This window comes from Bacillus sp. FSL R5-0523 (assembly GCF_037975295.1).
GTDB classification, from domain to species: Bacteria; Bacillota; Bacilli; order Bacillales; family Bacillaceae; genus Bacillus; species Bacillus subtilis.
Genome location: NZ_CP150251.1, coordinates 3,524,523 through 3,582,193 on the forward strand (window position 1 = coordinate 3,524,523; position 57,671 = coordinate 3,582,193).

Below are 57,671 nucleotides of genomic sequence, written 5' to 3' on the forward strand. Positions count from 1 at the left end.
TGTTTCAGCTTTGCTAGCATAGTGTTGGCCTGTTTTTCTCCGGAGATGGCACCTGACGAGATGGTGACATATGGCTGTTTGCTTCCAACAGGACTTGACGTTCCTGTAATCGATGTCTGTTTGGCGAGTCCGCTCAGTATTGTTTTCGCTTCTGATTCGCTATGAATGCCTGAGGCGGAAATTTGGTAGGTCGTTGTTGTGCCTGAAGCCTGATAGGATGCATCCCAGCCAGTATCTTTTTCCAGTTTGGCGACAGCTTGTGAGGCTTGGCTTTCTGTACTGAACGTATTCGACGGCGCTACTTTATATAGTGAGTAGTCGGTATACGCGGCTGCCTGGACAGAACCAGACATGGCAAAAAAGGCAAGGGACGCGGCGGATAGAAGCATAGGTGCGATTAGTCTCTTTTTCATTCCTTCTCCTCTTTCTTATTCTATGAGTATATAAAACTAGTTTATTTATCGGCACGCGCATGCTTCATTTATAGGTGAATCACTTCCATTTTCTAATAAAAAAAACTTAATCTCGAAGTGAGATTAAGTTTAAATATGTGACACGATAAGGGTACAAGTTCCTTTTATCGTAAAATCGGGCATTTGAGCCGGCAAAATAAAGTGATCGCCTTTTTTGAGCGGACATGTTTCGCTCTCATACATGAGCAAACCGCTTCCTTCTATCACGCTGCAAATCAGAAAGGATTCATCCTGAGCCATTTCAGCTTCGCCATTGATGTCCCATTTATACATCGAAAAATATTCCCCTTGGACAAATGTTTTAATGGTTATTCCTTTTCTTGATTCTGTCGATTCATCTATATACCCGTCCACATGGGGAACCGTGGCCGCATTGACCGCTTTGGCAAAATGAAGCTCTCTCGGACTTCCGTTGCTATCAAGACGGTCATAATCGTACACCCGGTATGTGGCATCTGAATTTTGCTGAGTCTCTAAAACAAGGGCCCCCTTGCACAATGCATGCAGCGTTCCGCTCGGCACATAATAGAAATCACCTGGTTTAATTTTGATTCTTCGCAGCAGGCTCTCCCAGTCACCGCTGTTGATCATTGTGACAAGTTCGGTTTTTGATCGGGCCGTATGCCCATAAATGATTTCCGCGTTTTCCTCACAGTCGATAATGTACCAGCATTCCGTCTTGCCGAGCTCACCCTCTTCGTATTCTCCGGCATAGTAATCATCAGGGTGAACTTTAATAGACGTATCTTCCCTCACATCCAGCAGCTTTGTCAGAAGCGGAAACCGATCCCCCTCTACGCCGCCGAATACTTCACGGTGCTCTTCCCAAAGCTCGATCAATGTCTTTCCTTTATACAGGCCATTTGAAACAGTGCTCGGTCCTTTTGGATGAGCGGAAATGGCCCAGCATTCCCCCGTTGATTCTGAAGGAATACTGTATCCAAATCTATCTCGTAAAGCGGTTCCGCCCCAGATTTTTTCTTTAAACACAGGCGTTAGAAAAATCGGTGATTGCGTCATGATCCGTACCCCTCCCCTGTAAATAACTGATCATCATTTTCCCGGTGCGCCCCTCTTACAAACGCCCGTATAAGCTGTCTTTTTCCGATGACAACATATGTACAAAGCATCATCTTTTCATTACCCCTTCAAAGAAAACGCTTCCTATCTATTATATCACGTCGAAAAGAAGCTTTGTTTCAGGCTTTTCCTTGATAAGAATAATTCTCCTTTTTTGATACAAATTAATAAAAACCGTCAATCTGTTTACAAAGGAGAGAAACTATGCAAATCGACTCTGATCTCCAGAACAATTTAGACACACTGAAAAAAACATTGGGACGAAACGACGACATGATGTTTTATACATTTGCTTTCGGAGACAGCAGACAAAAGGCGTGTTTACTGTATATTGACGGTCTGACAGAAAATAAAATGCTGGCGCAGTACGTCATTTCTCCTTTACAAAGAGAAGCGTTAGCCCATAAGGAAAACTCGATTGAAGACTTATCCGCCTTTTTTTTCGGTTTTCACCACAGCGTTGTCTCTACAATGAAAGAAATAGAACAGCTCATTTTTACCGGGCACGCCGTTTTACTCGCTGATGGCTATTGCGGAGGATTGGCTTTTGACACATTGTCAGTAAAAACGCGCAGTTTTGAAGAGCCGTCTTCCGAAATTGTTGAACGCGGTCCGAAAATAGGATTTATTGAAAAACTGCGGACAAATACGGCGCTTTTGCGTGAACGGACTGGTGATCCTAATCTCGTTATAAAGGAAATGACACTCGGAAAAAGGACGAAAAAGAAAATCGCTGTCGCTTATATTCAGGATATCGCCCCAGAGTATGTCGTCAAAGAAGTGTTTAAAAGGCTGAAATCAGTCAAAATAGATGATTTGCCGGAATCGGGGACACTTGAACAGCTGATTGAAGATGAACCATACTCGATTTTCCCCACGATATTAAGCACAGAACGGCCAGATCGGGTCGAAAGTGCTCTATTAGAAGGACGAGTATCCATATTAGTAGATGGCACGCCATTTGCTTTGATTGTGCCGGCTACGGTTGACGAATTTATTCATTCGCCCGATGATTACAGCCAGCGCTGGATTGCAATGTCACTTGTACGCCTGCTTCGTTATTCCAGCATCCTGATCACCATTTATTTGCCGGGTCTGTATATTTCTCTCGTTTCTTTTCACACCGGGCTCTTGCCGACGAGAATGGCGATTTCAATTGCAGGCAGCCGGCTTAATGTGCCATTCCCGCCTTTTGTGGAGGCCTTTATTATGATCTTTACGATCGAATTGATTAGAGAAGCAGGCTTAAGGCTGCCAAAGCCAATCGGCCAAACGATCGGCCTTATCGGAGGCGTTGTCATCGGACAGGCGGCTGTACAGGCGCAAATTGTCAGCGCGCTGATGGTCATTGTCGTTTCTGTCACAGCACTGGCATCCTTTACCGTTCCTTCATACGCCTATAACTTTCCGCTGCGGATTATTCGCATCGCAGCAATGATAAGTGCAGCAATGCTTGGCATGTACGGCGTCATAATGGTTTTCCTGTTTGTGATCGGCCACTTAATGCGCCTGAAAAGCTTCGGGCAGGATTACATCATTCCGATCATGGCACAGCCTGGACAGGATTTGAAGGACACCGTCATCCGTATTCCAACGTTGTTCTTAAAAAGAAGACCGACTCGAAATGATCCTGAAGATAATATGAGACAAAGGTGATTAGCTATGAAAAAATCAGAGCATAAACTGACATTTATGCAGACGATGATAATGGTAAGCAGCACGCTGATCGGCGCCGGTGTCTTAACCCTTCCCCGATCAGCTGCTGAAACCAACAGCCCGAGCGGTTGGCTTATGATCCTGCTGCAGGGCGTAATTTTTATAATCATTGCTCTGCTTTTTTTGCCTTTCCTTCAAAGAAACAGCGAAAAAACGCTTTTTAAGCTCAACAGCATTGCAGCTGGGAAATTCATCGGCCTTCTATTGAATTTGTTTATCTCTCTTTATTTCATTGGAATTGTTTGCTATCAAGCTCGAATATTGGGAGAGGTCGTCGGATTCTTTCAGTTGAAAAATACGCCAATGTCAGTTGTGGTGTTTCTATTTCTTGCTGTTGCCATTTATCATGTAGGCGGAGGCGTTTATCCAATTGCAAAGGTATACGCTTATATTTTTCCTATAACGCTTATTATTTTTATGGTACTTCTGATGTTCAGCTTTCGCTTATTCCAGCTTGATTTTATCCGGCCTGTTTTTGAAGGAGGCTATCAAAGTTTTTTATCTTCATTCCCAAAAACACTTTTATATTTCTCAGGATTTGAAATTATTTTTTATCTCGTCCCATTTATGAAAGATCCAAAGCAAGCGAAAAAGGCTGTCGCTTTGGGCATCGCAATCTCCACAGTGTTCTACAGCATTACTTTGTTCATTGTGATTGGCTGTATGACTGTAGCTGAGGCCAAAACAGTGACGTGGCCGACCATTTCCCTTATTCACGCATTAGAGGTTCCGGGTATTTTTATTGAACGATTTGATTTGTTCTTACAGCTGACCTGGACAGCCCAGCAATTTGCCTGTATGCTCGGATCCTTTAAAGGCGCCCATATCGGGTTAACGGAAATCTTTCATCTGAAAAATAAAAACAATGCATGGCTGCTGACTGCAATGCTGGCTGCGACGTTTTTCATAACGATGTATCCCAAGGACTTGAATGACGTGTTTTATTACGGGACGCTTCTTGGATATGCTTTCTTAATTGTGATTACAATTCCATTCTTCGTCTGGTTTTTAAGCTGGATACAGAAAAAATTAGGAAGGGGGCAGCTGCAATGAAAACAGCAACAAAATTCTCCGTCATGTTTTTTATGCTGCTGGCCCTCTGCGGATGCTGGGATGTCAGGAATGTTGAAAAACTATCCTTCGCCAGAGGGCTGGCGATTGATCAGACAGATGACCTTCGGTATAAATTAACGTATCAAAACCTTCTTCCACAAAGTGAAAACAGCCAAACATCCGGAAAACCCGAATTTGTCAATGTAACCTCCTATGGGAAAACGGTTCTTGAAGCAGTCAGTGATGTAGCCATTAAAGACCCGCCTGTTTATAGCGACCATTTAAAAGTGATCGTACTTGGAGAAAAGCTAATGAGGGATCAAAACATTGATCAAGTCTTCAACCATTTTATAAGGGATGACGAATTAAGGCGAAGCAGTTATTTAATGGCGGCAAGAGGAAAAGCCGGTGATCTGTTTACAGAGGGAAGTCCAAACCAGCAGCAGCCTATGCCTGCTGAAAAGCTGATTGATCTGACGAATCACAGCGGGTATAACGGAAAAATAATGGTTCCTCTTCGCATCGGAAGAGCTTCTCTTTATTGCCAGAATCACTACAGCTTTCTCATTCAAGCCGTAAAAAACCAAAAGGGAAAAGCAAAGTATGACGGTGCAGGCATTATCAAAAGAGTCAGCAACAAACTCGTCGGATTTTTGTCTGCCGACGAAACCCAGACGCTCTCTTGGGTGATGGGGACGATCAAAGGCGGCGTCATGCCGACGACAGATAAAGGGCAGCCGATTACGTTTGAGATTAAAAAGTCGAAAACGAAAATCAAGCCAGTAATAAAAAACGGAAAGCCAGAATTTCATATTTCTGTTAAAACGAAAGGCATTCTGACAGAAGACCAAAACCCGAAAGAAAACTCCTTTAGCAAGAGCTATTTAAGCAGGCTGGAGAATATTTTTGAGAAAAAGCTTGAACGCGATGTAAAGAAGGTCATGGATAAACTGCAGCACGAGTATAAAACCGATCCGGTCTTTTTATCAGACCACGTCCGGATTCAATACCCTGATTACTGGAATAAAGTACAAGGACATTGGGATGAATTATTTTCCGAGGCTGATTTTACATACGATATTTCCTTCAAAATCATTAACTTCGGCACAGTAGGAAAGTGAACATAAAAAAGGATGCGCATGATCGCGCACCTTTTTTTATGTTCCAACAGTCTGCTGTTTTCCGGCCGATCCTCCCTGTCCGTTTTTGTCCCGTAAATCCTGCTCAATTTCTTCAAGGCTTTTTCCCTTTGTCTCTGTCACTTTAAATCGGACAAATAAGAACGCCATGATACCGATCGCGGCATAAATCAGGAATAAATAACTGATTCCGATCGCTTCCATTAATATTGGATAGGTTAGTGAAACAATCAGTGTCCCAACGTGTAACATTAAGGTCGAAACACCGGTCCCGATTCCTCTGACATGAAGGGGGAACAATTCAGGAAGCATCACCCAGACAACCGGTCCCCAGCTGACCGCAAAGACAACGATAAACACGCCTAAACAAATGACGGTCGTCCATGAGGCAGCCGGAGTGTTATCGAAAAAGAGATTTACTAAAGCGAGAACGAGCAAGCTGATCACCATGCCCGCATTCCCGAATAGCAGTAACGGCTTTCTTCCAATCTTGTCGATGATTTTAATCGCTACTAATGTCATGACAACATTGACTGTGCCGATTCCGACCGTGCCTAAAATCGAAGCGGAGTTTCCGAATCCGACGTTTGTAAAGGTCTTTGGTGCATAGTAGATGATCGTATTCGTTCCGATAAATTGCTGCAAAAAAGCGAGTCCCAAACCTGCAATAAGCGCTGGGCGCACCCATGGATCGAACAGCTCTTTCAGGCCGCCTTCATCCTGCTTTTCCGCTTCTTTTATATCATGTATTTCCTGATCAATATCTTTTGTGCCACGCAATTTTTCAAGAATTTCCTTCGCTTTGCTTTCTTCGCCATTCGTGAACAGCCAGCGCGGGCTCTCCGGCATAAACAAAATGCCAATGAGCAAGAGCAATGACGGCACAGCAGCCAATCCAAGCATCCAGCGCCACGCTTCGGCATCGGCAAATATGTAATTGACAATGTAAGAAAGAAGGATGCCGACCGTGATCATCAGCTGATTCAGTGATGACAGCGCCCCGCGTTTATGTTTTGGCGCCAGTTCAGATAAATAAAGCGGCACGATAGTCGTCGATGTTCCGACTGCAAGTCCCAAAATGATGCGAAACAGCACCATGACTCCCGTATTTGGGGCCAATGCCACACCTAGACCGCCTATACAAAACAGCAGCGCGGCCGCCATAATTGCTTTTTTTCTTCCGAAACGGTCAGTCAGCTTGCCGGCCGCTCCTGAGCCCAATATCGCCCCAACCAGCAAGGAGCTGACAACAAGACCTTCTGTAAACGCGTTTAAGCCTAACTCCTTTTTCATAAATAAAATAGCTCCGGAAATCACTCCGGTATCATAGCCATATAACGCGCCTCCAAGAGCTCCGAAAAAATAAAGCCATATATTTGACTGCTTTTTCATAAAAATGACTCCCTTTCTCCATCAGCTGCAATGACATTGTCTGTGGGATTTTTTTAGAAATCTTTTAGCCTCTTTTTCCGGCTATTAAACCTTTTTATTTTGCTGATCATAGGTTTTCCAATCATTTACTTGTATTTTTTTCAATGTCACTGAAACATTTTACCTGCTGCGGCGTCCAATATAAGGTGATTCAGCACATCATCATTATCAACTTTCAAAAACAAGAACTTATAAATATAGGAATATTTATCGAAAAATGTCTTGCGAGGAGTTGCCCCATGGCAAATAGAATGGTACGCTTCAAATATTAAAGAAACGTGAGGTATTGATATATGGAAGAACGAACACAGCGCAGAAAGAAAAAGAGAAAACTGAGAAAATGGGTGAAAGTCGTTGCCGGTTTAATGGCTTTTCTAGTCATTGCGGCAGGCTCTGTCGGCGCCTACGCTTTTGTAAAGCTGAACAATGCTTCTAAGGAAGCTCATATTGATCTGAATGAGAATGGTCAATCCGTAAAACGTATTAAAGAATTTGATCCGAAAAAAGATTCTTTTACTGTACTGCTTCTCGGTATCGATGCAAGAGACTCAAGTGGTGAGACAGTTGATGATGCTAGAAGTGATGCCAATGTATTGGTTACTTTTAACCGGAAGAACAAAACAGCTACAATGTTAAGCATTCCTAGGGACTCTTATGTAAATATTCCAGGCCATGGCTATGATAAATTTACTCATGCTCATGCATATGGCGGCGTAAAACTCACGGCAAAAACAGTAGAAAATCTATTGGATATTCCAGTAGATTATGTAGTAGAAAGTAATTTTGATGCCTTTAAAGATGTTGTTAATGAGTTAAATGGTGTGAGTGTAAATGTAAAAAGTGAAAAAGTTGTTAATCAAATTAAAAAGGATACAAAAGGAAAAGTTGTATTAAAAACCGGCGTTCAAACACTCGACGGGGAAGAGGCACTTGCGTATGTAAGAACGCGTAAAGCTGATACAGACTTTCAACGCGGCCAAAGACAGATGGAAGTCTTAAATGCAATTATTAAAGAATCTAAGTCTTTGAGCTCTATTCCAGCCTACGATGATATTGTTGATAGTCTAGGGAAAAACTTAAAGATGAATTTATCGTTAAATGACGCAATCGGTTTATTTCCTTTTATAGCGTCTTTAAAATCGGTTGATTCTGAGCAGCTTACGGGATCAGACATGTATCTCTATAGCTCTCGTGAGGGCAAAAAACTGTATTACTTGCAGCTTGATAATGAAAAACTTGAAAAAGTAAAAACTGAACTAAAAGATGCCCTAAATAACTGATTTAAACGGAATGGCAAAAGCCATTTCGTTTTTTTTCGCTCAATTTGTTGAAAATTATCAAAGTAACGATTAGCCTTAATTTATATGGATTATGTTTCACAGGCAAGCTGAACATACTACACGAAGCAGCTTCATTTTTAAGGAGGTTCCCCCTACATATGAAATGTATTGCGATTGATCTAGACGGAACATTACTGAATAAAGAAAGCGTCATTTCTGCGGAAAACAGAGAGGCGATCAAGCGGGCCGTTGATGCCGGCATCCTCGTCACCATTTGCACGGGAAGAGCGACATTTGATGTAAAGGCGCTGCTGGATGACTTGGACATCCCTATCATTGCAGCTAATGGCGGCACGATCCATGACACGGGTTACCGTTTGATCAGCCGGACATTAATGGATCAGGAAGCCGGTAAAGCGATTGCTGATTACTTACTTTCAAAAAACATTTACTTTGAGGTATATACAGATGACCATCTGCTTTCTCCTTTTGACGGCGAAGCTAAGCTGCACGCGGAGCTTGACATTCTAAAGAGCGCAAACCCAAACGAGCAGACGGATGAATTGTGGCAAGGAGCCATGACTCAATTCAAACAGTTTGGCATTAAACCAATCCCTCATATCGAATCGGTTTTTGACGGCGGTGAAAACATTTATAAGCTTCTTTGCTTCTCCTTTGATATGGACAAGCTGAAACAAGCGAAGGAAGAACTGAAGCATCATAAAAAATTGGCGCAAACCTCTTCAGGAAAACATATTATCGAAATCCTGCCGGCCTCTTCAGGAAAAGGACGCGCGTTAACAAAGCTGGCTGACATATACGGAATTGAAACACAGGATATCTATGCGATCGGCGATAGTCCAAACGATTTGTCCATGTTTGAAGTCGCCGGACACCGTATCGCCATGGAAAATGCGATTGATGAATTAAAAGAAAAAAGCACCTTTGTCACAAAAAGCAATGACGAAAATGGTGTGGCCTACTTTATAGACCAGCTTCTTTCAGGGCAATATTCATAAAGAAAAGACTCCAGAGATGATATTATCCCCTCTAAGTAGACAGTGTAAAAAGCCCGCTTTTCAAAAGTGGCTGTTACACTATACGTGGAGGGGATTTTTTATGGCGAGAAAAGGGCAACACTTTCAAAACTATACGAAAGAATTTAAGATGAAAGCTGTCAAAATGTACGAGGAAGGAAACAAAAGCTATAACACGTTAGCTGAAGAATTAGGGCTTCGAAGTTCAACCCAGCTCAAAAATTGGGTGAAAACATATCGGGAAGGCAAGTCTTTTGATGATCAAAGGGGAAAAGATACAAAGTCAGACAATCCTTTTATTGGACGCCCTAAAACAACGTTTAAAAGTGTTGAGGAAGAACGAGATTATTTAAAGGCACAGGTCGAATACCTAAAAAAGCGCTATCCAAATCTGCATGGGGAGGACGGATTTTGAAGGCAGCACGATTTGAAGCTGTTCACGAATTGAAGGACCGTTATCCGATTACGTGGCTGGTATGTATCGCCAAAGTGTCACGGTCAGGGTACTATAAATGGCGCAAGGCTCAAAGGTTTCGAATGGCAAGGCAACAGAGAGATCAGATCATAAAAGAGCACATCATGGCGATTCATCATTCACGCCCTTTCTATGGCTATCCTCGGATTACTGTCGCTTTAAAGAAAGAAGGTTTCTGCGTCAACCATAAGCGTGTTTACAGATTGATGAGAGAGATGAACATCCACTCGATTATTCGAAAAAAGCGTCGTTATTTTGGAAGAAAGGCATCGGTTGTCCTGCCAAACCGGCTTAACCGAGAATTTCAAACCAATCAGCCTAATCAGTTATATGTAACCGATATTACCTATATTGCTTGCGGACAACGATTCTATTATCTTTCTGCAGTACAAGATCTTTACAACAATGAGGTTGTCGCATGGAAACTGTCAAAGCGAAATGATCTTGAACTGGTGATGAAAACAGTGGAAAGTTTAACAACTCAACGGGATGTCCAAGGGGCCATTCTCCACTCTGATCAAGGATTCCAATACACAACAAAAGCATATCAAAAGCGACTTGAAACCGTTGGTTTGAAGGGCAGCCATTCCCGTAAGGGAAACTGCCTGGATAACGCCTGTATCGAATCATTTTTCTCGCACCTCAAAACAGAGAATACATACTTTTCTTCATGCCAAACTGAAAAAGAGCTCCACAAAAGCATTAAAGATTACATCCAGTTCTATAATCACGAACGATTCCAGAAAAAATTAAACCAGTGTGCTCCGGTAGAATACCGTAACACACTGGTTGCTTAGGCTTTTTATGGCTGTCTACTTGACAGGGGTAAGACCAAGATTGGAGTCTTTTTCTTTTATTGCACCCGTATACTTCCTGCGTATTTATCCTTCCAATATGTGCTCGTGTTCATATTGGTGATGGTCACGCCGTTTGATAATGTGACGTGAACAACTTGTCCGTTTCCGATATAGATGGAGGGATTTAAGCTTGTTGATTGAAAGAACACAATGTCTCCCGGCTTCAGGTCCGCCTTCTCAATCTTAGTTCCGGCATTGTACTGGCTTGTTGCGTATCGAGGCAGGGAAATGCCAGCTGCTTTCTGGTATACATATTGGACAAATCCAGCTGTATCAAATCCTGTCTCAGGTGTTACTCCGCCCTGTTTGTAAGGTACTTCTCCGACATAAAGCGTCGCTTCGGAAACAATCGGATTTTCTTTCGGGATTGTCAGGTTGTCAAATCGGCGAATACCCGTCATCTTCGATTTCCAGTAATCCTCTGACAAATAGGAAATGGTTACTTTTTCTGACCGGCTTGCCTGAATGAACCTGCCTGCGCCCGCATAAATGCCTGCATGTGAAATTCCCGTTTTATACGTATTGCTGAAATAGACGACATCACCAGGCTTTATGTTCTGAGGGGCTACCTTCTCGCCCACTGCCCACTGCTGTTCGGCTGATCGCGGCAGATAAATGCCGAGTGCCTGTTGAAACACATATTGCACAAGCCCCGAACAATCAAAGCCCTCTGACGGCGTGCTTCCGCCAAACACATATGGGACACCGATATATTTTTCGGCCTCCTGAACGACAGGAACATCAGCCGTTGCCGGATCGGCAGCGATTCGTCTCGCCCCAATATAAGTTCCGCTCCAATAGCTGCTTTTTTTGTAATTGGTGATGATAACCCCTTTTGACTGTGTACTGTGAACCATTTGGCCGTCTCCGATATAAAGGGCGTCATGTGTCGGAACAGTGCCGGTGCTTCCCTCTTTCTTGAAAAACAAGATATCACCCGGCTTCAGGTTTTCCGGCTTTACAGCTGTTCCGATTTTATACTGGTCGTTTACAGATCTCGGCAGATGAATATCAGCCTTACTGAACACATATTGTATCAATCCTGATGGATCGAAACCCTCTTTCGGCGTTTCCCCGCCATATTTATACTGATATCCAAGCAGGTTTTTTGCTTCGCTGACAATCAATTCTGATGATGTATCAGCTTCTGCAATCTCCGCTTTTGTCATAATTGGAACCAAAAAACAAATGATAACCGCCACAAGCAAAAACTTCTTCCAGTTTGCCAGTGTGTTCACTTTTATTATCTCCTCCTCTTTTTGCAGTTTTAACATCGGTATTTTTTTGAATATGTTAAGAGACTTTTTAATATTTTTACAGAATGAATATGCTGGGCAAATAAAAAGAGAGTGTCTCATCAGACACTCTCTTTTTTGATTTATTTATTGGCGTTTACCGGTTCTTCCTGCTGTTGGATTTTATTCATTTCCATATCAATCTTCTGTTTTTCCTGATCTGTCAGCTGATCATTGAATTTAAAAGCTGACATAAACATGAACACGATGGCTACGGCAACAAACGGCCAGATGGCTTTGACAAATTTCATCTTTATCACTCCGTTTATTTAGATTTTAGTTTGTCACTATGATCAATATCAAACGTAAGTTTTCCGTCTTCTACTTTCCAAGCGAAATTAGAGTCTTTCGTCAGTTCGCGAATAATGGTTTTCTGTTTAAGGCTGTCTTTTTTCACAGGTGCAGGTGTCGCTTCATGGATGTCGATCGGTGTCACTTCAAAGCGGCCTGTTCCATTTTTCTTCAGGTGATACTGAACCAGTGCACTGTCTCTTGTTCTCGTCCAGCCTTGGTCAAAGACAAAGTTGCCGAGGCTGTAGAAAATGACGGTTCCGTTATATACTTCAATCGGTTCTAAGACGTGCGGGTGATGGCCGACGATGATGTCAGCTCCCGCATCAGACATGGCTCTTGCAAGCTGGCGCTGGCGGTCGTTTGGATCATTGTCATACTCTTGGCCCCAGTGTGACTGCACAACAACAATGTCCGCATGTTTTTTCGCTTCTGAAATCATAGGGATGAAGATTTCAGGATCTGCGGGCAGCACGCCCGGCGTATTCTTTTTAGCCGCAAAACCTTTCCCGGACACATCGGTAAAGCCAAGCGTCGCAATCATTACCCCGTTGACTTTCTGGTACGAAATTTTCTTTTTCGCATCACTTAAGCTGTATCCCGCTCCAACGATATCAAGGTTTTGCTTCGCAAATTCTCCAAGCGTATCTTTCATGCCCTGAACGCCGTAATCCATTGCGTGGTTGTTTGCGCTGTTGAGAACCGTGAAATTCATATCCTTCAAGACTTTCACTGATTCCTTATTCGTCTGCAGATGAATCTCTTTATCTGCTTGTTTATAATTCTTTTGATAGGTTACCGGGTTTTCAAAGTTTCCTGCTACATAATCCGAGGCTCTAAAGATCGGTTCAACATATTGAAAAATACTGTCTGCCCCTTTTTGCTCCGTTACTTTTTCAACATAGCGTCCCATCATAATATCGCCTACAAATGAGGCTGAGAGTACGTCGTCAGAATACGTTTTGACCTTCGGCGTTTCCGCTTTTCCCGCCCACATGAAAGCGAACATAAGGACAAAAACGATCGGAATGGCAATAAATACGTGCTTATTGGTTTTCTTTTTTTGCTGTTTTGTCAGCTTTAGCAGCTTTTCATGAAAGCTCAGTTCTTTTTTCATCGTTTGACACACCTTACATTAAATTAAGTAGTAAACAAACATGATAGCAAAGGTCGCTCCGCTCAATAGCAGCGTGCTTCCGAACGTAATGGTTAAACCTTGTTTCTGAATGGTATTGGCAATTAAACCTGGCACGATGATGCCGATTCCTCGAAATTCTGCGATTTCAAATGGTACAATCGGGTATAGAAAATCAAACGCGATTTTTAGGACGATCCCTGTTATCAGCATGGCAGCGAATTTTCTGCGTCCGTACAAAATCATAAATTTGGATAAACCGTATTTCACGATAACATAAGTGAGCAAGCTCACTAGCAAAACAAGTAAAATAAAGACCGGCTGATTAAACACAAGTCCTAAATATCCCGGTACAACAAGTCCTGCCGGCACGATCCCTGTTTTTTCCGCAAAAATTAAACTGAGTAGTACACCTAAAATTAGTGCGATGTATAAATCTGATCCGAACATGTCTGCATTTCCCCCTAGCTTACGAGCTGCTTAACCTTGTATTCGTGGATTTTTTCAATTAAAGGCTCTGCGGCACCATGAATATTGCCGACGCCATATATGACACGGTTGTGCATTCTTTTCTTTAACAATTCCATAATTTCATCTGTTGACTTATACTCTAGATCATGCAGTTTGTCTGCAGGAATTTTGCCTTCTTCGTAGGCTTTTACGATCGGTTCTGTTGTTTCACCGATTAAGATCAGTTCACTTGCTTCAATATAAGGCAATACGTCATTTGCGAATTGCTGTGTCCGATCGACACGGTCTGCGCGGCAGTTCATGATGATGATCGGATCATCGGTCGGGTAACCGATTTCTTTTACACGTTTCCATATATTCAAAGTAGAAGAAGCGTCGTTTGCGGCAAACCCATTAACAAAGTGCCCAGGCTCGCTCGGACTGATCAGCGGAAGAATTCTCATTGCTCCCGGATCTGGCGGCGCATTCAGCATTCCCTTAAATGCTGTTTCTTCGTCAATGCCGAGTGCTTGAGCCACACCCAGCGCCAGAGAAGCGTTATCGGGGAATACCATGTATTCAAATTTACGTAAATACTCATCTGTAATTTTTGAGTTATCAGCAATGATGACTTTTGTGTTTCGTTCTTTTGCTTTTTGTTTAAAGAACTCGGTATATTCACTATCTGTAATGACAAGATGGCCATTATAAGGAATTGTAGCGGTAAACGCTTCTGCAATTTCATCAAGCGTCGGCCCCATGACATCCATATGGTCTTCTAAAACATTCACAATGACGCCGATATTGGCCTGCAGAAGTTCTTCCTGAAAGATGATTTGATAATCTGGGTTAACAGCCATGCATTCACTGACAATCGCGTTAGCCCCTCTATCTACTGTTTCTCTCATGACTTCTTTTTGCTCTCCGATATTCGGCCCCTGAGGTTTCCGTTTAATCGGCTTTTCCTCCGGTGTGTCCCAGTAAATCATTCTTGCATCTGTTCCTGTTGTTTTTCCAACAGTCTTGTAACCGGCTTCTATTAATATTCCGGTTGTCAGCCTTGTCACAGTCGATTTTCCGCGGATGCCGTTAATATTCACCCGAACAGGGAGGGCATCAATGTTTTTCTGATGTCGTCGTTTTTCTAATATTCCGATGACCAGTATGACAGCACAGGCTATAATGAGTAACCACATTGCTTTTCGACATCTCCTTCTATATTGTTGTAAATTCATTCATCAGTATATAGAATCACTATGAATTCTCAATCGGCATTATGTAACATAATCTTCCCTAATCGACTAAGCCAAACTTCTCGTTTGAAAGAGATTTTATACCTACAAAATGTTTTCTATTTTTGGAAAACAGCAGGACTTATACCTTATCACTTTTTTTAAAAATTGATGAGAATGCGCTTTCATTTCTCTCCTGATATCCTTCTGGACGTATAGTCACATCCTGCTGTTTGTATTTAATATGCATTTCAAATCAATCTTTTTTTCAGCCTGTGTTATCAAGCATTTCCTGCTATCATGCGTGTTTCCGGTTCTTATGAACACAAAATAGTTTTATCCTGTTTCTTAAGGACAAGGTCATAATGTCATCCTTTCTGCATGGAATAAGCAATATTAGGCCCATTCCAAAATGACTAAGGAGGTTCGAGATGAAAACGCTAAACATACGAGTCCGAATTCTCTAACATAATTAAACATTTTCTGGGATGATAGTCTTTTCTGTTTCTCACCATTTACAGGTCTAAACGCATGACTTTGAAACAATTTTAATAAAACTTAATATTTGTTCATGAAATCTTCATCCATATTTGTGAAGACTTTGTCAAAAAAAGAGTGAAAACCTTAAATTTTTCAATTATATATACAATTTACAAGTGGATTTCTTTTGATATTTTTATTGCTAACTTCGGATTGTTCATGATAATCTATCTATGTAAACGGTTACATAAACAAGGAGGAGCTGTTTTGGCTACAATTAAAGATGTCGCCGGAGCGGCGGGCGTTTCAGTTGCGACGGTTTCCCGCGTCCTGAATGATAACGGCTATGTACACGAAGAAACGCGAACGCGTGTCATAGCGGCGATGGCGAAGCTGAACTATTACCCGAACGAAGTCGCCAGATCTCTATATAAAAGAGAATCCCGACTGATCGGACTTTTGCTCCCGGATATCACAAACCCTTTCTTCCCCCAGCTTGCCCGCGGTGCGGAGGATGAATTGAACCGGGAAGGCTATCGCCTTATTTTCGGCAACAGTGACGAGGAATTGAAAAAAGAACTTGAATACCTTCAAACCTTTAAGCAAAATCATGTCGCAGGCATTATTGCCGCAACAAATTACCCGGATCTCGAGGAATACAGCGGCATGAATTATCCAGTCGTTTTTCTGGACAGAACACTAGAAGGAGCCCCTTCTGTGTCCAGTGACGGTTATACAGGAGGAAAGTTAGCCGCCAAGGCTATCATTCACGGAAAAAGCCAGCGCATTACACTCTTGAGAGGACCCGCTCACCTGCCGACCGCTCAAGACCGCTTTAACGGCGCTTTGGAAATCTTAAAGCAGGCTGAAGTTGAGTTTCAGGTCATTGAGACAGCTTCATTTTCAATTAAAGATGCACAATCGATGGCGAAGGAGCTGTTTGCCGCTTATCCAGCGACAGATGGTGTGATCGCGAGTAATGATATTCAAGCCGCTGCCGTTTTACATGAAGCATTGCGGCGCGGAAAAAACGTGCCGGAGGACATTCAAATTATCGGCTATGATGACATTCCGCAAAGCGGACTTCTGTTCCCGCCACTTTCTACAATTAAACAGCCTGCATATGATATGGGGAAAGAAGCTGCCAAACTGCTTTTGGGTATCATCAAAAAACAGCCGCTGGCAGAAACGGCAATTCAAATGCCTGTCACCTATATAGGAAGAAAGACGACAAGAAAGGAAGATTAAGATGCGTAATATTTGTGTGATTGGTAGCTGTTCTATGGATTTAGTGGTCACCTCGGACAAACGCCCAAAAGCCGGTGAAACGGTTCTTGGCACGTCATTTCAGACTGTGCCGGGCGGCAAAGGAGCAAATCAGGCCGTTGCCGCAGCCAGACTTGGGGCGCAAGTGTTTATGGTCGGCAAGGTCGGAGACGATCATTATGGAACAGCTATTTTGAATAATCTCAAAGCTAACGGCGTTTGCACTGACTATATGGAACCGGTTACACATACGGAAAGCGGAACCGCTCATATTGTGCTTGCTGAAGGCGACAACAGCATTGTCGTTGTCAAAGGCGCGAACGATGACATCACCCCAGCGTATGCGTTAAATGCGCTCGAACAGATTGAAAAGGTCGATATGGTGCTGATTCAGCAGGAAATCCCAGAAGAAACGGTTGAGGAGGTGTGCAAATACTGCCATTCTCACGATATCCCGATCATGCTAAACCCGGCACCGGCCCGCCCGCTCAAGCAGGAAACAATTGATCACGCCACCTATCTGACGCCGAATGAACACGAGGCTTCGATTTTATTCCCTGAGCTTACCATTTCTGAAGCCCTGGCGCTTTATCCGGCAAAGCTCTTTATTACGGAAGGAAAACAAGGCGTCCGCTATTCGGCTGGCAGCAAAGAGGTGCTCATCCCGTCCTTCCCTGTTGAGCCCGTTGATACAACCGGAGCCGGTGATACGTTTAACGCAGCCTTTGCCGTGGCCCTGGCTGAGGGAAAAGATATTGAAGCCGCATTGCGGTTTGCCAATCGTGCCGCTTCCCTTTCTGTCTGTTCCTTCGGTGCCCAAGGCGGAATGCCGACAAGAAATGAAGTAGAGGAGCTGCTGTCATGAAAAAACACGGTATACTGAACAGCCATCTTGCCAAGATTTTAGCCGATCTTGGCCACACTGATAAAATTGTCATCGCGGATGCCGGACTGCCTGTTCCCGACGGCGTTTTGAAAATTGATCTTTCACTGAAGCCGGGCCTTCCGGCTTTCCAAGATACAGCGGCAGTACTGGCTGAGGAAATGGCGGTCGAAAAAGTCATTGCTGCAGCTGAAATAAAAGCATCCAATCAGGAGAATGCGAGATTTCTAGAAAATCTTTTCTCTGAACAAGAGATTGAATACCTTTCTCATGAGGAGTTTAAGCTGCTGACAAATGAAGCAAAGGCAGTCATAAGAACAGGAGAATTCACACCATATGCCAACTGCATCCTGCAGGCGGGTGTGCTTTTCTAGAAAGGAGGATGAAACATGCAGATTGAAATGAAAGACATTCATAAAGCATTCGGAAAAAACCAGGTGCTGTCAGGCGTTTCCTTTCAGCTCGTGCCTGGCGAGGTACATGCATTGATGGGAGAAAACGGCGCCGGCAAGTCCACGCTTATGAACATTTTGACAGGACTGCACAAAGCAGATAAAGGTCAAATCAGCATAAACGGAAACGAAACGTATTTTTCCAATCCAAAAGAAGCGGAACAGCATGGAATAGCCTTTATCCATCAGGAATTGAATATCTGGCCGGAAATGACCGTTCTTGAGAATCTATTTATCGGTAAAGAGATATCCTCCAAGCTGGGCGTCTTACAAACAAGAAAAATGAAAGCGTTAGCAAAAGAGCAATTTGACAAACTCTCCGTCTCTCTTTCTCTTGATCAAGAAGCCGGCGAATGTTCCGTCGGACAGCAGCAAATGATCGAAATCGCAAAAGCGCTTATGACAAATGCCGAGGTCATCATTATGGATGAACCGACCGCAGCGTTGACTGAACGTGAAATCAGCAAGCTCTTTGAGGTCATTACAGCGTTAAAAAAGAACGGCGTCTCCATTGTCTATATTTCGCATCGCATGGAAGAAATTTTTGCGATTTGCGACAGAATTACCATCATGCGTGACGGAAAAACGGTAGATACAACAAACATCTCAGAAACTGATTTTGATGAAGTCGTCAAAAAAATGGTCGGACGGGAGCTGACTGAACGATATCCAAAACGCACTCCTTCTCTCGGTGACAAAGTATTCGAGGTGAAAAATGCCTCCGTAAAAGGGAGTTTTGAGGATGTCAGCTTCTATGTGCGTTCCGGTGAGATCGTCGGTGTTTCAGGATTAATGGGAGCCGGCCGGACAGAAATGATGAGAGCGCTGTTCGGCGTTGACAGGCTGGACACGGGTGAGATATGGATCGCTGGGAAAAAAACAGCTATTAAGAACCCGCAGGAAGCCGTGAAAAAAGGTCTCGGCTTTATTACAGAGAATCGCAAGGATGAAGGGCTCCTGCTCGACACCTCGATCCGCGAAAATATTGCCCTGCCCAATCTGTCCAGCTTCTCACCAAAGGGTCTCATTGATCATAAGCGGGAGGCTGAATTTGTCGATCTGTTAATCAAACGCCTCACTATCAAAACAGCATCACCGGAAACGCACGCACGCCATTTATCAGGAGGAAACCAGCAAAAAGTGGTGATAGCCAAGTGGATCGGCATCGGACCGAAAGTGCTTATCTTGGATGAGCCAACAAGAGGTGTGGATGTTGGCGCCAAACGAGAGATTTATACGCTGATGAATGAGCTGACCGAACGCGGCGTCGCTATCATCATGGTGTCATCAGAGCTGCCTGAAATTCTGGGAATGAGCGATCGGATTATCGTTGTCCATGAAGGCAGAATCAGCGGAGAAATCCATGCGCGAGAAGCAACACAAGAACGAATTATGACACTTGCCACGGGAGGGCGGTAATATGAAAACGGAACAACTGCAAACAGAACAAAAACGGATTCACTTCGACGGAGTCATGCAAAAACTCGGCCCGTTTCTTGGTTTATTTATTCTCGTTATCATTGTATCTATTTTAAATCCCAGCTTTCTTGAACCGCTGAATATTTTAAACCTGCTTCGCCAGGTCGCCATTAACGGATTAATCGCGTTCGGGATGACCTTTGTCATTTTGACAGGCGGCATTGATCTTTCTGTCGGCGCTATTCTTGCCCTGTCCAGTGCTTTAGTTGCGGGGATGATTGTGTCCGGTGTCGATCCGGTTCTCGCGATCATCCTTGGCTGTATCATTGGTGCCGTACTAGGCATGATCAACGGATTATTGATTACTAAAGGAAAAATGGCACCCTTTATCGCCACGCTTGCGACCATGACTGTGTTTCGCGGACTGACACTAGTGTATACAGATGGAAATCCGATTACCGGACTTGGCACAAACTACGCTTTTCAGATGTTCGGACGCGGTTACTTTTTAGGCACTCCTGTACCGGCGATTACGATGGTTCTTGCCTTTGTCATCCTTTGGGTGCTTCTTCATAAAACACCATTCGGACGCCGAACGTACGCTATTGGCGGCAACGAAAAAGCCGCGCTCATTTCAGGCATCAAAGTGACGCGCGTGAAAGTGATGATCTATTCTTTAGCCGGGCTTTTATCCGCTCTTGCAGGTGCCATATTGACTTCCCGCCTGCATTCGGCCCAGCCGACTGCGGGGGAATCGTACGAACTTGATGCTATCGCGGCAGTCGTCTTAGGAGGGACAAGTCTTTCCGGCGGCCGAGGGCGCATTGTTGGCACGTTAATCGGGGTGCTGATCATCGGCACACTTAATAACGGACTTAATCTGCTTGGCGTCTCATCATTTTATCAGCTGGTTGTCAAAGGGATTGTTATCTTAATTGCGGTATTGTTAGACCGCAAGAAGTCAGCTTAGGAGGGTTTTCACATGAAAAAGGCTGTATCCGTCATTTTAACGTTATCATTATTTTTATTAACCGCCTGTTCGCTTGAGCCTCCCCAATGGGCAAAGCCGTCAAACTCGGGGAACAAAAAGGAATTCACCATTGGCTTGTCCGTCTCAACACTTAATAATCCTTTTTTTGTCTCATTAAAAAAGGGTATCGAAAAAGAAGCTAAAAAACGGGGAATGAAAGTCATCATTGTTGATGCACAAAATGATTCATCGAAACAGACGAGTGACGTGGAAGATTTAATTCAGCAAGGTGTTGATGCATTATTAATCAACCCGACTGATTCTTCGGCGATCTCAACGGCAGTAGAATCTGCAAACGCAGTCGGTGTGCCCGTCGTAACAATCGATCGATCTGCCGAACAAGGAAAAGTTGAAACCCTCGTTGCTTCCGATAATGTAAAAGGCGGTGAAATGGCCGCGGCGTTTATTGCCGACAAACTTGGAAAAGGAGCAAAGGTGGCAGAGCTTGAAGGCGTCCCCGGCGCATCTGCCACACGGGAACGCGGCTCAGGATTCCATAACATCGCAGACCAAAAGCTCCAAGTTGTCACAAAACAATCAGCTGACTTTGACCGCACGAAAGGCCTGACTGTCATGGAAAACCTGTTGCAGGGACATCCTGATATCCAAGCTGTTTTTGCTCACAACGATGAAATGGCGCTCGGTGCTCTCGAGGCAATTAACAGCTCGGGGAAAGACATATTGGTGATCGGTTTTGACGGCAATAAAGATGCGCTCGCTTCCATTAAAGACGGAAAGCTGTCAGCCACCGTCGCTCAGCAGCCTGAATTAATCGGTAAATTGGCTACAGAAGCAGCAGATGATATTTTGCACGGAAAAAAAGTGCAAAAAACAATATCCGCGCCTCTCAAACTAGAAACACAAAAATAATTGTCTGATGTTTAGGAACCTGCGATAACGTGAATAGAGATATAGAATGAATTATTTCTCTTACGTGAGGAGAGGAACGGCATGAACAAACCAACAAAACTATTTTCAACATTAGCACTTGCGGCTGGAATGACTGCGGCTGCTGCTGGCGGCGCTGGAACGATCCATGCCCAACAGCCAGAAACAACGGTAAGCATTGATGATTTATACAGTTATCCGATTGATTCTTATTTGGTATCAGCAGAGGCTCTAAATGTCAGAACGAAGCCTTCCGCATCAAGCCAGAAAGCCGATACGCTGCACTTAGGAGATAGCCTAAAGCTGATTTCCTTCTCAAATGCTGACTGGGCAAAGGTTCAGTATAAAAACGGAAAAATAGGATTTGTATCCACTCATTACATTGTAAAAGCAGCGACAACGGTAAAAACCAAAACAAAAACAAAAGTATATACATCCGCTGATGGAAAGAGCATTAAGACTCTTCCAGCAGACACAAGCGTTTCTTTTTTAGGCTGGAGTAAAACGAATAAAGGCGGTTTTGATTTTGATTGGGTATTCGTTGATTACGGCGGTGCGACAGGTTATATGAAAACAAAGGATTTACACATGACAAAATAACTGAAAGGGATTTCGCATTTATGCGGAATCCCTTTTATTATAAATTGATTTGTCACATTCCCAAGATATTTCTCAGGAAATATTGTCGTATGCTGTGTCGAAACCTTACATGATCATCGACATTTTTGTTCACTCTAAAAAGCGGAGGTGTAAATATGGATCAATTTGAAGCAGCATATGAATCGTATAAAGCCCGGCAAACAACTGTCGACCAGGAAAGTGTTCCATCTGGAAAAGAAGAAATTATTGCGGTTAGAAGAAATGAGGAAGACAATATTATCGCAGTGAAAACCAATACAGGAAGAGAGCTCGACTACCCTACTGCGCTGTCAGAAGCAAAATCAGGAAAACTCGCTCATGTTGATGTCTTCCATAAATACGGGCGTGACATTTTGCGAAGTGAACCGGACGGCATCAAGGAAAATAACCTGTCTGAGCTGCCGGATTTTTAAACTAATACAGCCCTGCCGTATGTTGGACAGGGCTTTCTTTTAAACAAAAGGCTGCTGGATGTATTCGGCTAACCGTTTTGCACTGTGAGAAATATCCTCTGCAGCTGCATAATTCACGCCATAGAACACATATGGAGGCAGATACTTCATGCCGATCAGATTACTCGTGGCCTGAAACGGTTTCAATAGCTCACTGATCGAGTAATGATTTGCTCCGCCCGCTTGATATTTTTCCGCTTCGCTCCCTGTTGATACAGCCAGCATCAGCTCCTTGCCATGCAAGGCATTTCCTTCTGAACCAAAAGCCCAGCCGTAAGTCAGCACAAGATCCTGCCATTTTTTCAAGAGCGGCGGAGAGCTGTACCAATATAGCGGGAATTGAAAGACAATCCGATCGTATTCCTCGCACAGCTGCTGTTCCTTCGCAACATCTATCGCTTCATCCGGGTATTCCTTATAAAGATCCCGTACTGTGATATTGTCATGTTTACTCAATTCCTCAGCCCACGCCTTATTAACAACTGAGGTCTCCATATGAGGATGCACTGCCAAAACCAATATTTTCATCAGACCACACCTTTACTGTTTTGATGTTATTTTATCTAAAATCAGGAAAAGAGCCAAATAAAAAGAAAGCCCTGCTAAAAGGGGCTTTCTTTTTTTCTTTTATTCAGGGCTTCCTTCAGTTGTTTCGATATCTTTCGCAAAATCAGGGTTATCCAGATTCGCATTAAAGAAATCCGCTGTGTTCGGAAGTCTGAGATTCATGTTCATTTTTTGAGAAATCGTAACCGTGCAATCCTCAAGCACATAGTCAAAAACGTGTCCGCCTGAATTGCGTCCTTCGTCAATGAAGTGCAGGTGATAGCCAGAAACGGCGATTCCGTTTGCATAAGCTGGTGTCAAGAAACCTACGATTGTTCCTCTCACGTTGTCGAAGTTGAAAATCGGCTGTGTTTTGACCGCTTCAACCATTGGCACGTAAGGTTTTTCTTGAAGTTCTACCGTTCTTGTCTGCACCTTTTTAAACAATCCGTCAATACGAATTGCATAAAATAAGTTTCTGCTTGGCAGCATGCTGTTGATCTCTTTTTCAAAGTCTTCGCGTGTCATTTTCGCATCAATTTTGTGCGTCATGTCCGGTGTAAAGAACGTAAATGAACAGAACGGAGAACGATCCCCGTTTTGGACCGGTGTCGCAGTTCCGTCTGAACGGAGACGGTAAAATTCGCCGTCAAACCCAATCAGCTCTCCGTCAAGCTTGTTAAAGGTTCCGATACCGAAGTCTCCATATTTCGGAATCTCTGACAGTTCAAAATCTCCGTCATATACTCCGTCTAATAGAGAAGTCATTGTTGATACTTGATAAATCTGGCTCACAGGCTGATCTTTTTGACCACGGCTGAGCACTTGAATGTTGCTTTCTCGTTTCATATTTCCCTTCACTCCTTTTATTTAGTGCTGTTCATAAAACAGTGTCGTGATGCGCAGAGTGCTAGAGAGCTTTCGTTTTCATGAGTTCCCCAAATTCTTTCGGAAGCTTGTCACTTGCTAAATTAATGTTATCACTGTAGTCAACCGGGACATCGATGATGACAGGACCTTCAGCGTTCATGCCTTGACGCAGAACATCTGCCAGCTGGTCTGGTGATTCTACGCGCAAGCCAGTTGCTCCGAAGCTTTCCGCATATTTTACGATATCGATGTTTCCGAAATCGACCGCAGAAGTACGGTTATATTTTTTCAATTGCTGGAATGCAACCATGTCATAGGTGCTGTCGTTCCATACAATGTGTACAATTGGTGCTTTTAGTCGAACCGCTGTCTCTAATTCCATTGCTGAGAATAAGAAACCGCCGTCACCAGAGACAGAAACCACTTTTTCTCCCGGTTTCACCAATGAAGCGCCGATTGCCCAAGGAAGCGCAACACCGAGTGTTTGCATACCGTTACTGATCATTAATGTTAACGGCTCGTAGCTGCGGAAATAACGTGACATCCAAATGGCATGCGAACCGATATCGCAAGTTACTGTAACATGATCATCGACTGCATTACGCAACTCTTTAACGATTTCAAGAGGGTGCGCTCTGTCTGATTTCCAATCTGCAGGCACCTGCTCACCTTCATGCATATATTGTTTTAAATCAGAAAGGATTTTCTGCTCACGCTCTGCAAATTCCACTTTCACAGCATCGTGTTCGATATGATTGATCGTGGACGGAATGTCACCGATCAATTCAAGATCAGGCTGGTAAGCATGATCAATGTCAGCGATAATCTCGTCTAAATGGATAATTGTCCGGTCTCCATTGACATTCCAGAATTTCGGATCATATTCAATTGGGTCATAGCCGATCGTCAGAACAACATCTGCCTGCTCTAGCAGTAAATCGCCAGGCTGGTTGCGGAACAAACCGATACGGCCAAAATACTGATCCTCTAAATCTCTAGAAAGGGTACCGGCAGCTTGATATGTTTCAACAAATGGAAGCTGAACCTTTTTCAAAAGCTTGCGAACCGCTTTAATTGCTTCCGGTCTTCCGCCTTTCATGCCGACCAAAACGACAGGAAGTTTTGCTGTTTGGATTTTTGCTATGGCCGCACTGATTGCATCATCTGCTGCAGGACCGAGTTTTGGCGCTGCAACAGCACGCACGTTTTTCGTATTTGTGACTTCATTCACAACATCTTGCGGAAAGCTCACAAAAGCGGCCCCAGCCTGCCCTGCTGACGCTATCCTAAATGCATTTGTAACAGCTTCCGGTATATTTTTTACATCTTGAACTTCTACACTGTATTTTGTAATCGGCTGGAATAGCGCCGCATTATCCAAAGATTGATGTGTCCGTTTTAAACGATCTGCACGGATCACGTTTCCAGCAAGCGCAACGACAGGGTCTCCTTCAGTGTTCGCTGTCAACAGGCCTGTTGCCAAGTTAGAGGCACCCGGTCCTGATGTGACTAACACGACTCCCGGTTTTCCAGTTAAACGGCCGACTGCTTGGGCCATGAATGCTGCGTTTTGTTCGTGCCGGGCAACGATAATTTCAGGTCCTCTATCTTGTAAAGCGTCGAATACCGCATCAATTTTTGCACCCGGAATGCCAAATACATGTGTGACACCTTGCTCCACTAAGCAATCAACAACAAGCTCCGCCCCTCTGTTTTTCACAAGGGATTTTTGTTCTTTTGTTGCTTTTGTCAACACCCTCACTCCTTATTATGCATTTTAAACGTAAAATTTTAAATATCTTGTGATAAGTTTCACTATACACTCTTTGGAAATTGACCTCCAATATCGATTCGCCTTATGATTAATATGTAATACGAATTATTAACCTATGGAAAGGAATGCATATTGAATGGAGCTTCGCCATCTTCAATACTTTATCGCAGTAGCCGAAGAGCTTCATTTCGGAAAGGCTGCCCGGCGGCTGAACATGACGCAGCCTCCTCTCAGCCAGCAGATCAAACAGCTGGAGGAAGAAGTCGGAGTTACGCTTCTGAAAAGGACAAAACGATTTGTCGAGCTTACCGCAGCAGGAGAAATCTTTTTAAATCATTGCCGCATGGCATTGATGCAAATCGGACAAGGAATTGAACTGGCACAGCGGACGGCCCGCGGCGAGCAAGGCCTTCTCGTAATCGGTTTTGTCGGATCAGCTACATATGAATTTCTGCCGCCGATTGTCCGGGAATATCGAAAAAAATTCCCATCTGTGAAAATAGAACTGCGTGAAATATCCTCGTCTAGGCAGCAGGAGGAGCTACTAAAGGGCAACATTGATATTGGTATACTTCATCCTCCCTTACAGCATACAGCTTTACATATCGAAACCGCCCAAAGCAGCCCTTGTGTTTTAGCTTTGCCTAAGCAACACCCATTGACTTCTAAGGAATCAATTACGATTGAGGATTTAAGAGATGAACCAATTATTACTGTTGCTAAAGAAGCATGGCCTACTCTATACATGGATTTTATTCAGTTCTGTGAACAAGCGGGCTTCAGACCCAACATTGTCCAGGAAGCCACAGAATATCAAATGGTGATTGGTTTAGTCAGTGCCGGAATTGGTATGACATTTGTTCCTTCCTCAGCCAAAAAATTATTTAATTTGGATGTTACTTATCGAAAAATGGACCAAATACAGCTTAATGCCGAATGGGTTATCGCTTACCGCAAAGACAATCATAATCCGCTTATAAAGCATTTTATTCATATTTCAAATTGTCAGCAGACAAGAACTAAAGAGAGTGATGCAGGTACATGAACAATACTTGCAATCTCTTTTTTCTTTTGGATTCTTATGGAATTTTTATTAATTTAATATAATCGCTTAGTACAACTTTATATCAGTATACGTATACATACAGTACAAATAGTTGGCAAGGACATCAGTAAGCGCAGGACATTAGTTTGATTTTAAAAATGAAAGATAGAGAGGTGAAGTAAATTATTGAGTTCACCGGCATATTCACATTGCTCGCTTTTTTCGTAACAATGATTTTTATTTTCTGGAGACCAAAAGGACTAAATGAAGCTATCCCCGCCACATTTGGCGCTTTAATGGTTTTATTGTGCGGAAGTGTGTCATTGGCAGACTTAGGGGAAATCGGAACAAAAGTCACGGGTGCATCGGTTACAATCCTTGCCACTATGATTATGGCCATTGCACTAGAAAGCTTTGGTTTCTTTTATTGGGTGGCTGCAAAACTGCTCCAACAATCCAAGGGTTCAGGCATCAAGCTTTTTTGGCTAACCAATTTGCTCTGCTTTCTCATGACCATTTTCCTGAATAATGATGGGAGCATTTTGATCACAACTCCAATCCTTTTGCTTGTACTAAAATATTTAGGTTTAAAAAAACATCAAAAAACCCCATATTTATTAAGCGGTGTTTTAATAGCCACAGCCTCTAGCGCACCGATTGGCGTAAGTAATATTGTTAATTTAATTTCTCTCAAAATCATTGGAATGGATCTATATCTTCACACTGCCATGATGTTTGTCCCTAGTATGATGGGACTCATTTTTATGACTTGTCTACTGTTTATGTTCTTTTATAAACGTCTTCCCAAGAGCCTTCCAGATATACCGAGCCATTTTCAGTCTCTGCGGCATAGAAGGTACCATCCTCTTCATTCGCCATCAGCTCCTTTACCAGAACGAAATCAAACAAAAATCATGTTGTTTGTGCTTGCATTTGTTTTTCTCGTCAGAATGAGTCTATTTGCAGCATCATATACCGGTATTTCTGTTCCTCTAGTCGCTGTCATCGGATCTTTTATCCTTTTGAGCTGGAGATGGATTTATTTCAAAACCTCCCCAAGAGACTTGTTATATAAATCGCCTTGGCACATTTTTATATTCGCTTTTACTATGTATGTCTTAATTTATGGTCTGCATAATATTGGATTCACTGAGTTACTTGTGAATTATTTTGAACCTGTGGTTTCTGGAAGCCTCGCCCATGCAACTTTCGCATCAGGTATCTCTACTTCTGTTTTTTCTAATCTCTTTAACAATCATCCAGCGTTAATGATCAGTACTTTTACCTTAACTGAAATGACCCTGAATCCTTCAACAACAAAAATCATCTACTTGGCAAATATTATCGGCAGTGATATCGGTTCATTATTATTACCTATGGGAACCTTAGCAACGCTTATTTGGATGCATATATTAAAACAGCATGATGAAAGTATTTCATGGGGCGAATATATAAAAACGACCATTATCATCATTCCGCTGACTGTTCTTTTTACGTTAACATGTTTATATTTTTGGATCAGTTGGTTATTTCTTTAGTACAGTATGAAACGAAAAACTGCCTTCTGCTATTCAAGAGGGCAGTTTTGCATACACTAGGGAAGATGCATTGTCTTTAGATGATTTAACTTCCAAATGATTGGCTCTCCATTTGCGTTAATAAGCTCAATGATATTATTAGAGACATCCTTTAATAGTCCGACTTTTTCTGGCACCTCTCCCATATCAAATATGACCAATTCACCAATATTTTTTTTGATCTGCTCCTCAAAATTACGTACAAGAGGAACTTTGGAAGGCACGACCGGCAATTGTGAGTTGTCAAGCGTATACGGTGTTTGTTCAGTTGAATAAGGGGTAAACCATTTTAAATGATGCATAGATATAAAAAGTATTTTAAATACGGGTGAGAAAAATACAATATAATCGTTTAAAACATTTGTAACATACCCATGGATCGATCGACCCCCAGTTACATAAACTTCAATAAACTGGCCTTTGACCTTGTTTAATGTATTTCTATATGAAAAAGCTTGAGTTTCTGCCTCTATCATTGGATCTTCCGGATTGATCAACAATGGCTTCTCAGTACTGGTCATTATTTTCGCCTTGTTCATTTGATGAAGATGCAACAAGGGAATATAAAGATAATTGCAGCCATCAAAAATAACAAAAATATCCTGTCCGATATCTATGAGGGTGCCGACAAACCTTGTATCTCCTGAAATGACAACCTCAACATCTGTGTTAAGGAATTGATTCAAACCTTTCACGATTTTCCTCCTTTAACTGAAAAAGGGCATCACTTAATCTGATGCTCCTCCATTATCTATTAAAATTTACGTTTCCAGTGATAGTCTATCGTTCTGACAATCGTTTCATAGCTATAATCTTCCTTTTGTTTTCCTGAACTTTTTAAGGAACTTGAATAACCTGGTGATCTTGATGATTGATAATCTGATGATCTTGGCGATCGTTTAGATGATTTTGATGAACTCTTTGAACCTGATGAGCTGTATGATTTTGATGATTGATAATCTGATGATCTTGGAGATCGTTTAGATGATTTTGATGAACTTTTTGAACGTGACGAACGACCAGATTTGGATGATTGATAATCTGAAGATTTTAGTGATCGTTTAGATGATTTTGATGAGCTATATGATTTTGAAGAAATGAACGAATTGCTGTCCTTATCATTATTGTCTTCCTGGCTTTGTTCATTCTTTTGATCCTCTTTTTTGTACGACCCTTTTGGGCCTAAGCTGATGCTTTTTATGTGATAAGAATAGATGCGAAGCACCTCTTGATTTTTCACTATAGTATAATGGCCGTCGGCATTATCTACAAGGATACCCTCAATGGCTTCCGGACCTCCACGATTAATTGAAACCCATTTATGAGTCAGACTCTTAAAAACCTCGCTTAAATCATCAGCTTCCAAGACACCTGATGGCGTCTGTCCTTCTATTTTCAAATCGGGCTCATGTTTACTTATACTCTTTATGTGATGGATATTAAAATACACTACCCCATCCTCATTTGTGTTTAACGCAGCGTAATCATCTCCCAGCCAGACCAATCTTCCTTTTTTAGATTCCGGACCCCCTTGATTAAATTGAACTGATTGGTTCATGAATTGTCCGATTAAGCTATGAAAATCGTCAGCGTCGGGCATTTCCTCAGTCTCAATTGCTGTGGTGCTATTATTGGTATCCTCAGTAATACTTTTCACATGATCCAACTGATAATAAATTATTTTTTTTTCAGCTTGTAAAGCAATATAATCTGATTTTACAGCAGTTAATTTTCCTTTTTTAGATTCCGGACCTCCACGATATACAGTAACAATTTTATCTTTCATTGAATGCAAAAAGTTATAATAAGATATTTCATCATTTGAATGATACTTCATTCTCCTCTTGCTCATTCAAGTTCCTCCTAGTCACTTATACATAGATGATAAACATATTGCATATATACGTGTCACGTTTATTTGTTGAACTAATTCAATAGCCTAATTGTCGCTTTTTCAGCAAAATACCTATTTTCACACATTATAAAATACTTAAATTATTTTTGAGGTATTGTGAACGGTTTTTAATATACTCACAAATCACATCCGGCTCCCGGTCAAAACGCTCAACATCATTCTTTTTATATGGGTCCATCAAGATAAAAGGCCTAATCCGTTCATACATCGCCATGATTTTCGGTTCCATATATTCTATCGTAAAAAGAGATTGGAGCGTTTTTTCTAACAGGCGCTTGTAGGACTTGCGAAACTCGGATTCATCCAATATCCGGGCGGTTAGTGTATTAAATCCTTGAATTCTTACATAATCGGCAGCCATCCGCTCTCCATGGATATCCCTGCCCCAGGTCGCATCATAATCCCAAGGAATCACCTCAAATAATCCGGTTTCCCCGCTTCTGTATAATGCGTAGTTGTGGACAAACCCGTCATAGTTCGAGGTGAATACAATACCGGCAAGCCAGCGCAAATACTTATCGACATCCACGTGTTTTGTCACTTCTGACTTAAACTGGGCTTTAGGGACAGTATTAATTTTAAAAATCATATCCTGTAAATAAAAATCATCTTCCACAGTCCCTGTCTTCTTTTCATATCCAAGCTCCAGCGACGTCTTCGTTTCCTTTTCCAAATCGCTCATCAGAGAAAAGTTAGCATCATCATCCACCGCGTAAAAAATCGCGCCATCAGCCAGCTTCCTTTTCGCCAAATAATATTCATCTACGGATTCAAGTTCAAGATAAACCCCTTCATTCTTCCCATTCACCTTTACAAACACAAACTCTGCCTTTGGAGACAGTGTCCCTAGCTCCGAGAAAAAATCCAGAGACAATTTGTTTCTCATCAAGGAAGGGTCTTTATACTCCGCATTTAAGTGAATCTCTCGCGCGCCGCGGAATGTTTTCGGCTGATAAAAGGCAATATGGTATGACTTCTTTTTGAAGTCTCTGATATGTGATCCCCGATAAGCGATATCAATATCCAGCCTTTTTTGATTTACCTTCATCACAGCTGGCACCGGATCATCGTCCCATATATCCTTTTTTAATTCACGCAAATCTTTTGGATGAACAAACAGCTGATAAAGCGGTAAATTGGATTGATTCTTCATCCATAATCCTCCTTACAAATTTTAGGCTTTTATTTTTATAAGATCTCAGCGGAACACTTATACACTTTTTAAAACCGCGCGTACTATGAGGGTAGTAAGGATCTTCATCCTTAACATCATTTTTAAAAGGAGGATTTCAAATTGGGCCACTATTCCCATTCTGACATCAAAGAAGCGGTGAAATCCGCAAAAAAAGAAGGTTTAAAGGATTATTTATACCAAGAGCCTCATGGAAAAAAACGCAGTCATAAAAAGTCGCACCGCACTCACAAAAAATCTCGCAGCCATAAAAAATCATACTGCTCTCACAAAAAATCTCGCAGTCACAAAAAATCTCGCAGCTTCAAAAGATCGTTCTGCTCTCACAAAAGATCTCGCAGCCACAAAAAATCATTCTGTTCTCACAAAAGATCCCGCAGCCACAAAAAATCTCGCAGCCATAAAAGATCTCGTAGCCACAAAAGATCTCGCAGCTTTAAAAAGTCATGCCGCACTCACAAAAGATCTCGCAGCTTTAAAAAGTCATGTCGTACACACAAAAGATCTCGCAGCTTTAAAAAGTCATGTCGCACTCACAAAAGATCTCGCAGCTTTAAAAAATCATGCCGCACTCACAAAAAATCATATCGTTCCCATAAGAAACACTACAAAAAACACGATGATTATGACAGCAAAAAAGAATACTGGAAAGACGGCAATTGCTGGGTAGTCAAAAAGAAATACAAATAATCTAAGTTTTCATTGTTTCAATAGGCTGCCGGCGGAGGTACGGAAGCCTATTTTTTTATTTGCCCTGTATTAGATATATGTCATGACATAACATATGCAACCCGCATCATTTGGTTTCCTTTAAACCATTTCGTTATAATCAAGGTATCCTAACGATAAAGGCGGTTTGTTGCTATGTACATATTTCAAGCTGATCAGCTTAGTGCCAAAGACACATACAAGCTATTGTCAGGTACCGTTATTCCCCGCCCCATTGCATTTGTGACAACACTTTCTTCAGAAGGAGCGGTCAATGCCGCGCCTTTCAGTTTTTATAACGTCGTCAGCTCAGATCCTCCGCTTCTCAGTATTTCTGTTAACAGGACGGAAGGACACCAAAAAGATACAGCGCGAAACGCAGTGGAGAACGGAGAATTTGTCGTTCATGTCAGTGATGAAGCCATCATTGAAGATATCAATGAAACAGCTGCAAGCTTAAGGCCGGATGAAAGCGAGCTTACACGCACCTCGCTTCATCCTGTTGAAAGCAAAGCTGTTTCAGTTCCCGGCATTAAGGAAGCCCGCATTCGCTTTGAGTGCAAATTAGAGCGGCATATTACCTTTGACAATGATCAAGGCATCACTACAGCAGATCTGCTCATCGGAAGGGTTGTCTGCTTCCACCTAGATGAAAAGGTGTATGATGCAGAAAAGGGATATATTTTAACGGATGAATTAAAACCTGCCTCACGATTGGCGGGAAATCACTATGCCAAGCTGGGGGAAGAATTCACACTGATTCGTCCCAGCTGAAGAGAAGGACTATTTAAATAGAAGAAACTAGTCAAAAAGACCTTATGATTACAAAATATCGCCTGTAAATAACTGAAAAAATATCAAAAAAAAGAACACCCAGAGTAAGCTCGGGGTGTTCTTTTATGAAACGTTTTTCCTTTTTCTTCGTATAAAGGTAGATGAGGAGGAATTGGAATGACAAACTTTTGGATTTTAATGCTGATCGCTATTACCATCAGTCTCGCCTCTCAATTTTTTATAAAGAAAAAATACGGTATTGATAAATCCGGCTGGCGATATAAGCATGTCAGCAATACACACAAATGGATCGAAATCACTTTACTTATTTTGTTTGTGGTTTCACTCTCCTTTTTTCCAGTTGAATATTTGCTTCTTTTATTTTTTATTGTGATTGACTCAATACGAATTTTTATGGAGTGGCATTATAGACCTGAAGATAAACAGTATATGTACCACATTGTAGAGGTCTCCCTTATGTTTATGCTTTTGATTTATATTTGTACCCTATAGTTATTTAAATCCCCACAGCCGCTCCGTCTCCCCGAGGATCGGCTCCGCCTTGGAGAAAGCCTTCTTCATCAACTTTGATTGCAGCCGCGTGTCCCATCAGCGGATCATAGTCACCGACAACCTCCACGAGATGCCCGCTGCCTTTCAGTTTTTGGATTGTTTTGTCTGTGAATCTTCCCTCGACTCTGAGACCTTCGTATTCCTCTCCCCACGTTCTGCCCCATACCCAGCGCGGTTCGCTGATTGCCTGTTGTGGATGCATTCCGTAGTCCAGCATTCGGGTAATGATGGCCGTCTGGGTCTGCGGCTGGCCTTCGCCGCCTTGTGTGCCGTACAGAATTTTTGGCTTTCCGCCTTTACAGACCATAGCCGGCATCAACGTATGGAAGGTGCGCTTTCTCGGTTCAAGCTTGTTGACATGATTTTCATCCAGTGAGAAAAATGATCCGCGGTTTTGCAGTAATATGCCTGTATCACCCGCAGTGACTGCCGAGCCAAATTCAAAGTACAGGCTTTGAATGAATGACACTGCGTTGCCATCCGCATCGATTACGGCCGCATATGCCGTATCACTTCCCACCGGCCTGCTTTCTGCCGGTTCTGCCAGATAGCCGATTTCTCCCGCAAATCGTTTCGCATAATTTTTATCTAAAAGCCTTTCAAGCGGAATGTCAGCAAACGCAGGGTCAGTCAAAAAGGCATTCCGATCTACAAAACTCTTTTTCAACGCCTCCACAAGCACATGATAATACTCAAATGAACCGTGCTCGATTTGGGTGAAATCATAGTTTTCCAAAATGTTCAGTGTTAATAAACCGGTAAATCCCTGAGAATTCGGCGGCGCCTGATACACACTGTATCCTCGATAATCACTTGATACAGGCGCTGCCCACTCACCCCGATGCGCTTTAAAATCATCGATTGTCATGTAACTGCCGTTATTCTGTAAATGTGAGACAATCCGCTGAGCGAGATCTCCTTCATAAAATGCGCTTCTTCCTTTTTCAGCAATCACATTCAGACTGTCTGCAAGCTCTTTTTGCACAAACCGCTCTCCCGGGACAGGTGCATTGCCCCTTCTCGTGAAGATGTCAGCCGTGTAAGGCGTGGAAGCCAGCAATTCAATATTCTTTTCTGTGTGACGACACTGATCAGCTGATACAGGAAACCCATTTTGGGCATAATCGCGTGCGGGCTCCAATACATCTGCAAGAGACAGACGCCCGTACTCCTTCAGGACCGCATCCCAGCTATCAACCATTCCCGGCACGGTAATGGCACTGTCAATCCCCCGCAGCGGAATCGCGCTTTTTCCCTTATATACATCTCTCGTTACGTTTTTTCCTGAACGGCCGCTGCCATTGTAGACTTTTACTGCCTTTGTTTCCTGGTGAAAGGTTAGCCAAAAGGAATCCCCGCCAAGTCCGGTCATATGCGGGTACACAACCGCAAGACAAGCACTCACCGCAACAGCGGCGTCAAACGCGTTGCCTCCCTTATCCAGTATGCGGTTTCCGGCTTGAGAAGCGAGGTAATGCGGACTGACGACCATTTGCTTTGTACCGATGACAGATTTGTTCATCACAAGTCCCCTTTTTTAAGAAATTTTCTTCAGTATAGGGAGCCTAATTTTTCACATCTACTGATCCGGCAGAAAAACTGACGAACTTTCTTCATTTCGCAAATAATAAGATATTTTCTCATTCATTTCGAAAACAAATGAAAAATTATTATTTCGATACGTAACTTTTATGATAAAATGATTGCTAAAAGGCTACGAAAGCAGGTGGAGCAATTGAGTCATGAATATCAAATCCCCAACCTTGTACTTGATAAGACTGATAAACAAATTCTCACGATTTTGCATGAAGAAGGCAGAATTTCTTATACGGATCTTGGCAAAAGAGTCGATTTATCACGGGTCGCCGTCCAGGCCCGTATCAACCAATTAATTGAAGCCGGTGTGATTGAAAAATTCACCGCTGTCATCAATCCCGCTAAAATCGGCATTCATGTTTCCGTGTTTTTCAATGTCGAGGTAGAACCGCAATTTTTAGAAGAGGTCGCTCTTAAGCTTGAGGAAGAGCCTGCGGTCACCAGCCTTTATCACATGACAGGCCCGAGCAAGCTGCATATGCATGGGATCTTTGCCAACGATCAAGAAATGGAAGAATTCTTAACAAAACGGCTGTATCCATTGCGAGGCGTCGTCAGTGTTGATTGCCAGATGCTGATCAAACGATACAAAAGCCGTATGGGAATGAAGCTGTAAAGGAGAGAAACGAATGAAAAACCATCCTTATCGGGATATGACGGCCGCAATGGTTCGCACCGGCATATTAGGGTTCGGCGGCGGACCTTCCGTGATTCCGCTGATCCGCCATGAAGCGGTCAATAAATATAAATGGATTGACGATGATGAATTCGGAGAAATATTAGCAATCGCTAATGCGCTTCCCGGACCGATTGCCACCAAAATGGCTGCTTATCTGGGCTTTAAGCTAAAAGGCACATTAGGTGCAGTTGTGGCGACCCTCGCCCACATTCTGCCTACATGTCTTGCGATGGTGGGCTTGTTTGCGGCTGTAAATGTGTTAAGCCATTCAGCAATTGTTGCAGGTATGATCGGTGCCGTCACGCCGGTAATTGCGGTAATGCTCGGAATCATGGCGTACGAGTTTGGCCAAAAAGCGCTTAAAGGTTTCGGCTGGGTTACCGGCATCCTGTTTTTTATCATCGCTTTTATCGGCCTGCAAACTTTACAGATTAATCCCGGCCTGGTCATTATCATTTTCTTAGCGTACGGGGCGTTTCATTTTAAACTGAAAGACAAAATCACAAATAAACATTCAAAAGATAAAGGAATGTCAGCCTCATGATATCGATCTATTTATTTATGGCGTTTTTTATCGCAAACCTACTGGGATATGGCGGCGGACCAGCGTCTATCCCGCTAATGTTTGAAGAAGTCGTAAACAGATACAGCTGGCTCTCAAACGATCAATTCTCAAATATGCTCGCACTTGCGAACGCATTGCCGGGCCCGATCGCCACGAAAATCGCTGCGTATGTCGGCTACAGCGCAGGCGGGTGGCCCGGCTTCCTAATTGCCCTGATCGCAACCGTCGTACCGTCGGCGCTCGCATTGATCGTCCTGCTGCGCATCATCCAGCGCTTCCGCCAATCACCTGTCATCAAAGGCATGACGCTGTCCGTCCAGCCTGTCATAGCGGTCATGATGCTCATTCTTACCTGGCAAATCGGCGCAGACGGCATCAAAGCGATCGGCTGGATCCAATCTATTGTGATTGCGGGGATCTCCCTCCTTGCCATGACAAAATTCAAAATGCATCCGGCATTTTTGATTATTGCGGCGTTTTTGTATGGCGGCCTTGTGATTCCTCATTTATAGAAAAAAGCACCTGGACAGGTGCTTTTTTATTTTGGCCCAGAAATGCCGTTTGATATATGGTTCCTCTCATTTTCACAGAATGCCCTGTATATAGAAATCAATGAAAAAACTTGCAGCTCCGGTCTGCAAGTTTCACACGTGATTTTTCTGATAAAACGTTCGCAAAACATGCGTCTCAAGGTCAGCCAGGCGGACAGGGATCGGCAGCCTGCTTTCTTGATTGATCAAGCTCATCGTGATCTGATAGCTGCTGTCTAAATCAATGTTATTTCCGCAAGACAAGAAAATAGGCTTAACATCCCGCCGCGTTCGCAGCGCCCGTCCATATACCTCGCCGTCAATGAGAATATCGGTGTATACGCATACTTCATTTTCAGGCATAACGAAATCGCAGCCTTTGATTTTGAGATAGGTTTTCGCAATCCCAATCGTCGGCTTACCCAGAAAAAAAGCCGCATGGGTGGCAACGCCCATATGATTGTAATGCAGATATCCGTTGCCATCAAACAAGAAGACATCCGGCTCCGTCTCCAGCTTTTTCGCCGCCTCGATGATCAAAGGCAGCTCACGAAACGCAAGAAAACCGGAAACATACGGCACGCTGATTCTCCCCATGCTGTGCACTTTTTCAATGATTTCTTTTGTATCAGCGTCAATCACGATAATACAGCACACCCCATACGGTTCTCCATCCTGCTCCCAATAGGCCAGGTCGACGCCTGCGCAGGTGTTGATGGAGTCTAGGTGGATGGAGGGGGATAGGTTGATTTTATGGATAAGGGATTGTTGTGTTTTTACAAATTCTTCTCTGTTTAGGTTGAAAGAATGTATTTGTTTAACATGCATCTAAAATCAATCCTACCTCCTGTTAACTAGTGTCTGTTTTTCTTTGTATTCATTTTTACTTTGAAAATTGTTTGAAAACTTACAACTCCAGCTTCTGCAAACTTTATTAATAGTTCTAATTAAATGTTTAACTACATTTCATTATTCGTAACTTTGTTTAATATAAATTCTATATTTTTAACTATTTCAATATGGCTATTTGTCTGAAATTCATATATGGGTTGATCCCAATCCTCATTTTGCATCATAACTAGTTGATAAAATCCATTAGCATCCGCATCTGGATACCAACCTAAATCAAGTAAGTAATTTTTACGAGAGTATGTTAATTGCATTAAATCTTGTGAAAAAAACAACCATTTTTCATCGTCTGGTGCTAGGTTTTTCGGATCAATTTCTCTAAAACTGTTTTGATTTATGGTCCATCCTTTTGGAATCCTTAAGGGTTGTAAACTTATTTCTGGCATTTTTTTTATCTTTCTCATAAAAGCCTCCTATTACTTATCAATACCAAGTTGTTTTAAATACTTATCTAATCGACTTCCAGCAATCGGATGACCATGATATTCACCACCAGAAAACTCCGCTCTAATCCAGCTTGTTGGTGTACCTAGATCATAACCGACTGTTTTTCCTGCATCATAAATGAAATAATAGTTGTTATTTCCATTATCAATAATATGACCTTTTAGAAGTGCCTCTTTTTCTAAAGCTTTGTTATTCACATCTGGTAAGTACTGAGCAGCTTTTTTACCTGTCATACTAAAACGTTTTGCTTCTTCAGGTGTTTTAGCCTTAACATGTTTATGGCCATGCGGAGTAAACGAAGCATTATTAAGCATCGTTCTAAATTCTTTACGACCATAATATCCATCGTGCGCTACTTTATCGTGATTTTTAGAAATGTTAGGACTATGAGAGCTTCCCTTACGACCGCCATCACTAACCATTTTCACAATCCCAAGATCCTTAACAGCCGTCTTTTCCACATCGACACGGACTGTCGGGATTCCGAATGTGAAGCCATCCGGAGTTACAGGGCGTTCTGCGTACACGCGGACGTTTGTTGGGACTTTGAATTGTTTTACTTTTTCTAATGTCTTGTTAGCTTTTTGGACTTTTGAATGGGTTGCAAGCGGGATGCCTTTATCAATGTGTTTCGCCAATGCACTGGCTCCAACCAAGCTCAATGCCGCTTCGAGCGCCCCTTGCTTCCGCTTCTCCTCAGACACTTTGTTTCCAAACATATCCCGTCCCGTGACGGCTTCTGAGAATCCGTTTGATGCTACAAGGCCGTATGCGCCCATTTCTGTCATTTTTAGAATGTCTAAGGATTTGCCTGTTTTGTAGGCATCTAATGCGTGTTCAGCAGCGATAGCTGCTTTTCCGGTTTTGTAGATAGGCTTTTCCGCCTTTGAAGGCGCGGCCTGCCCAGCCGACGACTGGTATATATCCCACGGCTGCCATGGTGCCGACTGTGACGCGTTCAAAGCCTATACTTATTTACGCTATATAAAAAAGTGGACAACAAACTAATAAAAAAACCTTGAAAGGCTTCAGTGCCAATCAAGGTAGAAAATCAAACCAACTCGAAGCTTTTATTTGTTTTTAATAATGCCTTAAGATTTTTTAACAATACTATTAATTCCTTCAAATATAATATCTCTCATAACTTCATTATTACTGTTATAATTTCTTTCATTTCTTATTTTATTAAAAACCTGCTTTATAACCCCATCAATCATTATTGTTAATCCTTCTATATCTTCTTCACTACCCTCCTTTTTAAAACTTTCATTTATTATTACCAAGCTATCATCTTTTGACATTTTATTTTCTCCTTTACTCTCTTTCTTTCTCATTAAAAACTTTGTCTATATAATTTACTTCATCAAAAATCCAGTATCTATCCTCTTCAGGAATATAACTAGTAAAGTCTTCCCGAACCCCTGTCCAATTATTAGGAACATAATTTTCAAAAGGTAATAACTCAGGATACAGCGAAAGAAGCATTTTTTGATTAAAGTCTATATATAATGATGGCCTTAATTCTAGAATAGTACTTTCATAATCCTGATGTTCAACTAACTTCTTTAATTCTGAAGACGGGATAATATAGTCAGTATATTCTTTTAAATAAAGACGATAATTATCTTCATTTACAACTGAAATGTTATTTCTTAGAGAAAGAGCAAAGTCCATATCAAAACTAAACCCGTTTTTTTCATAGGCTTCTTTATATTTCATGATATCTAGTATCCAAACATCTCTTTCTGTTAGATACCATGAGAATTGAGAAGAAGTCTTTACCCCGACTATTATATTTTGGGCATACTCCGGTTTTAATAACAACGAAAACACCACTTTCTCATTCTATTTTTTTGGCTGAATGCCCATATTCCTCTAACCACTCTATCCATGGTTCCGCCGGAAGTTCATAACTAACTCCCGGTGTCGTAGGATCAACAAGCTTTGGAGCAGTTCTCCCCTGGTTACGAGGGTTTTTAGTATATCCATACTGATCAATTACTGTCTCCTTGATTAAATCATCAATCTCTTTAGGTACCTTAAATTCTACAATTTCTCCGCCTGGTCTTGCTACATCTCGATAATATTTAGCGTGTTCTAAATTGTAAGCACTTATGTTTAAATCAGCATTTTTAATAGGAATAGCAATGCTTCCATCACTATTTACTTTAATTCTATACTGACTTGTTTTATTTCCCGCTCCTCCTCCTTGAACTCTGTAATAACTTACTGATTGTTCGACAGGATCGACAGATTTTTTACTTGATTGTAACTTATCATTATTTACTTTCTTCGTATATAATTGTTTCTTCTCTGGCTTTAAGTCAAATGTATGGCCAGTCGAAGTAACAATCTGTTCTTTATTTATATGACCACTTTGCTTAATTTTAGAAAAAGAATAACTCTTATCAAGATTTCTTCCCATCGCTAGCGTATTGTCAACCGACTTCGCCAATGCACCAGCACCAACCAAACTCAATGCCGCTTCCAGCGCACCCGTTTTCCGCTTCTCCTCAGACACTTTGTTTCCAAACATATCCCGTCCCGTGACGGCTTCTGAGAATCCGTTTGACGCTACAAGGCCGTATGCGCCCATTTCTGTCATTTTTAGAATGTCTAAGGATTTGCCTGTTTTGTAGGCATCTAATGCGTGTTCAGCAGCGATAGCTGCTTTTCCGGTTTTGTAGATGGCTTTTCCGCCTTTGAAGGCGCGGCCTGCCCAGCCGACGACTGGTATAAATCCGGCTGCGGCCATAGCTCCTGCTGTCACACGTTCTGCGGTGGAGAGTTTTTCTCCGGTAACCGGGTCAACGCCTTCAGTTGCTCTTTTATAATCATAATAGCCAGTGACTTCTCCAGTAAAGTTGCAAACTCCATCCCATGTTTTTTCGTACCATGGTTTGTTTGCTTCTTCCTCGGCTTTTTCTTGGAGACGTCTTGCTTCTGCTTGCTGGGCTTTTGCATCAATATAGGTTGTTCCTTGATTTTCTACTTCAATCACGCTTTTGTAGACTTCATTGCTGTGGAAGGCTTTTTTGTCATAGTACATAGGGGATGCGCTCTTCCCGTTGCTGGTGGCCTGCATGAGAACAGAATATTTGGTGAGCACTGCGTTGTCCAGAGATTCTAAATTTTGATATTCAGTGGTCAGGGATTCATCAAGCTTATCGACAGCTGTGATCGTGTCACGTCTGACTTTTTGGGCATCGCCCATCTTATCTGCATACTCGTCAAGCGTGTACATGTCGAGATCAATAATATCGCTGATGCCTGACAAAATAGAATCGATTTCTTCTTTATGAGCGGAGACAATCTCTGAAGCTTTCAGGTCGCCATTGGGCAGCTCATGATCCAAAAATGAAGTTTCCACATATGAATTATTGAGTTCTTGATCTTTAATATCTCCTGAAATGCCGTTTAAAAACGCAATTTGAGCAGAGACAAGCGTCAGCCAGCTGTCTACGATTTCCGCCTGCCCCTGAAAAAAATCTTTAATATTGTCCGCGCCTTTTCCTTTAAAATTATCGCCTAAATCTGCAACTCCCTGAAACGCTTTTTTCAGCGTATTCAGCTGCTCCTCAAGCGTCTCATATTGCTTTTTTCTGCTCTTCGCTTCTTCGATTAAAGATTTTGATTCAAATACTTTACTCATCGCACTGCCCTTTCTGTTCTATTTTACCGCTATCGCCTCGTCCTGCTCTTTAAGTGAATCTACGTTATCCTTTGTATCCTCGATATTTTTCTGTACCGCTTTTTTGTAATCTCCGAGCATGGTTTTGATGTTCTCCTCACGCTCATGATATTTTTTCGTATAATCGAGTTTATTTTTCCCATTGGACCCCGCGGCGCCGATTGTTACGTCAGCAAGCGCATCTTTGACAGAATCTAATGTTTTGATGACTGTGTCGTACTTCAGCTTAATTTCTGACATAAAAAAAGATCACCACCATTTTAGTTTACTAATTTGTCTTCCTGCTTCTTCTACGAAATCTTCTCCTTTAGCAAGAAGGTCGCCTGCGGCATTCGCTGCACTTTTTGTCAAATTCAGCTCAAATTTCTCTGTCTCAAGCCAGAATATTTTGCTTTGAATCGAAGCCATATACTCGTTATATTTATCATTCACAATCTTAGATGCTTCAGATTTCGCCTCTTCTCTTCCCTTGTCGAAATCATCGGCTTTTGTTCCCGTCCAATGCTTGCCCAATTCTGGTTTTACAATTTCTTTGATTTCAGTGATTGCCTCTTCTTGCAGTGTGTCTATGTCCTTTTTTGCTTTTTTCAGCTTTTCGATCTTGTCTTCAACGTCGGAAATTTTTCCGTTGAGCGAACTTTTGATATCCGCCAGCATACTTTCATAACCCATCTGAATCACCTCTTAATACTCAAAAAGTCGTATGGAGGGGCTGATGAAGATAGACTTTTCCATACTTTATTTCCATATATTATATTTTAAAATAGCCAGAAGGCGGCTTAAATAGGGTAAATGGCTTAATTTAGGCATATAACGCTCTTGAAATGTAGGTATTTGATCTTGTTTTTGTTCGTTATACAGCTAATAAAAGCGTTTTATTAAATTGAAATACCTAATGTCATAGTTATAAAGGCACTTGAAAGAGGCAGATGTTGTTGATCTGCCTCTTTCAGTGCTGAGCTTATTGTTCATCTGGTCGGCCACGTCTGATTTTGTCATTTGGCTTATATTATTTCCGCTTCTCATCCTATTGGCATCAGGTGTGACCCTTTGGATCAAAAGCTTGTATTAGCTGCAGTCCCAGTTGTACAGAACGTTTGAAAAGTCTTTTTTCCTTAGATCGTCAGGTGTGATGAAAAAATTGGCGATGCCGACGTCTCCCCACATTGAATCGATATCATCGTCTGAATCAATTTGTAAAAGCATGATGGTGTGTTCTTTATATGCGTATTCCCGCGGATCATGCTGGGTAAAAGAAGCGTATCCGCCGATTTTATGGCCAAATCCGTTTTCAGCCAGTTCATTATAAATGTCTTCTTCATCCTCGCCGAACTGACCAAAGAACTCCATTGTTTCCATGCCTGTATACTGCTCAAATTGAAAATCTGTAGGCAGCACCCATTCCGAAGATTTCACAGGCTCGACTGCCGCTTCTGATAAAATCGGAAAATCACAATCGCCTGTACCAATAAATGAAAAATCAGAAACAAGCTCGTCTTCGTTTTCTATGATATTTTCAAAATAGATCACTCTGAAATTCTTTTGTTCACATCGATCGTCAAAATTCAATCCATAGACGTCATCATGAACAGAAATGTAGAACTGCAGGATACCTGAAGAAGGGTAGCCGTCAAGCTGGGGAATGTGCGAGAAATTAATCTGTGCCAGAAGCTTCATCGGCTGTCCATTTTCGTCAGTCGGATATGTTTCATGCTTGGGGAAATAGGGATCACCGGCAATTTTGCTGTCATATCGTCCTGTTTTCCCTGTTCGGACATTCAATTTCACATATTCTTTCGCTGATTTCTCCAGCAAGTCGCGGTACGGTCTCATTTTTTCGGGCAGATGATTCATCAGATTCTCTCCTTTTCCGGCATCTCCAATTATTTTTGGAAGGTTTTATTTTCTGGTTTTCTTCTAATGTTTTTCAAACGAATGTTTAAAGAAGCCCTACTTCTGCATAATTTTCCAAACAATAGTTAAATAGTAGCAAATGTATTCAGCACCCCGCAATAGATGAAAAAAAGACTGGTGCGCTGGTCTTACCCCTGTCAAGTAGACAGCCATAAAAAGCCTAAGCAACCAGTGTGTTACGGTATTCTACCGGAGCACACTGGTTTAATTTTTTCTGGAATCGTTCGTGATTATAGAACTGGATGTAATCTTTAATGCTTTTGTGGAGCTCTTTTTCAGTTTGGCATGAAGAAAAGTATGTATTCTCTGTTTTGAGGTGCGAGAAAAATGATTCGATACAGGCGTTATCCAGGCAGTTTCCCTTACGGGAATGGCTGCCCTTCAAACCAACGGTTTCAAGTCGCTTTTGATATGCTTTTGTTGTGTATTGGAATCCTTGATCAGAGTGGAGAATGGCCCCTTGGACATCCCGTTGAGTTGTTAAACTTTCCACTGTTTTCATCACCAGTTCAAGATCATTTCGCTTTGACAGTTTCCATGCGACAACCTCATTGTTGTAAAGATCTTGTACTGCAGAAAGATAATAGAATCGTTGTCCGCAAGCAATATAGGTAATATCGGTTACATATAACTGATTAGGCTGATTGGTTTGAAATTCTCGGTTAAGCCGGTTTGGCAGGACAACCGATGCCTTTCTTCCAAAATAACGACGCTTTTTTCGAATAATCGAGTGGATGTTCATCTCTCTCATCAATCTGTAAACACGCTTATGGTTGACGCAGAAACCTTCTTTCTTTAAAGCGACAGTAATCCGAGGATAGCCATAGAAAGGGCGTGAATGATGAATCGCCATGATGTGCTCTTTTATGATCTGATCTCTCTGTTGCCTTGCCATTCGAAACCTTTGAGCCTTGCGCCATTTATAGTACCCTGACCGTGACACTTTGGCGATACATACCAGCCACGTAATCGGATAACGGTCCTTCAATTCGTGAACAGCTTCAAATCGTGCTGCCTTCAAAATCCGTCCTCCCCATGCAGATTTGGATAGCGCTTTTTTAGGTATTCGACCTGTGCCTTTAAATAATCTCGTTCTTCCTCAACACTTTTAAACGTTGTTTTAGGGCGTCCAATAAAAGGATTGTCTGACTTTGTATCTTTTCCCCTTTGATCATCAAAAGACTTGCCTTCCCGATATGTTTTCACCCAATTTTTGAGCTGGGTTGAACTTCGAAGCCCTAATTCTTCAGCTAACGTGTTATAGCTTTTGTTTCCTTCCTCGTACATTTTGACAGCTTTCATCTTAAATTCTTTCGTATAGTTTTGAAAGTGTTGCCCTTTTCTCGCCATAAAAAATCCCCTCCACGTATAGTGTAACAGCCACTTTTGAAAAGCGGGCTTTTTACACTGTCTACTTAGAGGGGATAATATCACGCAACCAGCCTTTCTTTTTCATCTATTGAATTGCACCTGACGGAACAACCGCCTTCCGTCCGACAGAATAATACTCCACTCCTGCAGCCAAAGCCTCATCCAATGTGTAGCAGTTTCTGCCGTCAAATATGAGCGGCGTTTCCATCAAATCCTGATAAGCCGCTAACGGGAATTGTTTAATGTCAGCCCAGTCGGTTAAAATCATGACGGCGTCAGACCCTTTGACAGCTTCCTCGATCGTCTCTTTATATTCAACAGCTTGCGGGAGAACATGCTTTGCATGGCTAACTGCAATGGGATCGTAGGCTCTAATACGGGCGTCGAGCGCAGCGAGACGGTCTGCAATAACAATTGACGGCGCTTCTCTCATATCGTCGGTATTCGGTTTAAATGACAGGCCTAAAAGGGCAATCGTTTTTCCCGTCACCCCGCCGAGCCTGTTCAGCGCTTTATCAACCAGCATCGCCTGCTGATTGTTGTTGACTTTGATAACCGATTTCAGCAGTTCAAAATCATGCTTGACATTGCCGGCAATTTGCACGAGGGCGTTTGTGTCCTTTGGAAAACAAGAGCCGCCGTAGCCTATGCCCGCTTTTAAAAACTGGCTCCCAATCCGCTTATCCTGTCCCATCCCGTACGCGACTGCTTCAATATCGGCGCCGACCTTTTCACATATATTCGAAATTTCGTTTATAAAACTGATCTTAGTGGCCAGAAAAGCATTTGAGGCATATTTGATCATCTCGGCGCTTCTGATATCCGTTTGGTAAATCGGGATTTGAAACGGACGGAAGAGCTCTTCAAGCGTATTTGCTGTTTTCTCATCGGCCGTCCCGATCACGATCCTGTCACCATGAAAGGTGTCATAGATCGCCGACCCCTCACGCAAAAATTCCGGATTGGATGCGACCGAAATACTGACAGGCTCCGCTAGATGTTCAGTGATCAGTCCATTAATCAAATCGTTTGTCCCAACGGGCACTGTGCTTTTCGTTACCACGACTGTATCTCGTTTGACATGCTTTGCGATGCGTTTGGCCGCATCTGTAATTTGCTCCAGATTGGCGTGCCCATCGCTTTTCTGCGGTGTGCCGACCGCTATAAAAATGATGTCTGCCTGTGCCAAGCCTTTCTCATAGCTCGTTTCAAAGTTCAGCCGTCCATCAGCTGTATTTTTTCTCATCAGCTCTTCAAGACCTGGTTCAAATATGGGGGAAATGCCCTTTCTCATTTCATCAATCTTGTGAGCGTCAATATCAATGCAGGTTACATGATGTCCAATCTCAGAAAGAGAAACACCTGTCACAAGACCGACATAGCCTGTTCCGATGACTGTTATATTCATTGTTTCCCTCCAACAGTTAAATTGCTGCTTTGCAGCTTCCGTAATATCGTATGAGAACATCCTATCATGAATGCGAATGATCTCCCGCATAGCCTGTCGGGTACAGCCTGTACAGATTTCTGAAATGTGATTCAACCATACAATACACTATTATATCGCTCTCAAAAAGAAAGTGGTGAAATGAGAATCGGCTGTTAAAAAAGACCAAACAATTTTCTTCTTTTGACCGGCTGCGGAGGCTGTCTGAAGATGGTCTGATTCCGCAGGAGAAGCTCTGCATTTTCCGTCAGCATATAAGGAAGTTCCGAGCCGAATTCTTTCTCTAGAACATAAAGAGCCTCTTGGGTGTGAAAATTTCTCGTTTTCACATTATGGGCATCTGAGGCTACGAAATGGATCAAATTGGCTTCAACCAGCCGGAGAGAAAATGCTTTCAGCTGCTTGCCGAAGGTCCCCGCAAGACTTCCTGAAGTAATCTGAGATGCTGCTCCTTTTTCCACAAGATGATACAGCAAAGACGGGTTTTCGCGAATTTCCCTGTTGCGTTCAGGATGGGCGATAACCGGAATATATCCTTTCAGCTGCAAATCATAAAAAAGCTGCTCCGCATATCGGGGAACGTGATCAAACGGAAACTCAATCAAGATGTATTTTGTATCATTCAGCGAAAGCAGTTGCCGTTTGGCAAGGTCTTGTTCCACCTCGCCGTAGATTCTGATTTCCTGTCCCGGAAGCACATGTAAAGGAATGTCTTCTTTGATTAAACGTTTGTTTAACTGATTTGCTGCTTCTCTGACTGCGGCTGGCTCGTTTTTATACACACCGTTGTTATGATGAGGTGTCGCAATGATCGTCCGGATTCCCTGACGAACAGCGGCTCTTGCCATTTCTATGCTGTCGGCCGAATCACCTGCCCCGTCATCCAATGCGGGAAGAATGTGACAGTGAATATCGATCATGTCCTAGCCCCCTTTTTTCGCAAAAATAAATAACGGGCACGATGCACGTTATTTATTTTGCATGAAATTGTCCTTGTTTCCGTAATATCCGTATTCAGAGTGCTTCGAAAGCTTTTTGCCGTTTATAATCGCCCCAAGGAGCTTGCTTTTGCACGTTTCAAGCGCCTCTTTCGCTTTTGCGGCTTGTTCTTTTTCTGTTTTCCCACTTGAAATAACCAGAACAGAACCGTCTGCCACGTTGCCTAAAATCTGTGCATCTGCTACGGCAAGAATAGGCGGCGTATCAAAAATGACCATATCATATGCCGCACACGCTTCGTATGCAAGCTCCTTCATCCACTTCGAGGAGAGAAGCTCGGCCGGGTTTGGCGGGATCGGGCCGCTCGTCAGCACGTCAAGATGTTTTTCATACGATGCTTGTACAGCCTGCTCCATAGAGCTTTTCTTTAATAAAACAGATGTTAAGCCAACCGTATTTTCAAGGAAAAAGGCCGTATGTACTGTTGGTTTTCGCAAATCAGCATCAATCAGGAGCACTTTTTTTCCCTGTTGGGCGAATACGACAGCCAGATTGGCGGCCGTTGTTGATTTTCCTTCCCCCGGACAAGCCGATGTAATCATGACTGATTTCATCTGGCGGTCCACTGAAGCAAATTCTATATTCGTGCGAATCGTCCGATATTGTTCAGAGTTCAAGGATTTCGGCTCTGTCATTGCAATGACATTTCTCCGCATCCGCGAGTCTCTGCTTTTTCTAAGCGCCAAAATGTCCACTCCCCGTTTTTTCAGATTGGAAACCCTGTAAGGTCTTTGCTGTTTTCTGCTCATTCGCAATGGTGGAAACTGTCCCTAAAACAGGTATGTCCAGCAAGGATTCGAGCTGCTCTTCCGATTTGATCGTATTATCCAAATGCTCAAGCAGGAAGGCCAGTCCGATGCTTCCCGCCAATCCGGCCGCAAACGCGATGGCAATGTTTAGAAGCGGCTTTGGCGATACAGGGGACGGATGTTCTGAAACCTCGGCTTTTGACAGAATGCTGACATTGTCAACATTCATAATAGATGTGATTTTGTCTTGAAAAACAGATGCTATAGTATTGGCAATATGAGCCGCTGTTTCCGCGTTTTCATCCCTGACTGATATGTTGACCACTTGGGAGTCCTGTTCGCTGGATACGGTAATTTTGTCATTCAGTTCTTGGGATGTCATCGACAGGCCCATTTCTTTAATGACTTCATCTAAGATGGCAGGGCTTTTAATGATGACATTGTACGTATTGATTAACTGAAGATTGGTTTGGACATCGTTAAATTGAACTTCTTTTCGTTCATTTTTCGATTGGTTGACCAGAATCTGAGTTGAATTTTCATAGATGGGTGTAAGTGCGAAGAAACTAATGAGTCCGCCGGCAGCAGTGGCAGCTGCGGTTACAATCATAATCAAAAGTATGCGTTTTGTTAACGTTGATAATATCTCTTTTAAGCTAGTAGATTCTCCCATGATACCTCCAAATCTCTTATAACATCCTTTTCCATTTACGATTATACAACGTTGAAACCGCATTTCTCCAGCTTTTCACGTGACATAATTCGACATTTTTTTACAAAACGATATGTTACTCTTTTTTATGTAAGCGCTATATTTACTGTGTTGACAGTGCTGTCTCATTTTCTCTTATTCGTGCAGTCACGTAATCTCGCATAAAAAAATCCCGCTAAAGGCGTGCGGGATTTTTATGTTGCATATCCATTTTTAATATGAGAAATCAAATTTTCAAGCATTTCCTTCGTCGTCATCTCAGATGACTGCTCACCAATTTCATGTGCATGCATCAAAATTTTCAGAAATTCTTCTTGATTCAATTTCTTTTCACTCATCTTTTTTTCCTTTCAGCTTCCATTAAGTTGAAAACACGATTATTATATGATGCTGGTTATCAATTTGCAATCTCTAATACATCATTCGACACATCCCATTTTTTATGTCCTTTTTTAGGAAAAACTTTTTAAGGCCGATGTGTTGCGATATAATAGAGAAATTGGATCTTTTTATTACGTGACTCGGTTAGGAGCGATAATCATGCTTCAGAATATGATTTCCAAAGACGATGTGCTGGCATCTGCTGAACAGTTAAAAGAACTTCTTCCTTACAATGAAGAAAATGTTCAGCTGATCAAAAAAGCCCTTATTTTATATCGGCAGGATTCAGTCTATCGTTTACAAGCAGTGAGTCCGACGGAAGTTACGGCTTACGTGCAGGATGTTGTGCCTGTGCGGGTCACATTGAACTTGTTTGTCATAGTCAAAAGCGGCTGTTCATGTCCGTCCGGAAGAATCTGCCGCCATATGCTGGCTGTGTTTTTATATGTATATGCAATGTTCGAGCGAGTGGGTACTTTTACAGAGTATTGGCTCGAGAGGGAAAAGCTTGAGGAAAGCAAAGAGCTCGTCCGCCGCCAGTTTCAGGAAAAGGTGCTGCCGAATGAAGAATCGCTTTCAAGCTGGCTTGCTTTTTTTGATTCAGAGTTTTCTCTCTGGCAGGCACGTACGCCAGAAGGCAGTCAAAACATGCAGGGCCTTTATTACGGCTACCTGTCCGCATTAAAAAAACATGGGCCGAACAAGCCGGAGCTGAAAAGCCTGTATCAGATTCATTCCGCGATTGCGGTTTGGCTTCGCATGTTCACATTGATTGAAGCGGGCAAGCTGAACCCCGAACAAGATTTTTATTCCCTCAATCCGTACGTTGAACAGCTGATGGATACAATCTACAGCTCTATTGATAAATTAAAAACATACGCGCTGTCTTTTGCGCTTGATCCGTTTTTGGATAAAACACCGGATGTTATCCGACCTTTGCTGTTGAAAGAAGAAATTTTCCAATATGAACGCATCCGCGTCTTCGGTGAAATTTGGAGTGCGCTGCTGTCGCGGCCAAAATGGGTGGCACGTGAACAGGAGATATTGAAAAAAGAAGCAGGACGGCGTTTTTCTCCCGAATTGCAATTCGGGCGCCTGCATTTGGAATTCCTGCAAAAGAATGATGACGTTATTTTTGCGGAAGCGGATCAATTCCCGCCAGAAGCGCTCCCTTATACATTCCAATGGCTGAGTGAAATGACTGCCAAGAAGGACTGGAAACGGCTTAAAACATGGTACCAGCAAATTGAGCCAATTGCGATGGGTTATACGAAGCTGGATAAGCCGTTTAAAGAGATTCGCGATGTGATCGGCGAGCTGTTCCTTCTGTTGAATGCCTATGTAAAGCAAACCAATGATCAAGCGCTGTTTGAGCGCTTTGCCGCGGGCTGTCTGCCGTATACGTTCACAGAATACAGCCATCATTTATATGAAAAAAAACGCTATGCCGAGTGGATTGAAATTCATAGCCTTGTCGGCTTTTCCATCAATGAAATGGATAAAATGATGCTCAAGGAAATTGCAGCGAGCGACCCTGAGGCGCTTATACCGGCTTACCATAGAGAAGTGGCTTTTTTCATCGATCAGAAGAACCGCAGCTCGTACAAGGAAGCCGCCCGGTATTTGAAAAAATTGCGCACCCTGTACAAAAAAGCGAAAAAGCAGAAGGTGTGGGAGCGGTATATTCAGCTGCTGAGCTCGCATTACAAGCGCCTGCGTGCGCTTCAAGAAGAACTGCAGAAAGGAAAGTTGATTGATGGCGAGTCTTAAAGAAATTCTCATCCACGTCGAACAAATGGAAGATGGGTCATTTACGCTCTCAGCCTTTGATGAGAATGAGCAGCCTCTTCCCTACAGCCATATGAAAAAGCATTTGTTCCAATGGCATGAATCCTCATTTTACGGAACCTTTCTAGAGGATGTCAGCTTCATCGGGACGACTGCTGTCCTGCTATCTCCATGGATGACTGTAGAGCTTCTCGGCAAAAACTCGTTCAACTCATTCAGCTCCGTGCAGCTTACAGAAGAAACGGAGCCGCTGATCGAGGCGGCCTCGACCATCTATGAATTTATCGCGGACGGCGATTTTCTGCCTGACTATGACGCATGGACAAACGGTGTTTTTCGCTGGAAGGACCGCGATAATATACTGGAAGGCTTTACTGCGGAATGGTTTTCCTCTGCCGTGCAGGATTACATCCAATACGACGATGACCTGCGGGAGAAATGGGAACATATCAAGGAGAAATCGCCTGCGGTTACGTCATTCCGCGGCCATTTTCTTGATGAAGAGGATTTTCTGGAAGGCATTGGCTGGATTGACGACCAATCTCCATTTACTGTCGGCTTGCGCTTAAATGAACCAGACTTTGACGGAGACGAATGGAAGATCGAGATGTTTTTACGCGATAAAAAGAGCGGCGCTGTAGAATTTTTTGACGGGCTGAAGAGCCTCAAAAAATCGTGGCAGGCGTACAGCGATAAAATCGCGCGTGAGCAGGACCGCTTTCACAGAACGGTTCCGTGGCTGTCGTTTGATTCTGGGACAACGCTGATCTCGGAGGAAGAAGCCTGGATCTTCCTGTCAGAAGCAAGTGAGACGCTTGTCGATATGGGGGTAGAAATCCTCCTGCCGTCCTGGTGGCAGATTGTCAGAGACAGCAACATGATGCTGAAAGCAAAGGTGTCTTCCTCCCCGCGCGGCGAGTCATTTGTCGGCATGAATGCACTGCTTGATTTCAACTGGCGGTTTGCTACAAATGGAATTGAACTGACTGAGGCTGAATTTAATGAGCTTGTCGCCAGCAACAGGCGCCTTGTTAATATCCGCGGGCAATGGGTTAAAATCGATCCGCAGTTTATCAAACAGATGAAACGCCTGATGGAAAAAGCAGAATCAGAGGGACTCCACATGTCTGATATTCTGGCGCGTGAGCTAATGGATCAGCAGGATGGCGGACTTGAGGATTCGGATCTGATTGATACATCCGCTTTCGCCGGCATTCAGTTTGATCTGTCTAAACAGCTCAGGTCACTGATTCGAAAGCTCACTGCCGCGGAAAACCTGCCGGAGCACGAAGTCAGTCCTTCTTTCAAAGGAACGCTCCGCCCTTATCAGAAATACGGCATGAACTGGCTGCTGTTTCTGCGGGAAAGCGGTTTTGGCGCCTGTCTGGCTGACGATATGGGGCTTGGGAAAACGATTCAAATGATCGCCTATTTCCTTCACGTGAAGGAAATAGGCCGGCAAAAAACGCCTCATTTGATTATTGCGCCGACATCCGTACTTGGCAACTGGCAGCGGGAGCTTCAAACTTTTGCCCCTGATCTGTCTGTCGCGCTCCATTATGGGCCGCGCCGGCCAAAGGGTGATGATTTCGCTGCGCATTATGAAAACGCAGACGTGGTGCTCACTTCATACGGTCTGTCACATGCCGATACTGAAGAGCTTTCTTCTGTGACATGGAACACGATCTGCCTTGATGAAGCGCAAAATATTAAAAACGCGCATACGAAGCAATCACGCGCAATCAGGAAGCTGAAGGGGCTTCACCATATCGCGCTGAGCGGCACGCCGATGGAAAACCGCCTGACTGAGCTGTGGTCCATTTTTGACTTCATGAATAAAGGCTACCTCGGCAGTTTGACCGGCTTCCATAAACGCTATGTGCTGCCTATCGAAAAAGACCGGGACGAAAAGAGAATCGGACAGCTTCAGCAATTAATCCGGCCATTCCTTCTCCGCCGGACGAAACGGGATGAAGAGGTCGCGCTTAATCTTCCTGAGAAGCTGGAAGAAAAAGAATTTATCCCGCTGTCAGCCGAGCAGGCATCACTTTATGAGCAGCTCGTCAAAGACACTTTTGACCATATGACATCACTGACCGGCATGCAGCGAAAAGCGCTGATCCTCAGCATGCTTGGACGGCTCAAGCAAATATGCGATCATCCCGCGCTTTATTTAAAGGAAGAGCAAACCGAGCTGCTGGCCGGCAGATCAGTCAAGCTCGAAAAATTGCTGGAACTGATGACAGCGATCCGCGCCCAAAACGAAAGCTGCCTGATTTTCACGCAATACATTCAAATGGGGAACATGATGAAGCGGCTGCTTGAAAAAACGTTCGGGGAACCTGTGCAATTTTTAAATGGGAGTCTCTCCAAGCAAGAGCGGGATACACTCGTTGAGAAATTTCAGAGGAAAGAATATCCGACACTGATTCTCTCACTCAAAGCTGGAGGCACCGGACTTAATTTGACCGCCGCCAATCACGTCATCCATTATGACAGATGGTGGAACCCGGCGGTTGAAAATCAAGCGACTGACCGTGCATACCGCATAGGCCAGGAGCGCTTTGTCCACGTTCATAAAATGATTACGACGGGAACAATCGAAGAAAAAATTGATGTCATGCTTGAATCCAAGCAAACCCTGAACGATCAAATTATCCAAAGTGAAAACTGGATTACCGAGCTTTCCACACAGGAGCTTGAAGAATTGTTTACACTAAGCGCTACAGCGCAATAATCATGACTAAAAAAGCTGGCTCTGAAAGAGCCAGCTTTTTTCCGTTCATAGCCGTCACGCCGAATTTCCAAAAAATCCGTTACGCCGGTTATCAACAGGATGCGCTTTTGTGGCAGCACATATACTCACAACAAATGTTTCATCATATGTGCGACACCATGTTCGTCATTGGTTAAGGTGACAGCATCGGCTATCGATTTGATGTCTTCCCGGGCATTGCCCATCGCTACACCTTTTCCCGCAGCCTCCAGCATCGATTTGTCATTTAAACTGTCACCTACAGCCGCGGTTTCCTCGAGCGTAATATTCAGCTGTTTTGCAAGCCTCTTCAGCGCCTGCCCCTTGGAAGCTTTGCGGGAAGAAAGCTCAAAGTTGTGCTCAGCCGAACTGACAAGCGTCAAATCTTCGGCATGCTCATATCTTTTCCAGCCTGCCTCAAGCTTTTCTTTGAAGAAAGAAAAGCCGAGAATATTGTAAAAATCGATTGGCTGATCGGCTTCAAACAGCTCTTGAAAGGAGTTAATGTAAGCAAAGCCCGATTGGCTGTATTGCACCTCGGCCGCCTGCTTAAGGACAGAAAGATCCGCTTCCGGATTTGCGCTTCTGAATCTGTCCAGCTCAACATCAAGAAGTTCTCTGCCGTTTTGCGGAGTATAAATCGCTGAACCTGTGAATACCTCATAATAATAGTTTTCCGACTCAAGCCATGAGAGAATATCATACGCCCGTTTTTTATCAATCGTTTCGTGATGATAAAGCCTGCCGTCGGGATCGTGAATGACGGCGCCGTTTGCACTGATGACCCATGTTTTGATCCCCAGCGGTTCAAAGATTGACATGACGTCAAAATGAGCGCGCCCAGTTGACACCACCACCTCAATACCGTTCCGCTGCGCCTGCCGCAGTGCGTTTTCATTTTCCAAGCTTACCTGATGCTTGCTGTTGAGTAAGGTTCCATCTAAATCAATCGCAATTAATTTCACGTTTGTCAGTCCTTTCCTTCATCCTGCTCTGTCACGAGAAGCTCAACGCCGTTTCGGTCAAGCAAGTCACAAAATGCCTGATTCGGCAGCCTGTCTGTAATCAAGAGGTCGATTTCATTCAGTTCCGCATACTGATAAAAACTGGTGCTGCCCAGCTTAGAATGGTCTGCAAGCGCGATGACCTGCTTTGCCTGCTGTATCATTTTCCGCTTCACCATGCCATCCTCTTCATGCGCAATTGTAATGCCATGTTCGGAAATACCGACCACACCAATCAGCGCTTTATCAACATGGTAGCTTGAGAGTTTTTCAATCACAGAGGACCCGTACAGAAAGCGGTGCTCCTTTTCCAGCTTGCCTCCCAGCAGATAAATTTCAATTCCCTCTGTATCGGACAGCACATCCGCAAGATTAATCGAATTGGTGATTACCGTACAATCAACCGCATTCAAATGCTTTGCACATGCCTGAACAGTTGTAGAGGCGTCTAAAATCACCCGGTCACCATCATGAATAAGCGATGCTGCAAGTCTGCCGATCTTATTTTTTTCCTCAGACACTGTTTTCAGGCGGCCGGAATAGCTTTGAATTTTCTGATGCACAGTCGGTAAAATGGCGCCGCCTCTTGTGCGGATGATGGCATTCTGTTCCTCAAGTTTCACAAGATCTCGTCGCGCTGTATCCCTTGACACTTGCAGGAGCGTACAGATCTGCTCCGTTGTAATTCGGTTATGCTGTTTTAAAAAATCCAAAATCGCTACTAATCTTTCTTCTTGGTACACGCCCTCATTCCTTTTCTCAGCAATCATTTATAAGCAATTATAAGTTTTTATTTAATTTTATTCAACACTAATAAGTGATTTTAAGTAAAAATGCGTCGAGAGAACCAATTTTTCCTAAGTAGACAAAAAAGAAAGAACCAGTCTGGTCGACTGGTCAATTTTGAGGGGATGATGCGAAGATCCGGATAATAGTGAATGGATAGATAACGGGAGGAGCAAGGGGTGTCAATCAGCAGCTTTTTCCCGGGGTTTAGGGTCCATAAAACGAACAGTGTCAGCCAACACTTCTGTTACATACACGTTAACGCCTTCCGCGTTTTCATAGCTTCTTGTCTGAATCCGTCCGCTTACGCCGACGAGAGAACCTTTTTGGCAATACAACGCTGTGTTTTCAGCTGTTTTTCTCCAAAGTGTGCAATTGACGTAATCAGCTTCGATTTCACCTGAAGCATTCTTGAAACTGCGGTTTACCGCGAGCGTAACATGTGCAACTGCCGCACCGGCGGAAGTGTAGCGAAGATCAGGATCTTTTGTAAGACGTCCGACAAGCATGACCTGATTGAACATGCGATTCCTCCTCTCCTTGCGGTTTTATGTATTGTAAATGATGCAACAAAAAAAGAAAAACGCTTAAAAATGGCTTTCAGCCTCTGTTTTTATCTTTCGTTTTCATTTTTCCTTCAGCTAAAAACATCTTTTGCTTTTTTCCTTTGAAGAAATATGTACTTTTTAAAAAACGGAAAAAGATTTGCTTTGTCAGCCAGTTTTGCGTATTCATGCGCACATAGGAAGAGCCATCCCACGCAAACCACTGAAAGCTCAATTTTTTTTCCGGCATTGACAGCTTGATTTTATACTGCTCCATGCCATCTTGTGTTTCGTATAAAAAACTTATTCTTCCTTTTTTGTTCAGATGAACCTCAAACACTTCTTTACGGCTTAACATATATGTTACTTCCTTTTGAATCAAATGGCTTTCAGAAGGAGCGCCGTCAATATAAATTTCTTTTAAACGAAATTGATTCATACCACATCTCTCCGTAATCCATAGTCAGTTACAGTATAATGAAAAAATAGAAATTATTAAATGTTTCGCTCATACAAAATTCTTTAGCCCCAACATTGCAGGATTTTTTCCTCGAAAACGTTTATGTTATAATGGAAGGCAAGAAAACTTTGGAAGTAATCGGGGTGAGAAGAAATGAAAACCTTTAAACTGGTTGACCTGAATGTGGAACGAGTGGACAAGGAAGAACAATCAATTGAACAGTTTCCCCTTATTGACGGACTGATTATAAATAAAGAAGACGGTGAAAATCACTGGCTGATTGAGGCGCTTGTACAGAAAGAACATCTGTCTTTTTTTGAACAGCTTCAAAACAGCCAATCTGAAGCCAAAGTATTTGTAACGATCACGAAAAAAAGCAATCGCCCCGCCCAGCTGACAGCAGCAGTGAAAAATATCGTCAAGCTGGAAGAAAGCATCCAGGTTTTACTCTATGGACAAATGGTCACAAGAAAACAGCAGGGCACTGAAACCATTCTCGAGTCCCTTGTAAAAGAGGGCTATACAGGAACAAAACTCATTGAGGCATTTAAGCAAAAATTATAAATATGAGGGGGCATGTTCCCCAAAACAGACACAGAACCGAAAAGCATCACAATAGACTTTTTGAATAAATATGTTATGCATGAAAAAAGCTGCCGTTTTGAACGGCAGCTTTTCTTTTCCATATTTAATTTGTATGGCCAAAAGAATCAACCAATTCCCCTTTCACAACGAGGCGCCCTTCGGTTTTGACCGCCTTGTCACATGTGATTAACGTAATCTCCTTTTTGTTTGTCTCCTCAACTACATCTGCATCCATTTCCGATATGATGTCTTTCGATGTTACAGAATAGATATAATCCTTTTTAAAATCCGTGATGACAATTTGGGCACCTGTTTTTATATTTTCCAGAGG

At 42.8% G+C, this 57,671-nt stretch carries 59 protein-coding genes and 2 pseudogenes (2 of these 61 cut by a window edge); 25 read left to right on the plus strand and 36 right to left on the minus strand.

Annotation, left to right across the window (positions count from 1 at the left end):
• Both lytD and manA read right to left on the minus strand, forming a co-directional pair.
• Positions 1-413, minus strand: the 5' end (the start) of a protein-coding gene (lytD, locus tag NYE53_RS18015) for a beta-N-acetylglucosaminidase LytD (RefSeq protein WP_339246051.1). The gene continues 2,230 nt to the left of window position 1, outside the view; only the first 413 of its 2,643 coding nucleotides appear in the window; it begins with the start codon at positions 411-413; its stop codon lies beyond the left edge, outside the window.
• Positions 414-542: 129 nt separating this feature from the next.
• Positions 543-1,493, minus strand: coding sequence for a mannose-6-phosphate isomerase, class I (gene manA / locus NYE53_RS18020; protein ID WP_339246052.1), 951 nt, complete (start codon positions 1,491-1,493; stop codon positions 543-545).
• A 264-nt stretch (positions 1,494-1,757) separates the two neighbouring features.
• Here manA and gerBA point away from each other — a divergent pair, with 264 nt between their 5' ends.
• The 3 genes from gerBA to NYE53_RS18035 are packed head-to-tail and all read left to right on the plus strand — an operon-like array spanning position 1,758 to position 5,443.
• Positions 1,758-3,209, plus strand: coding sequence for a spore germination protein GerBA (gene gerBA, locus NYE53_RS18025; RefSeq protein WP_339246053.1), 1,452 nt, complete (start codon positions 1,758-1,760; stop codon positions 3,207-3,209).
• 6 nt (positions 3,210-3,215) lie between these two features.
• Complete coding sequence (locus NYE53_RS18030; RefSeq protein ID WP_339246056.1) at positions 3,216-4,322, plus strand: spore germination protein; 1,107 nt, start codon at positions 3,216-3,218, stop codon at positions 4,320-4,322.
• Positions 4,319-5,443: a Ger(x)C family spore germination protein gene (locus NYE53_RS18035; protein ID WP_339246057.1), complete on the plus strand. Its 1,125-nt coding sequence runs from the start codon at positions 4,319-4,321 to the stop codon at positions 5,441-5,443. The genes NYE53_RS18030 and NYE53_RS18035 overlap by 4 nt, the downstream gene beginning before the upstream one ends.
• A 36-nt stretch (positions 5,444-5,479) precedes the next feature.
• Here the strand turns inward: NYE53_RS18035 and NYE53_RS18040 are convergent, their stop codons facing one another.
• Complete coding sequence (locus tag NYE53_RS18040; RefSeq protein ID WP_327828465.1) at positions 5,480-6,853, minus strand: sugar porter family MFS transporter; 1,374 nt, start codon at positions 6,851-6,853, stop codon at positions 5,480-5,482.
• A 332-nt stretch (positions 6,854-7,185) separates the two neighbouring features.
• On the opposite strand from NYE53_RS18040, the gene NYE53_RS18045 reads away from it, so the two are divergent.
• The 3 genes from NYE53_RS18045 (at position 7,186) to NYE53_RS18055 (ending at position 10,481) form a co-directional block, all read left to right on the plus strand.
• Positions 7,186-8,172, plus strand: a complete 987-nt coding sequence (locus NYE53_RS18045; protein WP_339246061.1) for an LCP family protein — start codon at positions 7,186-7,188, stop codon at positions 8,170-8,172.
• A 158-nt stretch (positions 8,173-8,330) separates the two neighbouring features.
• Entirely contained in the window at positions 8,331-9,191 is an 861-nt protein-coding gene (gene ywtE, locus NYE53_RS18050) for a 5-amino-6-(5-phospho-D-ribitylamino)uracil phosphatase YwtE (RefSeq protein ID WP_014478158.1), read from the plus strand.
• A gap of 100 nt (positions 9,192-9,291) precedes the next feature.
• A protein-coding gene (locus NYE53_RS18055; RefSeq protein ID WP_339245518.1) for an IS3 family transposase occupies positions 9,292-10,481 on the plus strand; the annotation gives its coding sequence in 2 pieces (ribosomal slippage) (positions 9,292-9,592 and positions 9,592-10,481; 1,191 coding nt in all).
• A 56-nt stretch (positions 10,482-10,537) separates the two neighbouring features.
• On the opposite strand, the gene pgdS is transcribed toward NYE53_RS18055, so the two are convergent.
• The 5 genes from pgdS to pgsB all read right to left on the minus strand — a co-directional run bounded on the left by pgdS (position 10,538) and on the right by pgsB (position 14,908).
• Positions 10,538-11,779, minus strand: a complete 1,242-nt coding sequence (gene pgdS / locus NYE53_RS18060) for a gamma-DL-glutamyl hydrolase (RefSeq protein ID WP_003242751.1) — start codon at positions 11,777-11,779, stop codon at positions 10,538-10,540.
• A gap of 140 nt (positions 11,780-11,919) precedes the next feature.
• Positions 11,920-12,087 carry an extrachromosomal elements maintenance protein EdmS gene (gene edmS, locus NYE53_RS18065; RefSeq protein WP_003227896.1) on the minus strand — a complete coding sequence of 56 codons (168 nt, stop codon included), beginning with the start codon at positions 12,085-12,087 and terminating at the stop codon, positions 11,920-11,922.
• 14 nt (positions 12,088-12,101) lie between these two features.
• Positions 12,102-13,244 (minus strand): capsular polyglutamate synthetase PgsA, encoded by a 1,143-nt coding sequence (pgsA, locus tag NYE53_RS18070; protein WP_339246065.1) that lies wholly within the window; start codon positions 13,242-13,244, stop codon positions 12,102-12,104.
• Between the two features lie 18 nt (positions 13,245-13,262).
• Positions 13,263-13,712, minus strand: coding sequence for a poly-gamma-glutamate biosynthesis protein PgsC (pgsC, locus tag NYE53_RS18075; RefSeq protein ID WP_003227889.1), 450 nt, complete (start codon positions 13,710-13,712; stop codon positions 13,263-13,265).
• A 14-nt stretch (positions 13,713-13,726) separates the two neighbouring features.
• Positions 13,727-14,908, minus strand: coding sequence for a poly-gamma-glutamate synthase PgsB (pgsB, locus tag NYE53_RS18080; protein ID WP_014478160.1), 1,182 nt, complete (start codon positions 14,906-14,908; stop codon positions 13,727-13,729).
• A gap of 783 nt (positions 14,909-15,691) precedes the next feature.
• Between pgsB and NYE53_RS18085 the strand changes: the two genes are divergently transcribed.
• The 8 genes from NYE53_RS18085 to NYE53_RS18120 all read left to right on the plus strand — a co-directional run bounded on the left by NYE53_RS18085 (position 15,692) and on the right by NYE53_RS18120 (position 22,414).
• Positions 15,692-16,672: a LacI family DNA-binding transcriptional regulator gene (locus NYE53_RS18085; protein WP_327828460.1), complete on the plus strand. Its 981-nt coding sequence runs from the start codon at positions 15,692-15,694 to the stop codon at positions 16,670-16,672.
• Between the two features lies 1 nt (position 16,673).
• Complete coding sequence (gene rbsK / locus NYE53_RS18090; RefSeq protein ID WP_327828458.1) at positions 16,674-17,555, plus strand: ribokinase; 882 nt, start codon at positions 16,674-16,676, stop codon at positions 17,553-17,555.
• The gene (gene rbsD, locus NYE53_RS18095) at positions 17,552-17,947 is read left to right on the plus strand and encodes a D-ribose pyranase (protein ID WP_327828457.1); all 396 of its coding nucleotides are present in this window, start codon (positions 17,552-17,554) and stop codon (positions 17,945-17,947) included. The genes rbsK and rbsD overlap by 4 nt, the downstream gene beginning before the upstream one ends.
• Before the next feature lie 15 nt (positions 17,948-17,962).
• Entirely contained in the window at positions 17,963-19,444 is a 1,482-nt protein-coding gene (gene rbsA / locus NYE53_RS18100) for a ribose ABC transporter ATP-binding protein RbsA (protein WP_327830305.1), read from the plus strand.
• A gap of 1 nt (position 19,445) precedes the next feature.
• Positions 19,446-20,414 carry a ribose ABC transporter permease RbsC gene (gene rbsC, locus NYE53_RS18105; protein WP_339246073.1) on the plus strand — a complete coding sequence of 323 codons (969 nt, stop codon included), beginning with the start codon at positions 19,446-19,448 and terminating at the stop codon, positions 20,412-20,414.
• A gap of 12 nt (positions 20,415-20,426) precedes the next feature.
• Positions 20,427-21,344 (plus strand): ribose ABC transporter substrate-binding protein RbsB, encoded by a 918-nt coding sequence (gene rbsB, locus NYE53_RS18110; protein ID WP_024572245.1) that lies wholly within the window; start codon positions 20,427-20,429, stop codon positions 21,342-21,344.
• Between the two features lie 81 nt (positions 21,345-21,425).
• Positions 21,426-21,962: an SH3 domain-containing protein gene (locus tag NYE53_RS18115; RefSeq protein ID WP_021480756.1), complete on the plus strand. Its 537-nt coding sequence runs from the start codon at positions 21,426-21,428 to the stop codon at positions 21,960-21,962.
• Positions 21,963-22,117: 155 nt separating this feature from the next.
• On the plus strand, positions 22,118-22,414 hold the full coding sequence (locus tag NYE53_RS18120; protein ID WP_327828453.1) for a DUF3892 domain-containing protein: 297 nt from the start codon (positions 22,118-22,120) through the stop codon (positions 22,412-22,414).
• A 39-nt stretch (positions 22,415-22,453) separates the two neighbouring features.
• Here NYE53_RS18120 and NYE53_RS18125 read toward each other — a convergent pair whose 3' ends face one another.
• The 3 genes from NYE53_RS18125 to alsS all read right to left on the minus strand — a co-directional run bounded on the left by NYE53_RS18125 (position 22,454) and on the right by alsS (position 25,622).
• Positions 22,454-22,981, minus strand: coding sequence for an NAD(P)H-dependent oxidoreductase (locus tag NYE53_RS18125; RefSeq protein WP_003242788.1), 528 nt, complete (start codon positions 22,979-22,981; stop codon positions 22,454-22,456).
• Positions 22,982-23,080: 99 nt separating this feature from the next.
• Entirely contained in the window at positions 23,081-23,848 is a 768-nt protein-coding gene (gene budA / locus NYE53_RS18130; protein ID WP_003244457.1) for an acetolactate decarboxylase, read from the minus strand.
• Between the two features lie 61 nt (positions 23,849-23,909).
• A complete protein-coding gene (alsS, locus tag NYE53_RS18135; protein WP_339246075.1) occupies positions 23,910-25,622 on the minus strand; it encodes an acetolactate synthase AlsS in 1,713 nt (570 codons plus the stop codon).
• 157 nt (positions 25,623-25,779) lie between these two features.
• On the opposite strand from alsS, the gene alsR reads away from it, so the two are divergent.
• Together alsR and NYE53_RS18145 are read left to right on the plus strand one after the other, a co-directional pair.
• Positions 25,780-26,688 (plus strand): acetoin biosynthesis transcriptional regulator AlsR, encoded by a 909-nt coding sequence (gene alsR / locus NYE53_RS18140; protein WP_003227859.1) that lies wholly within the window; start codon positions 25,780-25,782, stop codon positions 26,686-26,688.
• A 209-nt stretch (positions 26,689-26,897) separates the two neighbouring features.
• Positions 26,898-28,226, plus strand: a complete 1,329-nt coding sequence (locus NYE53_RS18145) for an arsenic transporter (RefSeq protein ID WP_137201066.1) — start codon at positions 26,898-26,900, stop codon at positions 28,224-28,226.
• A 56-nt stretch (positions 28,227-28,282) separates the two neighbouring features.
• Here NYE53_RS18145 and NYE53_RS18150 read toward each other — a convergent pair whose 3' ends face one another.
• From NYE53_RS18150 to cotH, 3 genes are all read right to left on the minus strand, one after another.
• Complete coding sequence (locus NYE53_RS18150) at positions 28,283-28,960, minus strand: DUF2642 domain-containing protein (RefSeq protein WP_339246078.1); 678 nt, start codon at positions 28,958-28,960, stop codon at positions 28,283-28,285.
• Positions 28,961-29,019: 59 nt separating this feature from the next.
• Complete coding sequence (locus NYE53_RS18155; protein WP_339246080.1) at positions 29,020-30,117, minus strand: spore coat protein CotH; 1,098 nt, start codon at positions 30,115-30,117, stop codon at positions 29,020-29,022.
• Positions 30,118-30,244: 127 nt separating this feature from the next.
• Positions 30,245-31,333: a spore coat protein CotH gene (gene cotH / locus NYE53_RS18160; protein ID WP_032722649.1), complete on the minus strand. Its 1,089-nt coding sequence runs from the start codon at positions 31,331-31,333 to the stop codon at positions 30,245-30,247.
• Positions 31,334-31,474: 141 nt separating this feature from the next.
• Here cotH and NYE53_RS18165 point away from each other — a divergent pair, with 141 nt between their 5' ends.
• The 3 genes from NYE53_RS18165 (at position 31,475) to NYE53_RS18175 (ending at position 33,367) form a co-directional block, all read left to right on the plus strand.
• A complete protein-coding gene (locus NYE53_RS18165) occupies positions 31,475-32,062 on the plus strand; it encodes a spore gernimation protein GerQ (RefSeq protein WP_339246084.1) in 588 nt (195 codons plus the stop codon).
• 174 nt (positions 32,063-32,236) lie between these two features.
• Complete coding sequence (locus tag NYE53_RS18170) at positions 32,237-32,854, plus strand: flavin reductase family protein (protein WP_339246086.1); 618 nt, start codon at positions 32,237-32,239, stop codon at positions 32,852-32,854.
• Between the two features lie 177 nt (positions 32,855-33,031).
• Positions 33,032-33,367: a DUF4181 domain-containing protein gene (locus NYE53_RS18175; RefSeq protein WP_046160935.1), complete on the plus strand. Its 336-nt coding sequence runs from the start codon at positions 33,032-33,034 to the stop codon at positions 33,365-33,367.
• A gap of 4 nt (positions 33,368-33,371) precedes the next feature.
• Here NYE53_RS18175 and ggt read toward each other — a convergent pair whose 3' ends face one another.
• Entirely contained in the window at positions 33,372-34,949 is a 1,578-nt protein-coding gene (gene ggt, locus NYE53_RS18180; protein WP_339246088.1) for a gamma-glutamyltransferase, read from the minus strand.
• A gap of 213 nt (positions 34,950-35,162) precedes the next feature.
• On the opposite strand from ggt, the gene chrS reads away from it, so the two are divergent.
• From chrS to chrA, 3 genes are read left to right on the plus strand one after another with little or no spacing between them, the layout of a single operon-like run.
• Positions 35,163-35,639, plus strand: coding sequence for a chromate efflux transcriptional regulator ChrS (gene chrS, locus NYE53_RS18185; protein ID WP_220396454.1), 477 nt, complete (start codon positions 35,163-35,165; stop codon positions 35,637-35,639).
• 13 nt (positions 35,640-35,652) lie between these two features.
• Positions 35,653-36,246: a chromate efflux transporter subunit ChrB gene (chrB, locus tag NYE53_RS18190; RefSeq protein WP_015251064.1), complete on the plus strand. Its 594-nt coding sequence runs from the start codon at positions 35,653-35,655 to the stop codon at positions 36,244-36,246.
• Positions 36,243-36,779, plus strand: coding sequence for a chromate resistance efflux protein ChrA (chrA, locus tag NYE53_RS18195; RefSeq protein WP_014665634.1), 537 nt, complete (start codon positions 36,243-36,245; stop codon positions 36,777-36,779). The genes chrB and chrA overlap by 4 nt, the downstream gene beginning before the upstream one ends.
• 132 nt (positions 36,780-36,911) lie before the next feature.
• On the opposite strand, the gene NYE53_RS18200 is transcribed toward chrA, so the two are convergent.
• The 16 genes and pseudogenes from NYE53_RS18200 to NYE53_RS18275 all read right to left on the minus strand — a co-directional run bounded on the left by NYE53_RS18200 (position 36,912) and on the right by NYE53_RS18275 (position 49,374).
• Positions 36,912-37,625, minus strand: coding sequence for an endonuclease V (locus NYE53_RS18200; protein ID WP_339246090.1), 714 nt, complete (start codon positions 37,623-37,625; stop codon positions 36,912-36,914).
• Positions 37,626-37,756: 131 nt separating this feature from the next.
• The gene (locus tag NYE53_RS18205; RefSeq protein WP_014481129.1) at positions 37,757-38,110 is read right to left on the minus strand and encodes a hypothetical protein; all 354 of its coding nucleotides are present in this window, start codon (positions 38,108-38,110) and stop codon (positions 37,757-37,759) included.
• A gap of 12 nt (positions 38,111-38,122) precedes the next feature.
• Positions 38,123-39,113: pseudogene (locus NYE53_RS18210) on the minus strand (transposase); the annotation flags it as partial.
• A gap of 131 nt (positions 39,114-39,244) precedes the next feature.
• Entirely contained in the window at positions 39,245-39,454 is a 210-nt protein-coding gene (locus tag NYE53_RS18215; RefSeq protein WP_021480772.1) for a hypothetical protein, read from the minus strand.
• Positions 39,455-39,467: 13 nt separating this feature from the next.
• The gene (locus NYE53_RS18220; RefSeq protein WP_041334792.1) at positions 39,468-39,986 is read right to left on the minus strand and encodes a hypothetical protein; all 519 of its coding nucleotides are present in this window, start codon (positions 39,984-39,986) and stop codon (positions 39,468-39,470) included.
• A gap of 7 nt (positions 39,987-39,993) precedes the next feature.
• A complete protein-coding gene (locus NYE53_RS18225) occupies positions 39,994-41,805 on the minus strand; it encodes a T7SS effector LXG polymorphic toxin (protein WP_339246094.1) in 1,812 nt (603 codons plus the stop codon).
• A gap of 18 nt (positions 41,806-41,823) precedes the next feature.
• On the minus strand, positions 41,824-42,084 hold the full coding sequence (locus NYE53_RS18230) for a YwqI/YxiC family protein (protein ID WP_014478191.1): 261 nt from the start codon (positions 42,082-42,084) through the stop codon (positions 41,824-41,826).
• 9 nt (positions 42,085-42,093) lie between these two features.
• The gene (locus tag NYE53_RS18235; RefSeq protein WP_010332155.1) at positions 42,094-42,516 is read right to left on the minus strand and encodes a DUF5082 family protein; all 423 of its coding nucleotides are present in this window, start codon (positions 42,514-42,516) and stop codon (positions 42,094-42,096) included.
• 219 nt (positions 42,517-42,735) lie between these two features.
• Positions 42,736-42,843, minus strand: a pseudogene (locus tag NYE53_RS18240) (hypothetical protein); the annotation flags it as partial.
• A 69-nt stretch (positions 42,844-42,912) separates the two neighbouring features.
• On the minus strand, positions 42,913-43,698 hold the full coding sequence (locus tag NYE53_RS18245) for a YwqG family protein (protein ID WP_339246096.1): 786 nt from the start codon (positions 43,696-43,698) through the stop codon (positions 42,913-42,915).
• Positions 43,699-43,918: 220 nt separating this feature from the next.
• Positions 43,919-45,108, minus strand: a protein-coding gene (locus NYE53_RS18250) for an IS3 family transposase (RefSeq protein WP_339245518.1) whose coding sequence is annotated in 2 segments (ribosomal slippage) — positions 43,919-44,808 and positions 44,808-45,108 — 1,191 coding nt in all. Because the reading frame shifts where the segments join, the coding sequence is not laid out codon by codon here.
• Between the two features lie 106 nt (positions 45,109-45,214).
• Positions 45,215-46,537: a UDP-glucose 6-dehydrogenase UglF gene (uglF, locus tag NYE53_RS18255; protein ID WP_133954622.1), complete on the minus strand. Its 1,323-nt coding sequence runs from the start codon at positions 46,535-46,537 to the stop codon at positions 45,215-45,217.
• A 194-nt stretch (positions 46,538-46,731) separates the two neighbouring features.
• The gene (locus tag NYE53_RS18260) at positions 46,732-47,496 is read right to left on the minus strand and encodes a tyrosine-protein phosphatase (RefSeq protein WP_339246098.1); all 765 of its coding nucleotides are present in this window, start codon (positions 47,494-47,496) and stop codon (positions 46,732-46,734) included.
• A 48-nt stretch (positions 47,497-47,544) separates the two neighbouring features.
• Entirely contained in the window at positions 47,545-48,261 is a 717-nt protein-coding gene (ptkA, locus tag NYE53_RS18265) for a tyrosine-protein kinase PtkA (protein WP_339246100.1), read from the minus strand.
• Positions 48,251-48,997, minus strand: a complete 747-nt coding sequence (gene tkmA, locus NYE53_RS18270; RefSeq protein ID WP_003227811.1) for a protein-tyrosine kinase activator TkmA — start codon at positions 48,995-48,997, stop codon at positions 48,251-48,253. The genes ptkA and tkmA overlap by 11 nt, the downstream gene beginning before the upstream one ends.
• Positions 48,998-49,230: 233 nt before the next feature.
• The gene (locus tag NYE53_RS18275) at positions 49,231-49,374 is read right to left on the minus strand and encodes a hypothetical protein (RefSeq protein ID WP_003242876.1); all 144 of its coding nucleotides are present in this window, start codon (positions 49,372-49,374) and stop codon (positions 49,231-49,233) included.
• A gap of 202 nt (positions 49,375-49,576) precedes the next feature.
• Between NYE53_RS18275 and NYE53_RS18280 the strand changes: the two genes are divergently transcribed.
• Both NYE53_RS18280 and NYE53_RS18285 read left to right on the plus strand, forming a co-directional pair.
• Complete coding sequence (locus tag NYE53_RS18280; RefSeq protein ID WP_268555918.1) at positions 49,577-51,187, plus strand: SWIM zinc finger family protein; 1,611 nt, start codon at positions 49,577-49,579, stop codon at positions 51,185-51,187.
• Positions 51,174-53,942 carry a DEAD/DEAH box helicase gene (locus NYE53_RS18285; protein WP_339246105.1) on the plus strand — a complete coding sequence of 923 codons (2,769 nt, stop codon included), beginning with the start codon at positions 51,174-51,176 and terminating at the stop codon, positions 53,940-53,942. Before NYE53_RS18280 ends, NYE53_RS18285 begins: the two co-directional genes overlap by 14 nt.
• Positions 53,943-54,067: 125 nt before the next feature.
• On the opposite strand, the gene ywpJ is transcribed toward NYE53_RS18285, so the two are convergent.
• The 4 genes from ywpJ to ywpG form a co-directional block, all read right to left on the minus strand.
• Complete coding sequence (ywpJ, locus tag NYE53_RS18290) at positions 54,068-54,925, minus strand: phosphatase YwpJ (protein ID WP_339246107.1); 858 nt, start codon at positions 54,923-54,925, stop codon at positions 54,068-54,070.
• A gap of 5 nt (positions 54,926-54,930) precedes the next feature.
• Positions 54,931-55,707: a transcriptional regulator GlcR gene (glcR, locus tag NYE53_RS18295; protein ID WP_339246108.1), complete on the minus strand. Its 777-nt coding sequence runs from the start codon at positions 55,705-55,707 to the stop codon at positions 54,931-54,933.
• A gap of 225 nt (positions 55,708-55,932) precedes the next feature.
• A complete protein-coding gene (gene ssbB, locus NYE53_RS18300) occupies positions 55,933-56,274 on the minus strand; it encodes a single-stranded DNA-binding protein SsbB (protein ID WP_014478203.1) in 342 nt (113 codons plus the stop codon).
• 76 nt (positions 56,275-56,350) lie between these two features.
• Complete coding sequence (ywpG, locus tag NYE53_RS18305; protein ID WP_014478204.1) at positions 56,351-56,734, minus strand: DynA interaction protein YwpG; 384 nt, start codon at positions 56,732-56,734, stop codon at positions 56,351-56,353.
• Positions 56,735-56,908: 174 nt separating this feature from the next.
• Between ywpG and NYE53_RS18310 the strand changes: the two genes are divergently transcribed.
• A complete protein-coding gene (locus tag NYE53_RS18310) occupies positions 56,909-57,319 on the plus strand; it encodes a YwpF-like family protein (RefSeq protein WP_003227794.1) in 411 nt (136 codons plus the stop codon).
• Between the two features lie 124 nt (positions 57,320-57,443).
• Here the strand turns inward: NYE53_RS18310 and NYE53_RS18315 are convergent, their stop codons facing one another.
• A protein-coding gene (locus tag NYE53_RS18315) for a class A sortase (protein WP_326208686.1) crosses the window boundary here: on the minus strand, positions 57,444-57,671 show its final stretch. The gene runs 411 nt beyond the window's last position; 228 of the gene's 639 nt are visible here — the last part of the coding sequence; the start codon falls outside the window, past its right edge — the gene reads right to left on this strand; it ends in the stop codon at positions 57,444-57,446.

Bases quoted from the DNA above. Each gene is read 5' to 3' on its own strand.
- manA (WP_339246052.1), bottom strand. From the start codon at position 1,493: ATGACGCAATCACCGATTTTTCTAACGCCTGTGTTTAAAGAAAAAATC.
- gerBA (WP_339246053.1), top strand. From the start codon at position 1,758: ATGCAAATCGACTCTGATCTCCAGAACAATTTAGACACACTGAAAAAA.
- NYE53_RS18030 (WP_339246056.1), top strand. From the start codon at position 3,216: ATGAAAAAATCAGAGCATAAACTGACATTTATGCAGACGATGATAATG.
- NYE53_RS18035 (WP_339246057.1), top strand. From the start codon at position 4,319: ATGAAAACAGCAACAAAATTCTCCGTCATGTTTTTTATGCTGCTGGCC.
- NYE53_RS18040 (WP_327828465.1), bottom strand. From the start codon at position 6,853: ATGAAAAAGCAGTCAAATATATGGCTTTATTTTTTCGGAGCTCTTGGA.
- NYE53_RS18045 (WP_339246061.1), top strand. From the start codon at position 7,186: ATGGAAGAACGAACACAGCGCAGAAAGAAAAAGAGAAAACTGAGAAAA.
- ywtE (WP_014478158.1), top strand. From the start codon at position 8,331: ATGAAATGTATTGCGATTGATCTAGACGGAACATTACTGAATAAAGAA.
- edmS (WP_003227896.1), bottom strand. From the start codon at position 12,087: ATGAAATTTGTCAAAGCCATCTGGCCGTTTGTTGCCGTAGCCATCGTG.
- pgsA (WP_339246065.1), bottom strand. From the start codon at position 13,244: ATGAAAAAAGAACTGAGCTTTCATGAAAAGCTGCTAAAGCTGACAAAA.
- pgsC (WP_003227889.1), bottom strand. From the start codon at position 13,712: ATGTTCGGATCAGATTTATACATCGCACTAATTTTAGGTGTACTACTC.
- pgsB (WP_014478160.1), bottom strand. From the start codon at position 14,908: ATGTGGTTACTCATTATAGCCTGTGCTGTCATACTGGTCATCGGAATA.
- rbsK (WP_327828458.1), top strand. From the start codon at position 16,674: ATGCGTAATATTTGTGTGATTGGTAGCTGTTCTATGGATTTAGTGGTC.
- rbsD (WP_327828457.1), top strand. From the start codon at position 17,552: ATGAAAAAACACGGTATACTGAACAGCCATCTTGCCAAGATTTTAGCC.
- rbsA (WP_327830305.1), top strand. From the start codon at position 17,963: ATGCAGATTGAAATGAAAGACATTCATAAAGCATTCGGAAAAAACCAG.
- rbsC (WP_339246073.1), top strand. From the start codon at position 19,446: ATGAAAACGGAACAACTGCAAACAGAACAAAAACGGATTCACTTCGAC.
- rbsB (WP_024572245.1), top strand. From the start codon at position 20,427: ATGAAAAAGGCTGTATCCGTCATTTTAACGTTATCATTATTTTTATTA.
- NYE53_RS18115 (WP_021480756.1), top strand. From the start codon at position 21,426: ATGAACAAACCAACAAAACTATTTTCAACATTAGCACTTGCGGCTGGA.
- NYE53_RS18120 (WP_327828453.1), top strand. From the start codon at position 22,118: ATGGATCAATTTGAAGCAGCATATGAATCGTATAAAGCCCGGCAAACA.
- NYE53_RS18125 (WP_003242788.1), bottom strand. From the start codon at position 22,981: ATGAAAATATTGGTTTTGGCAGTGCATCCTCATATGGAGACCTCAGTT.
- budA (WP_003244457.1), bottom strand. From the start codon at position 23,848: ATGAAACGAGAAAGCAACATTCAAGTGCTCAGCCGTGGTCAAAAAGAT.
- alsR (WP_003227859.1), top strand. From the start codon at position 25,780: ATGGAGCTTCGCCATCTTCAATACTTTATCGCAGTAGCCGAAGAGCTT.
- NYE53_RS18155 (WP_339246080.1), bottom strand. From the start codon at position 30,117: ATGAGCAAGAGGAGAATGAAGTATCATTCAAATGATGAAATATCTTAT.
- cotH (WP_032722649.1), bottom strand. From the start codon at position 31,333: ATGAAGAATCAATCCAATTTACCGCTTTATCAGCTGTTTGTTCATCCA.
- NYE53_RS18170 (WP_339246086.1), top strand. From the start codon at position 32,237: ATGTACATATTTCAAGCTGATCAGCTTAGTGCCAAAGACACATACAAG.
- NYE53_RS18175 (WP_046160935.1), top strand. From the start codon at position 33,032: ATGACAAACTTTTGGATTTTAATGCTGATCGCTATTACCATCAGTCTC.
- ggt (WP_339246088.1), bottom strand. From the start codon at position 34,949: ATGAACAAATCTGTCATCGGTACAAAGCAAATGGTCGTCAGTCCGCAT.
- chrB (WP_015251064.1), top strand. From the start codon at position 35,653: ATGAAAAACCATCCTTATCGGGATATGACGGCCGCAATGGTTCGCACC.
- chrA (WP_014665634.1), top strand. From the start codon at position 36,243: ATGATATCGATCTATTTATTTATGGCGTTTTTTATCGCAAACCTACTG.
- NYE53_RS18200 (WP_339246090.1), bottom strand. From the start codon at position 37,625: ATGCATGTTAAACAAATACATTCTTTCAACCTAAACAGAGAAGAATTT.
- NYE53_RS18205 (WP_014481129.1), bottom strand. From the start codon at position 38,110: ATGAGAAAGATAAAAAAAATGCCAGAAATAAGTTTACAACCCTTAAGG.
- NYE53_RS18215 (WP_021480772.1), bottom strand. From the start codon at position 39,454: ATGTCAAAAGATGATAGCTTGGTAATAATAAATGAAAGTTTTAAAAAG.
- NYE53_RS18225 (WP_339246094.1), bottom strand. From the start codon at position 41,805: ATGAGTAAAGTATTTGAATCAAAATCTTTAATCGAAGAAGCGAAGAGC.
- NYE53_RS18230 (WP_014478191.1), bottom strand. From the start codon at position 42,084: ATGTCAGAAATTAAGCTGAAGTACGACACAGTCATCAAAACATTAGAT.
- NYE53_RS18235 (WP_010332155.1), bottom strand. From the start codon at position 42,516: ATGGGTTATGAAAGTATGCTGGCGGATATCAAAAGTTCGCTCAACGGA.
- NYE53_RS18245 (WP_339246096.1), bottom strand. From the start codon at position 43,698: ATGAATCATCTGCCCGAAAAAATGAGACCGTACCGCGACTTGCTGGAG.
- uglF (WP_133954622.1), bottom strand. From the start codon at position 46,537: ATGAATATAACAGTCATCGGAACAGGCTATGTCGGTCTTGTGACAGGT.
- NYE53_RS18260 (WP_339246098.1), bottom strand. From the start codon at position 47,496: ATGATCGATATTCACTGTCACATTCTTCCCGCATTGGATGACGGGGCA.
- tkmA (WP_003227811.1), bottom strand. From the start codon at position 48,997: ATGGGAGAATCTACTAGCTTAAAAGAGATATTATCAACGTTAACAAAA.
- NYE53_RS18275 (WP_003242876.1), bottom strand. From the start codon at position 49,374: ATGAGTGAAAAGAAATTGAATCAAGAAGAATTTCTGAAAATTTTGATG.
- NYE53_RS18280 (WP_268555918.1), top strand. From the start codon at position 49,577: ATGCTTCAGAATATGATTTCCAAAGACGATGTGCTGGCATCTGCTGAA.
- NYE53_RS18285 (WP_339246105.1), top strand. From the start codon at position 51,174: ATGGCGAGTCTTAAAGAAATTCTCATCCACGTCGAACAAATGGAAGAT.
- ssbB (WP_014478203.1), bottom strand. From the start codon at position 56,274: ATGTTCAATCAGGTCATGCTTGTCGGACGTCTTACAAAAGATCCTGAT.
- ywpG (WP_014478204.1), bottom strand. From the start codon at position 56,734: ATGAATCAATTTCGTTTAAAAGAAATTTATATTGACGGCGCTCCTTCT.
- NYE53_RS18310 (WP_003227794.1), top strand. From the start codon at position 56,909: ATGAAAACCTTTAAACTGGTTGACCTGAATGTGGAACGAGTGGACAAG.